Here is a 55429-nt window from a genome sequence, read left to right on the forward strand (position 1 = left end):
GCTCCGACGGCGCGTCAGGACTCAGCTTCGACCAGATCCGGCGCCTGCTGACGCGGCCGTCGTGGCTCATCGGCACGTTGATGCTCGGGCTCGCCGTGGTCTGCCAGCTCGCGGCTCTGGTGAAGGCCCCGCTGATCGTCGTCCAGCCCCTCGGGGCGATCGCTCTCGTGATCACGACCCTCCTGAATGCGCGGGTCTCCGGTCATGCTCCGACGAAACAGTCGCTCACCGCCATCGTGTGCTGCGTCGGCGGCATCTTCCTCTTCGTCTTCTTCGCGGCGATCTATGCGACCGAGCAGGAGGTGACCGATCGTGAGCTCTTCGTGATCCTCGCTCTGCTCCTGGTGGTCATCATCATCCTCGGCGGCGGCTGGCTCATACTCCGGCACCGCATGCGCGCGCTGTTCTACGTGATCGGCGCCGGCGTGCTCTACGGTTTCGTCGCCACGCTCGCGAAGGTCGTCATCAAGCGCATCGAGGCCGGGCAGTTCGAGTGGATCACGGCGATCTGCGTGCTCGCGCTCGTCGCAGCAGCAGCCGTCGGTGGCTACTTCGTGCAGACCGCGTACAGCTCGGGTCCGCCCGACCTCGTCATCGCCGGGCTCACGGTCGTCGATCCGCTCGTCGCCGTCGTCATCGGCATGGTCGTCCTCGGTGAAGCCGCGGCAGCTCCCCCCTGGGTGATGGCGATCTTCGTGATCGCGGGCGCCATCGCGGTGTGGGGAGTCGTCGGGCTCGCCCGTTACCACCCGCAGGTACTCAGCGAGAGCCAGGAACTGGGGATCGCGCGCGGCAGCACCTCGCCGGAAACGTCCCAGACCACACCGGCGGCTGCCGGCACGTCCGTGCCCCCTCCGGCCTCTCCCGGTACCCCCGGGGCCACGGATCGTCCGGACAACCCGGAGGATCCGCGCGAGCAGCCGTGGCGTTCCGGTTCGCCGGAACAGCCCTAGAGCGGCACCCCAGCCGCGATGTCCGTTCAGTAGGCCTGATCGATGAGGTCGGGGGAGACCTCGGCGGCGGCGGCCTCGTCCACGAAGAACACCGTGCGCTTGCGTCCCTTGGCGCCCGCGGCGGGCACGCTCGTGTAGCTGGCGCCTGCGAGGGCCAGACCCAGGGCAGAGGCCTTGTCTGCGCCGGTCAGCACCAGCCAGACGCGCTTCGACGAGTTCAGCACCGGGCGCGTGAGCGTCACACGCTCCGGCGGCGGCTTGGGCGAGTCACGGACGGCGAGCACTGCGGCATCCGTGACCGTGACCTCGTCGCGGTCGGGGAAGAGCGAGGCGACGTGGCCGTCGGGTCCCACTCCGAGGAAGCACACGGCGAAGGACGGCCATGCGTGGTCTTCGGTGCCGAAGCGGGCGAGCTCCGCCGCATAGGCTGCGGCAGACTCGTCCAGAGTGAGCCCGGTGTCGGGGCCGGCCACCTCATGCACGTTGTCGGCGGGTACCGGGATGTGGTCGAGCAGAGCCTGCCGCGACTGCAGGGAATTGCGGTCGGCGTCATCGCGCGGAACGAATCGCTCGTCACCCCACCAGAAGTGCACCAGCGACCAGTCGATCTCGGCCGACCGAGGGTCTTCCAGGGTCGCGCGCAACACCGCTCCACCCATCGATCCGCCGGTCAGGGCGATGTGGGCCAGACGACCGTTCCTCGTGCGCGCGCGGACACGCGTAAGGAATCGATCGGCGACACGGTGGGCGAGGGCGGCAGGTGTGGATTCCACCACGACCCGCTTCTCTGCGGATGATACCGGCATCGACGTCACTCTCCAGTCTCGGGCGGACCCAGCTTCTCCCAGCCCTCGGTGATGACTCGACCGTACAGGACATCGGGGTCCAACCGACGCAGCTCCTCCGCGAGGCACTCACGAAGGGTCCGGCGCGGCAGGTGGAGGTCGTGGTTCGGCTGTCCGGGCTGCGTGAGCACCGCGACGCCCGGCGTCGGGCGCTCCAGCAGGATGTCGCCGGACTCACGGGTCAGGCGCACGGACTTGATGCCCTCTTCCCAATGCTCAGGATCCTCGTACGACCAGCGCACCCGAACCTCGAGCGCCATCTGCAGCCAGGCGGCCAGCAGAGCGGTGGACGGGGAAGCCGCGGCTCCACGGACCTCGACGCCGGTGATCGGCTCGTAGGGCGGCTGATCCAGCACGGCCGCCAGTTGTTCCCGCCAGTGCGTCAGCCGGGTCCAGGCGAGGTCGGTGTCACCGGGGGCATGGGTCTCGCCGAGGAGGGCGAGCCGGTCGCGGACGTCGCTCGCCGTCGCCGCATCCGTGATGCGTCGCTGGGCGATCTTGCCGAGTGGTGACTGCGCCGGGGCGACCGGAGCTGCTTCGGGCCACCACGCGACGACGGGAGCATCCGGCAGGAGGAGGCCGGTGATCAGGCTCTCCTCGTTGCTGGCGGCGTCACCGAAGGCACGGAGGACGACCACCTCGCTGGCGCCGGCGTCTCCGCCGACGCGGATCTGCGCATCGAGGCGGGAATCCCCTTCGCCGGTCGTGAGCACGATGACGCGCATGGGGTGCTCGCGGGACGCATCGTTGGCGGCATCGATGGCGGCCTCGGCCACCCCGTTGCGTGCGGAGATGACCAGGGTGAGGACACGACCGAGAGCGACGGCGCCGCCCTCCTCGCGTACCTTGACCAGCTGCTTCGCGACCTGGCTGACGGTGGTGTCGGGAAGATCGATGATCACGGGCGTCTCCAGACTCGTCCATCGCGGGCCAGCAGGTCGTCGGCTGATGCCGGTCCCCACGAGCCTGGCGCGTACTGCTCGACCGGGCCGCCCTCGGCGGCCCAGTACTTCTCGACGGGATCGAGGATCTTCCAGGAGAGCTCGACCTCCTCGTGCCGCGGGAACAGCGGCGGGTCACCCAGGAGGACGTCGAGGATCAGACGCTCGTACGCCTCGGGGCTCGCCTCGGTGAACGCGTGGCCGTAGCCGAAGTCCATCGTGACGTCGCGGACGTTGGATCCGCTGCCCGGAACCTTCGAGCCGAACCGGATGGTGACGCCCTCGTCGGGCTGCACCCGGATGACGAGCGCATTCTGTCCGAGTTCCGAGGCGTTGCCACGCCCGAACAGGTGCTGGGGTGCGCGCTTGAAGACCACGGCGATCTCGGTCACACGACGTCCGAGGCGTTTGCCGGTGCGCAGGTAGAACGGCACACCGGCCCACCGACGCGTGTCGATCTCGAGCTTGATGGCCGCGTAGGTCTCCGTGGTCGACTCGGGGTTCATCCCCTCCTCCGCCAGGAAGCCGGTCACCTGCTCGCCGCCCTGCCAGCCGCCGTCGTACTGCCCACGCGCGGTGGCGAGGGAGAGGTCCTCCGGGACGTGGACGGCAGCGAGCACCTTCTCCTTCTCGGCACGCAGGTCCGCAGCCGACAGGCTGATCGGCTCTTCCATGGCGGTCAGGGCGAGGAGCTGGAGGAGGTGGTTCTGAATCACGTCGCGCGCAGCGCCGATGCCGTCGTAGTAACCGGCCCGGCCGCCCACGCCGATGTCCTCGGCCATGGTGATCTGCACATGATCGACGTAGTTGCGGTTCCAGATCGGCTCATACAACTCGTTCGCGAAGCGCAGCGCCAGGATGTTCTGGACCGTCTCCTTGCCCAGGTAGTGGTCGATGCGGAAGATCGAGTCGGCCGGGAAGGCCACTTCGAGCGCAGCGTTGAGGGCACGCGCGGACTCGAGGTCGTGTCCGAAGGGCTTCTCGATCACCACCCGCCGCCAGCGCTCGTCATCGTCGCTGTTCTCACCGACGAGCCCGGAATCCTTCAGCTGCTTGGCGACGAGCGGGAAGTCCTTGGGCGGGATCGACAGGTAGAACGCGTGGTTGCCCATGGTGCCGCGTTCGAGGTCGAGCTTCTCGACGGTCTCACGGAGCTTGTGGAACGAGTCCGGGTTGTCGAACTCACCCGAGACGAAGCGGATGCCCTGCAGCAGCTGAGTCCACGTCTCTTCACGGAACGGCGTCCGGGCGTGCTCCTTCACCGCGTCGTAGACGACCTGCGCGAAGTCCTGGTCTTCCCAGTCCCGGCGAGCGAACCCGACCAGGGCGAACCCCGGAGGGAGCAGCCCGCGGTTGGCGAGATCGTAGACCGCGGGCATCAGCTTCTTGCGTGAGAGGTCACCGGTGACTCCGAAGATCACGAGGGCGCTGGGCCCCGCGATCCGATTGAGGCGGCGGTCATCGGGGTCACGCAGCGGGTTGTGCCCGCGCGAGAGGGGAACAGACATCAGTGGGGGATTCTCCTGCTGTTACTTCTGTGCGGCTTCGAAGAGGGCGAGCACGTCGTCCGAGGACTCGGTGATCGTCAGCGTGACGACGGGACGTCCGTGCTCGGCGAGCACGGCGGCGTCACCGGCGGCCTGGGCCTGGATGAGCTGCCCGAAGGTGAAGGGACGATCCGGGATCTCGAGATCGATGTCCGTGCGCTCGAGGATCTGCAGGAACACCCCCTGCGCGGGACCGCCCTTGTGATACTGGCCGGTCGAGTGCAGGAACCGCGGACCCCATCCGAAGGTGGTCGGTCGTCCGGAGTCGGCGGCCACCAGTTCGCGCAGGCCCTGGAGCTGAGGCACCTCGAGCCGGTTGACGTAGGCCTGGATCGACACGTAGCCGTCGGCGGGGAGCTGCGCCCAGAGTGCGTCCAGGACGCCCTCGACGGTGCCGGAGGCCGCGAGTGCCGGGTCGGACACACGCACCTCGACGCCGTTCTCGACGAAGGCCGGGGCGGTCGGCTCGGGGCGTGCGTCGAGAAGGCCACGGGCGGCGACCTTGGCCGATTCGACATCGGGCTGATCGAAGGGGTTGATGTGCAGCAGGTGGCCCGCGATCGCGGTCGCGTACTCCCAGACGATGAGCTGCGCGCCGAGCGTCCCGCTGACGAGGATCTCGCCCTCGTAGCGTTCGTGCAGGTGGAACTCGTTCGCGTCGTCGACGAGCCGCACGATCTGCAGGTCGGCGGGCACCGGGTCGAGCTCCGGGGAGACCGGAAGGAGGACGACCGGGAGGATACCGGTACCGTCCTTGCCGGTGGACTCGGCGATGAGCTGCTCGATCCAGTCCGGCAGACCCTTGATGTGCGTGCCGTCCGTGATCAGGCCGAGCTTGTCGCGACGGGGGTTCGTCGCGGCGATGGCCGCACCGAGGCGGAGCGCCGGGTTCTCGGCGGAGTCGACGGCCACCTCGAGGGACGAGGCCTCGGCTTCGTTCAGCAGCTCGTCGATGTCGACGCCCGCGAGACCTGTCGGCACCAGTCCGAACGCTGTGAGCGCTGAGTAGCGCCCTCCGACGTTCGGGTCGGCGTTGAAGACGCGGTACCCTGCTTCGCGCGCCGACGCATCGAGCGGGGAACCGGGGTCGGTCACGACGACGATGCGTTCCACGGGGTCGATGCCGAGGTCGCGGAAAGCGGCCTCGAAGGTACGACGCTGCGAGTCGGTCTCGACCGTGGACCCGGACTTCGACGACACGACCAGAACGGTGCCCTCGAGCCCTTCATCCAGGGCGGCGAGCACCTGGCCGGGAGCGGTCGAGTCGAGGATGGTCAGCGGCATCCCTGCGGTTTGTGCGATGACCTCGGGAGCGAGCGAGGAGCCTCCCATGCCTGCCAGGACGACCCGCGTGACCCCTTTGGCGTGGAGGTCGTCGCGCAGGGCGACGATTTCGGCGACGAGGGGGCGCGAGACCGAGACGGCCTCGACCCATCCGAGCCGGATCGACGCCTCCGCCTCTGCCGCGGTACCCCAGAGCGTGGGATCTCCGCCGGTGATGCGGGAAGCGACGAGATCGTGGACGAGGCTCGGCACCGTCTCATCGATCGCGGCGCGCGCGGCTCCGGATGCGTGGATGGAGAACGTCATCGCTGGGACTCCAGACCTTCGGCGACCTGCGTCAGCAGATCGTGCCACGAGTCGATGAACTTCGCGACGCCCTCGTCCTCGAGCACCTGGGTGACATCGGTGAAGTCGATGCCGACCTCGGCGAGTCCGGCGAAGACGGCGCGGGCTTCTTCGTAGCCGCCCGTGATCGTGTCGCCGGTGACGACGCCGTGGTCGAACGTCGCCTCGAGGGTCTTCTCCGGCATCGTGTTGACGACGCCCTGAGCGACGAGCTCGGTCACGTAGAGGGTGTCGGGGAGTGCGGGATCCTTGACGCCCGTCGAAGCCCACAGCGGACGCTGCGGGTTGGCTCCGGCATCGAGCAGGTTCTTGGCGCGGTCACCGGCGAAGCTCTGCTCGAAGAGCTCGTAGGCGAGGCGGGCGTTCGCCAGGCCCGCCTTGCTCTTGAGCGCCTCCGCGGCGTCGGTCCCGATGGCGCTGAGACGCTTGTCCGTCTCGGTGTCGACCCGGGAGACGAAGAACGAGGCGACCGAGTGGATGGTCGACAGGTCGATGCCGGCTGCCTTCGCGGTCTCGAGTCCGGTGAGGTAGGCGTCGATGACCTCTGCGTAGCGCTCGAGGCTGAAGATCAGCGTGACGTTGACGCTGATCCCGGCGCCGATCGCCTCGGAGATCGCCGGGAGACCCGCCTTGGTCGCCGGGATCTTGACGAGCAGGTTGGGGCGGTCGATCTTCGCCCACAGCTCCTTGGCCTGTGCCACGGTGCCCGCGGTGTCGTGGGCGAGGTCGGGGGAGACCTCGATCGAGACACGACCGTCGACGTGGTCTGACGCTTCCCAGACCGGGCGGAAGACGTCGAGTGCCGCGGCCACGTCCTGCGTGGTGGCGGCGAAGACCGCCTCCTCGGCGCTCGCCCCGGATGCCGCGAGCTCGGTCACCTGCGCGTCGTACGAGGTGTCGTTCTTGTCCGTGATCGCGTTCGCGAAGATCGTCGGGTTCGTGGTGACTCCGACGATGTTGCGCGACGAGATCAGCTCGGCGAGGTTGCCGGAGGAGATGCGGGTGCGGGAGAGGTCGTCGAGCCAGATGCTGACACCTGCGGCGGCGAGCTGTGCGGTGGGGGTGCTCATGCGTTCTCCTTGGTGCTGTGTGCGGCGATGGTCTCGCGTGCGGCCGCGATGACGGCCTCGGTCGTGATCCCGAATTTCTCGAACAGGGTCTTGTAGTCGGCGGAGGCACCGAAGTGGTCGATGCCGATCGAGCGACCGCGGTCGCCGACGATCTCGCGCCAGCCGAGCACCGATCCCGCCTCCACGGAGACGCGGGCCGTGACGGAAGCCGGAAGCACGCTCTCACGGTACGCCTCGTCCTGCTCGTGGAACCACTCCAGCGAAGGAGCGGAGACGACGCGGACGTTCACACCTTCCGCGGCCAGCGCCTCGCGGGCGCCCACGGCGAGCTGCACCTCCGAGCCGGTCGCGATGATGATGACGTCGGGCGTTCCGCTCGGTGCTTCGGCCAGGACGTAGGCGCCCTTGGACGCGTTGTCGGCGGAGGCGAACACGTCGCCCGAGGCCGCACCGTCGCCGCGCTCGAACACCGGGATGTTCTGCCGCGTCAGGGCGATGCCGGCGGGGCCCCCGTGGCGACGCAGGATCTCCAGCCACGCGGCCGAGGTCTCGTTCGCGTCCGCGGGGCGCACGACCGTGAAGTTCGGGATCGCGCGGAGGGTGGCGAGCTGCTCGATCGGCTGGTGGGTGGGCCCGTCCTCGCCGAGGGCGACCGAGTCGTGCGTCCAGACGAAGACGGACGGGATGTCCATGAGCGCCGCGAGGCGAACCGCGGGCCGCATGTAGTCGCTGAAGATCAGGAACGTGCCGCCGAACGCGCGGGTCGGGCCGTGCAGCACGATGCCGTTCACGATCGCACCCATGGCGTGCTCGCGGATGCCGAAGTGCAGCACGCGTCCGTACGGGTTGCCCGACCACTCGTGGGTCGACCACTCGGTGGGGATGAACGACGGCGCATCCTTGATGGTCGTGAGGTTCGACTCGGCGAGGTCAGCCGATCCGCCCCACAGCTCGGGGAGCTCGGCGGCGAGGGCGTTGATGACCTGGCCGGACGCGGCGCGGGTCGACACCTCCTTGCCGGACTCGAACACGGGCAGCGCGCCGGTGATGTCGGCCGGGAGCTCCTGGGCCTCGAGCCGGTCGAGCAGGGCTTTCTTCTCCGGGTTCGCCGACGCCCAGGCGTCGAACGACTCCTGCCACGCGGCACGTGCCTCGGCAGCGCGAGCGGCGAGACCACGCGTGTGGGCGATGACCTCGTCGGCGACCACGAAGTTCTGGTCGGGGTCGAAGCCGAGGACCTTCTTGGTCGCGGCCAGCTCGTCGGCACCCAGGGCGGAGCCGTGGATCTTGCCGGAGTTCTGCTTGCCGGGCGAGGGCCAGCCGATGATCGTCTTGAGGATGATGAGCGACGGCTTCGAGGTCTCGCCCTGAGCGGCCTCGATGGCCGCGTTGAGCTCGGCGACGTCTTCGACGTACTCGCCGGTCTTCTTCCAGTCGACGACCTGGACCTGCCAGCCGTAGGACTCGTAACGCTTCGCGACGTCCTCGGTGAAGGCGACGTTGGTGTCGTCCTCGATCGAGATCTGGTTGGAGTCGTAGATCGCGATCAGATTGCCGAGCTGCTGGTGGCCGGCCAGAGAGGAGGCTTCGCTCGTGACGCCCTCCTGCAGGTCGCCGTCACCGGCGATCACGTACACGAAGTGGTCGAACGGACTCGTGCCCGCAGCGGCTTCGGGGTCGAACAGGCCGCGTTCGTAGCGGGCGGCGTAGGCGAAGCCCACGGCCGAGGCGAGTCCCTGGCCGAGAGGTCCGGTCGTGATCTCGACGCCCTTGGTGTGCCCGTACTCCGGGTGTCCGGGGGTCAGCGAGCCCCACGTGCGAAGCGCCTTCAGGTCGTCGAGCTCGAGCCCGAAACCACCGAGGTAGAGCTGCACGTACTGGGTGAGGGAGGAGTGCCCCACGGACAGGATGAAGCGGTCGCGGCCCAGCCAGTCGGTGTCGGTCGGATCGTGGCGGAGCACCCGCTGGTAGAGGAGATACGCGGCCGGAGCGAGGCTCATCGCCGTGCCGGGGTGCCCGTTGCCGACCTTCTCGACGGCATCGGCCGCCAGGATCCGGGCGGTGTCCACCGCACGTCGATCGATCTCATCCCACTGCAATTCCGACACGTTCATGCCCTTTCCGACAGTTTCGAGGGCGCCCGTATTCCCTGGCGCATCCGCAACTTCCCTGGCGCATCCTGCACCGTCGCGGGGACGGGTGGAGGGGAGTGCGCAGCGCCGGGCGCGCGAGTGCTTTCAGCATAGCGAAGACGACTGTCGTGCTACGCGGATCGACGGCGCAGAGGACGTCACGCCGTGTCATACACTGGAGAGGTTGTCCGGTTACGTGCGCGGAGGAGGCGATCGAGATCTCGACGATGTCTGATCAGACCGTGAGGAAGTCGTCCATCGGTCGCACGGTGAAGGCGTACGTGACACTCACCAAGCCGCGTGTCCTCGAGCTGCTGCTCGTGTCGACCGTGCCGGTGATGTTCCTCGCGCAGGGCGGGCTGCCGGACCTCTGGCTCGTGCTGGCCACCGTCATCGGCGGATCCCTCAGCGCCGGTTCCGCGGCGGCGTTCAACATGTACCTCGACCGCGACATCGATGCGCACATGCATCGCACCGAGAACCGGCCGCTGGTGACCGGCGAGGTCAGTGCGCGCGGCGCACTCGTCTTCTCGTGGACGCTCGCGATCACCTCGACCGTCTGGCTGCTGGTCACGACCAACTGGCTCACGGCGACGCTCTCCGCCACGGCGATCTTCTTCTACGTCGTGATCTACACGATGATCCTCAAGCGCCGCACCGAGCAGAACATCGTCTGGGGTGGCATCGCCGGGTGCTTCCCGGTGCTCATCGGCTGGTCCGCCGTGACCGGCTCGCTCGACTGGCCGGCGTTCATCCTTTTCCTTCTCGTGTTCCTGTGGACCCCGCCGCACTACTGGCCGCTGTCGATGAAGTACAAGGACGACTACGAGGACGTCGACGTCCCGATGCTCGGGGTCACGCGCAACGCCTCGCAGGTCGGCCTCCAGGTGATCCTGTACGCCTGGGCCACGGTCGCCTGCTCGCTCCTGCTCGTGCCGATCGCGGACATGGGGCTGGTGTACACGGTCTCCGCCGCGGTGTTCGGCGGATGGTTCATCTACGAGTCGCATCGCCTGTACAACCGTGCGGTGCGCGGTACCGAGCCTCGCCCGATGCGCGTGTTCCACGCTTCGATCACCTATCTGACGTTGATCTTCGTCGCGGTCGCGGTCGATCCGCTGCTGCCATTCTGACCACTCCTCGAACACGACGGGGCGGCACCGATTCTCGGTGCCGCCCCGTCGTGTTCCCGCTCGGGTGATCAGCGGGTGACGGAGGGGTCGTCCTCGGTCTTCTCGTCGGCCGCCTGCTCGACGGTGCCGGGGGCACCGTCCGCGGGGACCTCGGTGGTCGGGACCGCGGTGGACTCGGGTGCGACCGGAGTCGACGGCTCCTCCGCCTCCACCGTCCAGTCGATCGTCTCGACGACGGCCGGAGCAGGGGCGGGGACGAGCGAACGCGCGGCGACAAGTCCGAGCGTCAGCAGGATGCCGACGATACCGGCGGCGAGCACGCCGGCGCCCACGACGACGAGCGACTGTCCGACGTACACCTCGATGCCGGTGGCGGTGCCATCGAGCAGCGTGCTGGTCATCGTGGCGATCTGACCGGAGATCAGCCATCCACCCACCGCGGTCGCGGCGAGGGAGACGACGAGCAGGAGCCAGAAGCCGATGCTTCGTGAGAGTGACTTGTTCATGCGGCCATCATCGCCGACCTGCTGATGAGTCGGCGATGCGGCGCCTGTGCATCGCCTGTGCGACGTCAGTCTTCCGCAGGGACCGGACGCCGCAAGCGCAGCACGACCACCGTGTAGGTCGCGGCCGAGAGTGCGGCCAGGACCATGTGGATGCCGACCAGCACCGGGGGGAGTCCTTCGCGGGCCTGCCACACGCCGACACCGACTTGCACGAGGATCGCGAGGACCAGCACGAGCAGCCAGCGCCGGGGTTCCAGACGGAGCACCCAGGCAGCGATCGTCAAGAACAGCACCAGGCCGGCGAGGATGTATCCCGGCCAGGAGTGCACATGCGCGAGCACGGTCGCATCGAAGCCGTGGCGCAGCACGTCGGCGTCACCGGAGTGCGGACCGGAACCGGTCGTCAGGACGCCGAACAGGATCGTCATGGCCAGGACGAGGCCGGTCAGGTGGGTGACGATCGCGAACCAGGTCGGCACCGCGCGCTCGCGCGGCCCAGGCGCGGTCTTCAGACGCACCAGGAAGGCAGCCGTGACGCACACCAGCAGCAGTGATGACGCGTAGTGGAATCCCACGATGAAGGGGTTGAGTCCGGTGAGGACCGTGATGCCGCCGACGAGCGCCTGTGCCACGACGCCCGCCAGGACGATCCAGGCCAGAGTGACGAGATCGCGTCGTGCGGCGGTCGTGCGCACCGAGTGGACCGCGGCCGCGATGATCGCGAGGAGGAGGACACCCGTCGCGAAGGGGAACGCGAGAGGAGCCTCTTCCGCTCCGGACAAGCGGGAGACGAGGGTCACGAGGAAGTAGGTGAGAACGGCTCCCACGATGCCGCCGACGGCGAACCACAACGCCCGGACCAGGCCGCGCTTCCCGCTGTACCGACGCAGGACCAGGAGCACGACCACGAGCGCGATGATCCCGACGACTCCGGTCATCAGGCGGTTGCCGAACTCGATCAGGCCGTGGATGCCCTGCACCTCGAAGACCGGGACGAGGGACTCGGGAGTGCACAGCGGCCAATCCGAGCAGCCGAGTCCCGAACCGGTGAGGCGCACGGCGCCACCGGTGCCGATGATGATGGTCTCGCTGAGGAAGGAGAGCCAGGCGAAGACCGTCAACGCACGGCCCCACAGCGCTGAACGCGGCGGTGCCGTGTCCGTCTTCGGGGAGGCGGGGATCATCGTCTCGGGCATAAGTCCTCCGGACCGCGCGCGACGCGGCGGGCATGGCCCGTCTGTCAGGCGGAACCTGTAGAATCGGATTGTTGCGATGAGCGCTGACCGCGCTGAAGCATCGTCAACAGTTTAGGCGCGATGGAAGCGCCGGTGATGAGGGCCCACCAACGGCACCCGCTCCCGCAGACTCGACGGGGATCAGGTGTGTCGGGGCGGATGACACCGTTTGGGACCTGTGAGGAGAGTGTTGGATGTCGGATGTACTGATCGACCGCCCGGAGCTTGACGGTCTGGGGGTGTACGAGTTCGGCTGGCACGATGAGGACGCTGCGGGTGCCATCGCGAAACGCGGTATCTCGGAAGAGGTCGTCCGCGGCATCTCGGCCCTCAAGAACGAGCCCGAGTGGATGCTGAAGACCCGTCTCAAGGGCTATCAGCTCTTCGGGCGCAAGCCGATGCCGACGTGGGGCGCAGACCTCAGCGAGATCGACTTCGACAACATCAAGTACTTCGTCCGCTCCACGGAGAAGCAGGCGCAGTCCTGGGAAGACCTTCCGGCCGAGATCCGGGACACCTACGAGAAGCTCGGCATCCCCGAGGCCGAGCGTCAGCGCCTGGTCGCCGGTGTCGCCGCTCAGTACGAGTCCGAGGTTGTGTACCACCAGATCCGCGAGGACCTGGAGCAGCAGGGCGTGATCTTCATGGACACCGACACGGCTCTGCGTGAGCACCCGGAGTTCTTCGAGGAGTACTTCGGCACCGTCATCCCCGCGGGTGACAACAAGTTCGCCGCGCTCAACACGGCCGTGTGGTCGGGCGGTTCCTTCGTCTACGTCCCCAAGGGCGTGCACGTCGAGATCCCGCTGCAGGCGTACTTCCGGATCAACACCGAGAACATGGGCCAGTTCGAGCGGACCCTGATCATCGCCGACGAGGGCAGCTACGTCCACTACATCGAGGGCTGCACGGCTCCGATCTACAAGTCGGACTCCCTGCACTCGGCCGTCGTCGAGATCATCGTGAAGAAGAACGCCCGCGTGCGCTACACGACGATCCAGAACTGGTCGAACAACGTCTACAACCTGGTCACCAAGCGCGCCGTGGCGCACGAGGGCGCGACCATGGAGTGGGTCGACGGCAACATCGGCTCCAAGGTGACGATGAAGTACCCGTCGATCTACCTGATGGGCGAGCACGCCAAGGGGGAGACGCTCTCGGTCGCCTTCGCCGGCCCCGGTCAGCACCAGGACGCGGGCGCGAAGATGATCCACATGGCGCCGTACACCCAGTCGTCGATCGTCTCGAAGTCGATCGCGCGTGGTGGCGGGCGTGCCGGCTACCGCGGCGAGGTGCGCGTGGACGCCGCGGCGCACCACTCGGCGAACACCGTGCGGTGCGACGCCCTGCTCGTGGACACCAAGTCGCGCTCCGACACCTACCCGGCGATCGACATCCGTGTCGACGACGTGCAGCTCGGCCACGAGGCCACGGTCTCGAAGGTGAGCGAGGAGCAGCTGTTCTACCTGCAGTCGCGCGGAATGCCCGAGGACGAGGCGATGGCGATGATCGTGCGCGGCTTCATCGAACCGATCGCACGCGAGCTGCCCATGGAATACGCGATGGAACTGAACAAGCTCATCGAGATGGGCATGGAAGGATCGGTCGGCTAGTGACCGCCGCTACGACAGCGCCTGCCGAGGCGCAGCACACGAACGCGCACATCGACCCCGCGGCCCAGGTCGCAGAAGCCGGATTCGTCCCGGTGCAGACCCGCTCGGAGCGGCCGCACTCCTTCGAACCTTCCGACTTCGGTGCCCCCACCGGGCGCGAGGTCAACTGGAAGCACACCCCGATCGCGCAGCTCACCCCGCTGTTCGAGGTCGCGTCACCGAACGACGGCGTCAGCTACGCGCACAGCGCGGGGGAGCAGTACATCGCCGCCCCGCTCGCCGTCGGCGCGGAGCCCCGTGGTCAGGTCTTCCTCGCGGAGGACATCACGGCCGCCGTCGCCTGGCAGGGCAGCTCCGAGGCCCTTCACGTGCGCATCCCGCGTGAAGAGGAGGTCGCAGAGCCGATCTTCATCGCCATCACGGGTCTGGGCGCTGAGCGTCGGGCCGATGCGCACATCGTCATCGAAGCGCTCGAGCACAGCGCGGCGACGGTCGTCCTCCAGCACACCGGCTCCGCGCAGTACGCGCAGAACGTCGAGATCATCGTTCGCGACGGGGCGAAGCTCACCGTCATCAGCCTGCAGCAGTGGGCCGATGACGCCGTGCACGCCGCCGCGCACCAGGCCAGGGTGGGCGCGGATGCGACCCTCAAGCACTTCGTGGTCAGCTTCGGTGGCGGCGTCGTGCGGGTCAACCCGAGTGTCGAGCTCGCCGGTGCCGGCTCCGAGGGGTACCTCTACGGCCTCTCGTACGCGGACGCCGGGCAGCACCTGGAGAGCCAGGTGTATCTGCACCACAAGGGGCCGCACACGAAGGGCGACGTCCTCTACAAGGGGGCACTGCAGGGACAGAGCGCCCACAGCGTCTGGATCGGCGACGTGCTGATCGGTGCGGACGCGACGGGCACCGACTCCTACGAGGCGAACCGCAACCTGGTGCTGACCGAGGGCGCGCGCGCCGACTCGATCCCGAACCTCGAGATCGAGACCGGCGACATCCTCGGTGCGGGCCATGCCAGCGCCACCGGTCGTTTCGACGACGAGCAGCTCTTCTACCTCCAGGCCCGCGGTATCACGGAAGAAGAAGCGCGACGACTCGTCGTGCTCGGCTTCCTCACCGACATCGTGCAGCGTCTCGGCATCCCCGCTCTCGAGACCGAGTTGCTGGCGGCGATCGAGGCGGAGCTCGCCGAGGTGAGTGCATGACCGCCGAACGCGTCTGCGGTGTCGCCGACCTCGAGCAGGACACGCCTCTGCGCGTCGACCCGGGTGGTGTGCCCATCACCGTGATCAAGGACGGTGACGGAGTCATCCACGCCATCGGCGACACCTGCACCCACGGCGACATCTCGCTGTCCGAGGGGTTCGTCGAGGGAGACACCGTGGAGTGCTGGGCGCACGGCTCGGCCTTCTCGCTGCTCACCGGCAAGCCCCAGAATCTCCCCGCATATGAGCCCGTCCCGGTCTACGTCGTCCAGATCGACGGCGACGACGTGCTCATCGATCCGACTGTGATTAAGGAAGTCTGAAGAATGTCTGTTCTCGAGATCCGCGACCTGCACGTGACGGTCGAGACCGAGGCGGGGACCACCCCGATCCTCAACGGAATCAACCTCACCATGAACACCGGTGAGACCCACGCCATCATGGGCCCCAACGGCTCCGGCAAGTCGACCCTGGCCTACACGATCGCAGGTCACCCGAAGTACACGGTGACCTCCGGTTCGATCACCTTCGACGGCCAGGACGTCCTGGAGATGAGCGTCGACGAGCGCGCTCGCGCAGGACTGTTCCTCGCGATGCAGTACCCGGTGGAGATCCCCGGCGTCACGGTGACGAACTTCCTGCGTACTGCGAAGACCGCGCTCGACGGCGAAGCACCGGCGATCCGCGGGTGGACCAAGGACGTCAAGGCCGCCATGTCGAACCTGCGCATGGACCCGAAGTTCGCGCAGCGCAATGTCAACGAGGGCTTCTCCGGCGGTGAGAAGAAGCGTCACGAGATCCTGCAGCTCGAGGTGCTCAAGCCGAAGTTCGCGGTCCTCGACGAGACCGACTCCGGCCTCGACGTCGACGCGCTGAAGATCGTCTCCGAAGGTGTCAACCGTGCGAAGGAGTCCACCGGGCTCGGCGTGCTGCTGATCACCCACTACACCCGCATCCTCCGTTACATCCGTCCCGACTTCGTCCACGTGGTCGTCGCGGGCAAGATCGTGGAAGAGGGCGGCCCGGAGCTCGCCGACCGGCTGGAGAACGAGGGATACGACCGTTTCCTCGACCCTGCAGCCCCTATCGAGGCGTAGGCTGATCGCATGACAGCGACCCTCACGGACGAGAAGTACGACGCGGTCACCGAAGCTCTCAAAGACGTCATGGACCCCGAGCTCGGGATCAACGTCGTCGACCTCGGCCTCATCTACGACCTCGCCTGGGATGACGAGAACGATGCTCTCGTCATCCACATGACGCTGACCAGCGCCGGGTGCCCGCTCACCGATGTCCTCGAGGACCAGACGGCTCAGGCTCTGGACAGCGTCGTCGATCGCTTCCGGATCAACTGGGTCTGGATGCCGCCGTGGGGTCCGGAGCGGATCACGGACGACGGGCGTGACATGATGCGCGCTCTCGGCTTCGCGATCTGACCGTCACGGAGGACCGTCGGTCGGCGTCATCGACGCGCGCCGGTTCGGAGGACACCGCGATGGCGTGTGTCGAATCTCGGGAGAACGAATGCTTCAGGTGAAGGCGCTGCCTCTGGCAGAACTCCGTGAGCGCAGCAGCGAGAAGTGGCGCGAGTACCCGGCCGACGTGCTTCCGCTCTTCGTCGCAGAGACCGATTTCCCGCTCGCACCTGCCGTCTCCGCCGCGCTGCAGCGCGCGGTGGCGGTCGGCGACACCGGTTACGTGGCCTCCCGGACACCCCTCGCCGAGTCGTTCGCGGCGTTCGCGGCGCGCCGGTACGGGTGGTCCCCGGATCCCGCCCGCATGCGCAGCACCGCGGATGTCAGCATGGGCCTCGTCGAGATCCTGCGTCGGGTGACCCAGCCGGGCGAGCGAGTCGTCGTGACCCCGCCGGTGTATCCGCCCTTCTACGACCTGGTCGCCGAGTCCGGTGCCGAGGTCGAGAGGGTGCCGCTGCGCGACACGGGGATCGGGTGGGAGCTCGACCTCGCTGGGATCCGCGGCGCCTTCGAAGACGGCGCGACGGCGATGCTGCTGTGCAATCCGCACAATCCGACCGGAACCGTGCACGCTCGGGAGAGTCTGGCTGCTCTCGCGGACCTGGCCGAGGAGTTCGGCGTCGCGGTCATCTCGGACGAGATCCATGCGCCGCTCGCACAGCCCGGGACGGGTTTCACTCCTTTCCTCGCCGCGAGCGACGCCGCTCGACGGGTCGGATACGCGGTGGTCAGCGCCAGCAAGGCGTTCAACCTCGCCGGGCTCAAGTGCGCGCTGATGGTCACGGCCGATGAGGAGACGACCGCGGTCGTGCGGGGTCTTCCGGTGGAAGTCGAGTGGCGCACGGGGCAGTTCGGGCTCCTGGCTGCCGTCGCCGCGTTCTCGGAAGAGAGCGATGAGTGGCTCGACGGTCTGCTGCGCACCCTGGACGAGAATCGCGTCCTCCTCGAAGACCTGCTCGCCTCGCATCTGCCCGGCGCGCGCTATCGCATACCCGAGGCGGGATACCTTGCCTGGATCGACCTCTCCGCCCTGGGATGGGGGGAGAACCCCGCACGACGTATCCTGAGGGACGCCAAAGTCGCTCTGCACTTCGGCCCCGCGTTCGGGATCGAAGGCGCCGGGCACGTTCGGTTGAACTTCGGCACGAGTCCGGAGATTCTCACCGAAGCAGTCGAGCGCATCGCCGCGCTCGTCGATCGCTGACCCCTGGACCGACGCTGAGACGTACGTGGTCGTCGCTCCACGGGGCGGCACCGCTCACTGTGGTAGCCGAGGATCCCGGACTCAGCCTCGGGGAGGCGTCGGAGTCGCCCGCGCGCTGAGTTCGCCGGCGAGGGCGCGGACACCGAGGTCGAAGACCCGGTCGAGCCCGGCCGTGACATCGGGCTCCGGGGTGGGGAGCAGTGCTCCGTGACTGTCGGCGTGCATTCTCTGCTGGACGAGGGTGGCGTGCCCGAGGACGAAGTGCAGGAGGGCGGCACCACGCTCGTCGGCATCGATCGCTCCCTGGGCCCGCAGCGCCTGTGTCAGCGCAGACTGGGCGTGCGATGAGCCGAGCTGCAGGGCATAGGTGCTGAGCACCAGTTCCGCGCCGTCGCGATAGGCGAACAGGGCGTCGCGGATCCCGCGTGCGGTCTCCAAGACGTCGGTGCCGTGGAGGGGGATCGACGCCGTGATGCGATCGGCGAGTTCGGCGAGCAGCTCCTGTTTGCTCGCGAAGTGCCAGTACAGGGCACTCGGCTGGACGTCGAGCCGACCGGCGATGCGCCGCATCGAGAGGTCCGCGAGCCCGACCTCATCCAGGAGTTCGAGCGCGTTGCGGGCGACGCTGTCTCGATCGTGTCGGGCCGGATTGGGGTCGGGGGTCATGCGCCCATTATAGTGAACGGCGTTCAGGTGAACACTGTTCAGGTTTACTGGCGCGGCAGCGGAGGAAGCGATGACGATGGCAGGACGAACCCAGGTCGCACACGGTGTGATCGCGGTCGACGGGGTGTCGGTGGAGTTCGATGGTCGCTCCGTGCTCGAGGACGTCACGCTGGAGCTGAGCGCCCCCACGATCGCCGTGATCGGAGCGAACGGGTCGGGGAAGTCGACGTTCGTGCGGCTTCTGAACGGGCTGGTGGCACCGAGCCGCGGTCACGTGTCGGTACACGGGATCGATCCGCAGCGGGATCGGGCGGACCTCCGCAGGCGTGTGGGGTTCGTGTTCACCAATCCCGACGCGCAGATCCTCATGCCGACACCGGCTGAAGATCTCGCGCTCTCGGTGCGCGGGCGTCCGAAAGCAGAGGCGGACGCGCTGGTGCGCGAGGCGCTCGACGCGCATGGTCTGGCGGGCCACGCCGATGTCCCGGCGTCGAGTCTGTCCGGCGGACAGAAGCAGATGCTCGCGCTCGCTTCCGTGCTCATCACCGAGCCTGAGTTGATCGTGGCCGATGAGCCGACGACTCTCCTCGATCTCCGCAACGCGCGCCGCATCGGCGATCTCCTGCTCGCGCAGCCATCCCAGGTGGTGGTCGTGACGCACGATCTCGAACTGGCCGCGCGCTGCGAGGCGGTCGTGCTGTTCGAGGAGGGGCGGGTCAGTACCGTGGGTGAGCCGGCGACGGTGATCGAGGCCTACCGTCGGGCGTGCGCATGATCGCACTGTACATTCCCGCGCACGGCATCCTCCATCGGGCTCGTGTCACGTTCAAGCTGGCGGCCCTGGCGCTCGGATCCCTCGTCCTGTCGCTGTACCCGCATGACCCGCTCAGCATCGCCGTCTCTCTGACCCTCGTGCTGGCGCTGTACGCCATCGGCGGTCTCCCGCTCCGGGTGCCGTTCGTCGAGATCTGGCGTCTGCGCTGGCTCGTCGTCGTGCTCGGCGTCGCTCTGGCGGTCTTCGTCTCGCCTTCTGCCGCCTGGGTCAACACGGGGCGAGTCGTCGCCGTGCTCCTCCTTGCGAGTCTCTTGACGCTCACGACGCGAGTGTCCGACCTCCTCGCTGTGCTCCGTCGCTTCCTGCGGCCGCTCCACCGTTTCGGGGTGGATCCCGATGCCGCGGCCCTCACCGTCTCACTCACCCTCACGACGATCCCGGTGATGGCCGGGTTCCTCGAGCGCCTCCGGGAGGCGGAGCGCGCCCGTGGCGTGCGGTTGGGGGTGCGCACGGTCGTCCCGCTGCTCGTGCTGGCCCTGCGTCATGCGGACGAGGTCGGTGACGCGCTGGCGGCCCGGGGTATCGGTTGACCTCTAGGCCGGGACGAGGACACCCGTTACCGGTGACGGCGAGGTCTTCTCCTGCGAGCAGAGGCGGAGAGCGCTGAGGAGCAGTGCGACGGCGATCAGCGCGGTGGCCACCGAGGTGCCGAGCACCAGGAGCAGCACGATGCCGATCAGACCGCTCAGGACACCGACCACCAGCCGCGGTCGCGAAGCCGTCGCCTGCGGCGCGGGCTGTGCCTCGAATCGAGTGAACGCGACGGCGGCGAGTGCGGTGAGTGCCAGGGCGGTGACGAGCCAGAGCGGACGGCCGGCCCACCAGCCCGCGCTGTCGAGTGCGGGAAGGGTGTCCCCGACGGCCATCGCAGAGACCGCGGTGACGCCCGCCATCACGAGCAGCACGGGCATGTGCCAGAGGTAGATCGTCATGGTGCGGACGGTCACGAATCCGGTGAAGGCTGCGACGCGGGGTCGCCGGCTGAAACGTTCGAGCCGCTCGCGGTGCAAGGACAGCAGGCTCGTGTGCGCGACACCCACGAGGAGGAGCGCTCCGGTCGGCGGATTGATGTTCGCGATCAGGTTGGAGGAGTAGAGGCCGGACGCGAACGTGGCGACGAGCACCAGCAACGCACCGAATCCGGCTGCCGCCCGTGTGCGCCTGCGGAGCGCGTCGATGCGTCCGTCGGCGAGGAAGAAGCCGAGTTGCTGCAGGGCCATCCAGACGAAGGCGAGGTTCAGGAAGCCGAGCCCTTCCAGTCCGGTCACGGCGCGCAGCACATCGACGGCGATCGCCGCCGCGGCCAGCACGGTGATCGTACGATGCGGAGCCCCCTCGTGCGCCGAGGCGAGCAGCGGGAGCAGGGTCTGGCAGAGCAGGAACACGCCGAGGAACCACAGGGGTTGGCCGTAGCGGAATCCCGCGGTCGCGATGAGGTCGGCAGGGACCCCGGCGACCGTGAGCAGTGCCAGACCCACCCCGACGGCCGCGATCGTGAAGACGGCGGGCCGCAGCAGGCGGTGCAGTCGACCCGCGATGAATCCGATCGCCGTGCCTCCGCGCTCCCGAGTCCGCCGGTAGGCGAGGAGTCCGGAGAAGCCGCCGATCACGAAGAAGAGAGGCATCACCTGGAGCAACCAGCTGAGCGGCGCGATCCACGCGGTGCCGTCGCTGGCATTGGTGAAGACAGGGCCCTGGTCGGCGACCGTGACCCCCACCATGATCGAATGCAGGAGCACCACGCCCAGCACGCAGAGCGCCCGGACGAAGTCGATCCCGGTGTCGCGGGCTGGGCGCCGGGGACGCGCGGAAACGGCGGCGTGCGGCGTCTGGACGATGGCCATGAGTCCTCCTCGGGAGCGGTGTCCCAGGAGACTATGGATGCGGTGACCGCAGCGGCATCACCCCCGGGTGCCGTTGCGACCCCCTACGAGGGGGTGAGTCAGGACGACGGCTCGACCAGACCGGTGTCGTACGCCAGGATCACGGCGTGCACGCGATCGCGCAGGTTCAGCTTCGCGAGCACCTTGCCGACGTGTGTCTTCACCGTCTGCTCGGCGATGAAGAGGTCGGCGGCGATCTCGGTGTTCGAGCGGCCCCTGCCGATCAGGACGAGCACCTCGCGTTCACGATCGGTGAGTTCTGCGAGCGCGGTCGCGGAGCGTGGCGCGCGGGGGCGGCGGCCGGCGAACTGCTCGATCATCCGCCGCGTCACGCTCGGTGCGAGGAGGGCGTCTCCGCCGGCGACGACCCGCACGGCGTGGACGAGCTCTTCGGGCAACGCGTCCTTGAGCAGGAATCCGCTCGCCCCGGCCTCGAGCGCGTCGTATACGTAGTCGTCGATGTCGAAGGTGGTGAGCATGAGGATCCGGGGGACATGCGCGGCCGGGTACGACGGGCCGAGGATGCGTCGGGTCGCCTCGATCCCGTCGAGCTCGGGCATGCGCACGTCCATCAGGATCACGTCGGGATCGAGACGTGCTGCGAGGGTGACGGCCTCGTCCCCGGTCGATGCCTGTCCGGCCACCCGGATCCCCTCGTGGGCATCGAGGAGCGCGGCGAATCCGGCGCGGACCATGGCCTGGTCGTCGGCGATGAGCACGCTGATCGTCACGGATTCTCCTTGTCGAGGGAAGAGGCGGTGCTACCGGGGGCGACGGGAAGGACGGCGTCGACATCCCACCCGCCGTCCTCCGCGGGGCCGGCGGAGAGGCTCCCGCCGAGGATCTCGGCGCGTTCCCGCATGCCACGCAGGCCGTAGCCGCCTCCGTGACCATCAGGACGGTGCGGCGGCGCGGCGTTGTGCACACGGATGTGGACGGCGCGAGCGTCCGCGTGCAACCGCACCGCGATCCTTGCGCCGGGCGCGTGGCGGACCGCATTGCTCAGTGCTTCCTGGACGATACGGAACGCGGCGATCTGCACGGCGGGTTCGGCGTTCGTCGTGTCTCCGCCTTCGAGCACGAGGCCGACCTCGACACCGGCGCGCCGGATGCTGTCGACCAGGGCAGGGATGTCGTCGATGCCCTGCTGGGGGGCCAGCTCGGCACCCTGATCCTCGGTTCGGAGGACACCGAGCATCCGTCGCATCTCGGTGAGCGAGCTGCGCGCGGTCGCGGCGATGTCGTCGAACTCGGCCGTCGCCACGTCGCCCAACTCGGGGATGCGGTACCGCGCGGTCGACGCCTGGACCTGGATCACCGACATGCTGTGCGCGACGACGTCATGCAGCTCGCGGGCGATCCGGGTGCGCTCCTCGACGAGGGCGCGCCTGGCTTCCTCGAGCGCGCTGTGCTCCTTCTCGCGCGTCAGCTCGGCGGCGACCCGGACGCGACCGGCGACCAGAGCCGCGATGAGGAACATCGCGGCGGCGACCGCCGTCGTGACGATGAGGTCGGCTGTGGCACTCGCCGAGGACTCCGGCCGCGCCACCAGGTCGGGGCGGATGACCGGCGCGAGAAGCGACGCGATCGCACCGAGGAGCAGGGCGAACGCGCCGAGTCGTCCGCCGTGGACGAAGGTGACGACGCCCACGAAGAGCACGAACGTCAGGAGTGCGGGGACGGACCACGGCCACGGGGACTCGACTGCGATCTCGGTGACGACCGTGAGGGGCAGGGTGAGGGCGGCCGCCGTGAAGAGGCCGATGGCCAATGCCGGGCGGGAGAGTGCGAGCAGCGGCGAAGCGCACAGAGCGGCACCGAGGATGAACGACAGGGGCAGCGGTGTTCCGTACAACACGGTCTGCAGCGACACCAGGACGGCGTACAGCGCCGCGGCCGCCGCACCCAAGGCCACGAGGGCGGCGGTGCGGCGGCTGATGCGTTGGCGCAAAGGTGTGCGCTCGCGTCGGCGTGCCATGACTGTCATCCTGCCAGTTGCGCGGCCGGGGCGCGGCGGCGACGGGCTGCGGCGATCCGGTCGATCACGAGCCCGACGACGAGGGCGATGACGATCCCGAGGCCGCCGCTGAGCAGCGGCTGATCCTTGATCCAGGCACCGGCGAGCAGGCCGATCGCGAGGCTGAACACACTCCAGCTGGTGCCGGCGATCAGGCTCAACGGGAGGAACCGCCGCCAGGGGAAGCCGAGAGCGCCGGCGGACATGTTGACGGCGACGCGCCCCACCGGGATGTAGCGGGCGCCGAGGATCAGAGTGGCGCTGCGTCGGTCGAGTGCATGCTGGGCGTAGGCGAAGGTGGCGGCGACCCGGGGGCGCCGCATCCAGGCGAAGCGTGTGGTGCCGATCGCCCGCCCGATCAGGAAAGCGAGGTTGTCGCCGATCGCGGCACCGACCGCCGCGACCACACCGAGGAGCAGGAGATTCCCCTCGCCCGTCGACGCGGTGACGGCCGCCGCGGCGACGAGCACGGTCTCACTGGGCACGGGCGGGAAGAAGCCATCGATGACCGTGACCGCGAAGAGGACCACGTACAGCCAGGGGGAGGCGATGGCCTGCATGATGAGCTCGTTGAGGATGTCCACTCGAGCACGTTATGCGGCGGGTGCGGCGGTGGGCATCCCTCCGCGGTATCGCCTGCGTCACTCTCCGGATTGATCTTGCTGAGCGAGGCCCCCGGCTACGACGCATATACTGGGAGGCTGGCCGATCGGCCGACCACCCTCCCCGAAAGAACGGACGTCTGCTGTGCTTGCCGTGCACGACCTCGAGATCCGCGTTGGCGCGCGCCTGCTGATGGAGAACGTCTCGTTCCGTGTCGCCGACGGAGACAAGATCGGACTCGTCGGCCGCAACGGGGCCGGGAAGACGACGCTCACCAAAGTGCTCGCCGGTGACGTCCTGCCGTCCGGCGGCAGTGTGACCCGCTCGGGCGAGCTCGGCTACCTGCCGCAGGACCCCCGTTCGGGCAACCCTGAAGACCTCGCGCGCACCCGCATCCTCGACGCTCGTGGTCTCGGCCAGCTGAACCTCGGGATGACCGAGGCGGCACTCGCGATGGGATCGGATGATCCGGCCGTGGCCGACAAGGCGATGAAGCGCTACGCGCGTCTGACCGAGCAGTTCGAGGGTCAGGGTGGCTATGCGGCGGAGGCGGAGGCGGCTTCGATCGCCAACAACCTCTCCCTTCCCGACCGCATCCTCGACCAGCCGCTGTCGACGCTTTCCGGTGGGCAGCGTCGTCGCATCGAGCTCGCGCGCATTCTCTTCTCGGACGCGCAGACGATGATCCTCGACGAACCGACCAACCACCTCGACGCGGACAGCGTCGTGTGGCTGCGAGAGTTCCTCAAGGGCTACAAGGGTGGTCTGATCGTGATCAGCCACGATGTCGAACTGGTCGGCGAGACCGTGAACCGGGTGTTCTACCTCGACGCGAACCGCCAGATCATCGACACCTACAACATGAACTGGAAGAACTACCTGCGTCAGCGGGTGGCGGATGAGGAGCGTCGCAAGAAGGAGCGCGCGAACGCCGAGAAGAAGGCGACGACGCTGCAGCTGCAGGCCGCCCGTTTCGGCGCGAAGGCCTCGAAGGCCGCGGCCGCCCACCAGATGATCGCCCGCGCCGAGAAGCTGCTCGCCGGTCTCGACGAGGTCCGTCAGGAGGACCGGGTCGCCAAGCTGCGCTTCCCGAAGCCGGCACCGTGCGGCAAGACCCCGATGATGGCGAGCGGCCTCTCGAAGTCCTACGGTTCGCTCGAGATCTTCACCGATGTCGACCTCGCGATCGACCGCGGGTCCAAGGTCGTCGTGCTCGGCCTCAACGGTGCTGGAAAGACCACGCTGCTGCGGATGCTCGCAGGCGTCGATCAGCCCGACACCGGCCAGCTCGAGCCCGGTCACGGACTGAAGGTCGGGTACTACGCGCAGGAGCACGAGAATCTCGACGTCAGCCGCTCGGTGCTCGAGAACATGGTGTCTGCTGCGCCCCACATCACCGAGACCGAAGCGCGCAAGGTGCTCGGCTCCTTCCTGTTCACCGGGGACGATGTGCTCAAGCCGGCGGGGGTGCTCTCCGGTGGGGAGAAGACCCGCCTGTCCCTCGCGACGCTCGTCGTGTCGTCCGCCAACCTGCTGCTGCTCGATGAGCCGACCAACAACCTCGACCCCGCCTCACGTGAGGAGATCCTCGGAGCGCTCGCGCACTACGAGGGCGCGGTGGTCCTCGTCTCGCACGACCCCGGCGCCGTGCAGTCGCTCAACCCCGAGCGCGTGCTCATCCTGCCCGATGGTGTCGAGGACATCTGGAGCCAGGAGTACCAGGACCTCATCGAGCTCGCCTGACCGCCCTCACCCTGCTGTGCAGGTCGATGACGGATCCACTCGGCGACTCATGGCATAGTCGGGAGCATGCCGACTGAGCAGCGATCCCGTCCTTCCGAGATGAGTGCGTGGTTGCGCGTGCAGCCCTCGCTCACGGGAGCAGTACCTCCGGGTGAAGCCGTCGAACGTCCCGATGACCCGGTACCGCTCTTCCGGAAGTGGATCACGACGGCGGCCGCGACGGGAGTGCCGGAGCCGCACGCGATGACCCTGGCGACGCTCGACCTCGACGGCATACCCGACGCTCGGACGCTGATCCTTAAAGACGTGGATGAGCGCGGATGGGCCTTCGCGAGTTCCCGCTCCTCGCGCAAGGCCGCCCAGCTCGACGCGCACCCGGTGGCCGCGCTGAACTTCTGGTGGCAGCCCGTCCTGCGTGCCGTGCGTGTCCGCGGACGGATTCAAGAGGCATCCGTCGAGGAGAGCGCAGCCGACCTCGCGGCGCGTTCGGCCGAGGCCCGTGCCGGTGTGGCGCCCGGGGAGTGGGTCCTCTGGAGGCTCCTCGCGACCCGTGTCGAGTTCTGGCAGGGTGCGCCCGACCGGCACCACACACGAATCGTCTATGACCGTACCGACGCCGGTTGGAGCATCGAGGAGCAGGCATGAGCGACTATCAGGTGGTCGAGATCGGGGCGCTCGACGAGTGGCGTGCCCACCACGGAGGTTTTGACGCCGCCCGGGCGCGCGACGGCCGAAGGGTCGTGGATCACGAGCTGACCATGCAGTACATCGGGATGACGGCGAACGCGCTCGAACCGGGTGAGGAGGCCGGGTACTGGCACGTGCACAGGAAGATCGAAGAGGTGTACGTGTTCCTCGGTGGGCGCGGTCAGATGGGTCTCGACGACGACGTCGTCGAGGTCGGACCCGGAACCGTGATCCGCGTCGGTCAGGGCGTCGCCCGCACCTGGCGAGCGCGACCGGACAGCCCGGGGGAGCTGCGCTGGCTCTGTCTCCGCGCCGGCGGCGAGGAGTTGCCGCACTTTCCGGATGACAGCGCGCGTCTGCCGGAGCGGCCGATGCCCTGGGTGGACTGAGCACCCGCCCCGGGGTCACCGCACGTCGAGCAGCTCATCCTCGACATCGGCGTCGTGATCACGGCGACGCGGACTCTTCACGGGCGCAGAAACACCTTCGACCTCTTCCCGGTGTTTCACGATCTCCGTGCGGATGATGTACCCGATGAAGATGAATCCCATGAGGGCGAACAGGATCCACTGGATCGCGTACGACAGGTGCGGGCCAGGGTCATCGGTGGGGGAGTCGAAGCCTCCCAGAGACCCGGATCCTGCGGGATCTTCGCTGATCACCCGACCATAGGCCCCCGTGATCACTTCGCCGTCGACCTGCTCGGCGATCGAGGGCAGGTTGATCGTGGGCACCTGCCCCTCGGGCGCGCCACGTCCCGAGGCGGGAAGCTGCTCGCCCGGGCGCAGACGCACGGTCACCTCGACCTCTCCGTCCGGTGGTGACGGCACCGAGTCCGGCTCAGCGCCCTCGCCCGGAGGCACCCAGCCGCGGTCCACGATGAAGATGCGCCCATCGGCGTCACGGAACGGGACCAAGACCTCGAAGGCGCTCGTCCCGCCGTGCGGACGGTTGCGCACCAGCAGCTCCTGATCGGCCAGATACTCACCCTGCAGCGTGACGGGCCGCCACTCGTCGTCGGGATCGAGCGCACCGTCCTCGCCGATCACCGCGGACAGCGGGACGGGAGCCGCGTCGTAGTTCTGCTCGACGAGCTCGATCTGCGCGGCGCGCGTCTCGTTCCTCTCGAACTGCCAGTTCGAGAGGAAGACGCAAGCGATCGCGAAGCCGATCGCGATGAGCACGTACACGGTCCAGCGGGTCAGGCGCCGGCTCATGCGGGAACCCCATCACGAACGGTCACCGGGAAGTCGCGCGCCGCCAGGTAGTCGCGGAGGAAATCGACATGTGCATCGCACGCCAACCAGATCTTCTCGCGATCAGCGGCATGGATACGGGGATTGCGCCACACCACCTGACGGGTCGCCGCGCTCCGGCAACCGGCACGCGAGCACTCGAAGTCGTTCATGGTTCTTTGGGGCCTTCGTGGATCGTGAAGATCTGCGGAGCCGACGGTTCGGAGTCGAGCGGCGTGGGCCGCGGGGCATCGATCTCCCGCAGGGGGGATTCCGCGGTGGTCTCGGTGCTGTCGCTCCCGGCGTTCGCGAACACCACGGCGATGTAGGGCAGGACAGCGGCGGAGATACCGAAGACCCAGGTGTACCACCCGTACGGCTGGACCAGCACCATGAGCCCGAAGCACACGATGCGGATCGTCATCGTCAAGGCATAGCGGCGCACACGATGGTCTGCCTCATCCCGCGGAGACTGCGGCAGTGAGGTGACGGCCGGGACTTGACGCGCGTTCTTCACGATGCATCCAGCCTACGCCGATGCAGACCCCTCGGATGCCCTTCGGGGACTCAGCCGGCGAAGATGAACGGCAGGCTGAAAGCCCCGAGGAACAGGAAGCTGATGATCGTGCTGACCAGGATGAACACGCCCACGCCCACCACCGCATAGCCGAGGATCAGTCCGGCGATCGCCATTCCCCGGCCACCGATTCCCGGATTGCGCTTGGTCTGTCCGAGAGCCATGTGACCGGTGATGACCGCCGCGACGGATGCCAGGAGCGGGATGACCGCCCAGAAGAGCACGATGCCGGCGAGGCCGCAGACCAACGAGGTGACCGCCAGCGGGCTGGTGGGGCGCGACACGACGACGGGGTACACGGGCGCCGAAGGAGGGCTGTAACCGGGCTGGACGGGTGCCGCTCCCCATCCGGGTTGCGACGGAGCGACGCCGTATCCCGGCTGCGCGGGCGGGGCGTACCCCAGCTGCGGCGGCGGCGCGGACGGTGCGGGCGGAGCGGGCGGTGGCGGCGGGCTGACCGGCGTCTCGTCTCCGGGAGAGGGGGTGCGGTTGTCGCTCACGAGGAAGCCTTTCGTCGATTTCAGATTCCCAGCATGCAGAGTGTCTGTCAACGCGGTGCCGCGGCCGGCGTCGGCAACATCGGTAGGATCGATGACGGCCCGGAACCCCGCGCCACCGGCCCAGATCAGGAGTGTCCCCATGAGCGCTGAGCGCGTCGTCCTCGTCACCGGCGGCAATCGCGGCATCGGCCGCGCGATCGCGGAGCGCTTCGTGCGCGAGGGATACCGCGTCGCCGTCACCGCGCGCAGCGGCGAGGGCCCTGAAGGCACCCTCACGGTCCGTGCGGACGTGACCGACGCCGCAGCGATCGACGCCGCGTTCACCGAGGTGGAGCAGCAGCTCGGTCCGATCGAGATCGTCGTCGCGAACGCGGGGATCACGAAGGACACGTTGTTGCTGCGCATGAGCGAGGACGACTTCGACAGCGTCGTGGCCACCAACCTGGGCGGGACGTTCCGCGTGGTCAAGCGCGCCTCGAAGGGGATGCTTCGGGCTCGCTTCGGCCGGATCATCCTGATCTCCAGCGTCGTGGGTCTGTACGGCTCCGCGGGGCAGGTCAACTACTCCGCCTCCAAGAGCGCACTGGTCGGCTTCGCCCGCTCGATCACGCGCGAGCTCGGTGCTCGCGGCATCACGGCGAACGTCGTCGCTCCCGGGTTCATCGAGACCGACATGACCGCGGAGCTCACGGAGGAGACGCAGAAGCAGTACAAGGCGAACATCCCGGCTGCCCGTTTCGCCACGCCGGACGAGGTCGCCGGTGTGGTGACCTGGCTCGCCGGCGACGATGCCGGTTACATCTCCGGTGCGGTCATCCCCGTCGACGGCGGTCTCGGGATGGGGCACTGACGGATTCCGCGAGCATCACCGCGCGATCGCGGCGTTGAGGAGCGCGCTCAGCCGCTCCGGCACGGAGAACTGCGGCCAGTGGCCGGATCCGATGCGGACGACTTCGGCTGACTCGATCGCGTGGAACTCGTCGGCGAACGGGCCCCACTGCTCGATCACCTTCTCGAACGCGGACTGATCGAGGTCGCCCATCAGCAGGGTCACCGGCACACGGTAGCGCGCCGGATCGCGGAGCGCGATGCCGTCCGTCGGCACCCGTGCAGGGACGCTGTGCGTGAGCGGTGCGGTCCGTGCGCGCGTGGCCTCATCGAGGTCGTTGACGTCTTCGTCGGGGAAGTGATCCCATCCCGGGAACGGCACGACCCCGTCGACGACGTCGAACTCGCTGATCCCGTGTCCGTCCGCGGGCGGCGCCGTGTCGACGAAGATCACGCGGCGCACCCGGTCGGGGCGAGCATCTGCGACACCCCAGGCGACATTGCCGCCGCCGCTGTGCCCGACGACCACGACGTCGCCGTCGACGGCATCGACGGCGGAGGCGGCGGCAGCGATCCACTCGGCGATGCCGATCTCGGAGGAGACGGATGCGTCTTCGCCGAGTCCGGGCATGCTGAGCGGGTGCACCCGATGACCTGCCTCCTCCAGCGCCGGGATCACGTCGTCCCAGCTGGATGCGTCGAGCCAGAGTCCGGGAATGAGGATGATGTCCATGAGCCGACGCTAGTGGCGGGTTCGGACAATCGCCAGGAGTTCTCCTACGGAAGCAGCGCGATGACCTCGGAAAGGTCCTGCGGGCCGATCACGAGGCTCGCCGCCTCACGGACCGCGGGCTTCGCGTTGAAGGCCAGACCGAGCCCGGCGACGGCCATCATCGCCAGGTCGTTGGCACCGTCACCGATCGCGATCGTGGCGTGTGGCGCGACCCCGAGATCGGCCGCCCACTCCTGGAGGGAGCGCGCCTTCGCCGCCCCGTCGACGATGTCTCCGTCGACGTGACCGGACAGCGAGCCGTCGACCACCTCGAGCCGGTTCGCCCGCCAGCGGTCCACGCCCAGGTCAGGCGCCACCACGTCGAGGATCTCGTGGAAGCCTCCGGAGACGACGCCGACGACACCGCCGCGGGCGCGGACGGCGGCGGTGAGTTCGCGCACGCCCGGGGTGGGTTCGATCCGCGCGCGCACACGATCGAATGCCGACACCGGAACGCCCTTCAGCGCGGCGACCCGGGAACGCAGGCTCGTCGCGAAGTCGACCTCGCCGCGCATCGCCGCCTCCGTAGCAGCCTGCACCTCGTCGCGCCGTCCGGCCTCGTCGGCGAGCAGTTCGATCACCTCGTTGCGGATGAGGGTGGAATCGGCATCGAGGACGACGAGGAAGCGTGCAGCAGTCACTCGTCGAGCCTATCCATCACCCGGTGGGTCGACGCGCCGCGTGACGTCTTCAGCGTTCGATGAAGACGCCCTTGCCGACCACCGTGATGCCTGATTCCGTCACCGTGAAGCCACGAGCGAGGTCGCGCTCCCGATCCACGCCCACCGTCGCCCCGTCGGCCAGCACCACGTTCTTGTCGAGGATCGCACGATGCACGCGGGCTCCTTGACCCACCTGGACGTGATCGAACACGACCGAGTCGGTGATGGTCGACCCGCCACCGGCGAGCGTCCACGGTCCGACGACGCTGCGTTCGAGATGGGTCCCCGAGAGCACGGAGCCGAGCGACACGATCGAGTCGATCGCGTTGCCGATCCGCCCGACGGAGTCGCGCACGAACTTCGCCGGAGGCGAGTTGACCGCCTGCGAGTGGATGGGCCACTCCATGTTGTAGAGGTTGAACACGGGCAGCGTCGAGATCAGGTCACGGTGCGCGTCGAAGAAGGAGTCGATGGTTCCGACATCGCGCCAGTACGAGCGGTCACGCGGGGAGGAACCGGGAACCTCGTTCTGCTTCATGTCGTAGTACCCGGCCTCGCCCCGGTCGACGAAGTAGGGGACGATGTCGCCGCCCATGTCGTGGCCCGAGGTGGGTGATTCACCGTCGGCCTCGACGGCCGCGATGAGGGCATCGGCATCGAAGATGTAGTTGCCCATCGAGGCGAGCACCTCGTGCGGCGAGTCCTCGAGACCGGCGATGTCGGTCGGCTTCTCGAGGAACTGCTTGATCCTTCCCGACTCCGCGTCCGCATCGATCACGCCGAACTGCGAGGCGAGGGCGAGCGGCTGGCGGATACCCGCGACAGTCGCCTTCGCCCCGGACGCGACATGGGCCTCGAGCATCTGCCGGAAGTCCATCCTGTACACGTGGTCGGCGCCGATGACCACGACGATGTCGGGCTTCTCGTCGTTGATCAGGTTCATGCTCTGCAGGATCGCGTCGGCGGAGCCGGAGAACCAGCGCTTGCCGAGGCGCTGCTGCGCGGGGACCGAGGTGACGTAGGAGTCGAGGAGGGCCGACATGCGCCAGGTCTGAGAGATGTGGCGATCGAGGCTGTGGGACTTGTACTGCGTCAGCACGACGATCTGTCGCAGACCGGAATTGATGAGGTTCGAGATCGCGAAATCGATGAGTCTGTACTGTCCGCCGAACGGCACCGCCGGTTTCGCGCGATCCGCGGTGAGAGGCATGAGTCGCTTGCCCTCGCCGCCGGCGAGGATGATCCCGAAAACCTTCTTTGGAGCGGACATGGCTCCACCATAGATGCGTTCACGGCTGCTGTACTAGCGTTCAGACATGCGAGTCGAAATGATCACGAAGGAGTACCCGCCCGCGGTCTACGGCGGTGCCGGCGTGCACGTCGCGGAACTGGTCGCTGCGCTCCGCGAGCACGTCGATGTGCGGGTGCGTGCGTTCGGCGAGCCGCGCGAAGAAGCGGGTACGTTCGCCTATCGCACGCCTGTCGAGCTCGCTGATGCCAACGCTGCGCTGCAGACGCTGGGGACGGACCTCGAGATCGTGTCAGCGATCACCGACGCCGACCTGGTGCACAGCCATACCTGGTACGCGAACTTCGCCGGTCATCTCGCCTCTCAGCTGCACGGCATCCCGCACGTGCTCACCGCCCACAGCCTCGAGCCCCTGCGCCCGTGGAAGGCCGAACAGCTCGGAGGGGGCTACGCCATCTCCAGCGGCGTCGAACGCCTCGCCTACGAGAACGCCGCCGCCGTGATCGCCGTGAGCGCCGGCATGCGGGAGGACATCCTGCGCAGCTACCCCCAGGTGGATCCCGCGAAAGTGCGCGTGATCCACAACGGCATCGATGTCGAACGCTGGCGGCCGGTGCAGGACGAGGCGTTCCTGCGATCGATCGGGATGGATCCCTCGCGACCGTCCGTCGTCTTCGTCGGGCGCATCACTCGGCAGAAGGGGTTGCCGTATCTGCTCCGGGCCGCGCAGCTGCTCCCGCCTGAGGTCCAGCTCGTGCTGTGCGCCGGGGCCCCGGACACCCCGGAGATCATGGCGGAGGTGCAGGAGGGGGTGCGGATGCTCCAACAGAGTCGCGACGGAGTGATCTGGATCGAGCGGATGCTGCCGCGTGATGAACTCTCCGCGATTCTCACCGCCGCCACGACGTTCGTGTGCCCCTCGGTGTACGAGCCTCTGGGCATCGTGAATCTCGAAGCGATGGCCTGTGGAGCTGCCGTCGTCGGCACCGCGACCGGGGGTATCCCCGAGGTGGTCGCGGATGGGCGCACGGGACGGCTCGTGCCGATCGATCAGGTGCAGGACGGTACCGGCACGCCGGTCGACCCGGACCGCTTCGTCGCCGATCTCGCCGCCGTGCTCACCGAAGTGGCCATGGATCCGGAGCGGGCGCGGGCCTACGGCGAGGCCGGGAGGGAGCGTGCACGCAGCGACTTCAGCTGGGCATCGATCGCGGAGACGACGCGCGCGCTCTACGCGGAGCTGACGCCCTGAGCCGATAGGCTGGGACCATGCCGAGTGCTCTGGAATTCACCGACGTCGTCGTGCGCCGTGAGGGGCGCAACATCATCGATCACGTGACCTGGGAGGTCGACGACGATCAGCGATGGGTGATCCTCGGCCCGAACGGCGCGGGCAAGACGACGCTGCTGCAGCTCGCCGACACGCTTATGCACCCGACGTCGGGAACCGTGACCGTGCTCGGGGAGACCCTGGGACGCACCGACGTGTTCGAGGTGCGTCCGCGCATCGGATTCGCGTCGTCGGCGATGGCCAAGCGTGTCCCTCGTGACGAGACGGTCCTCAACACCGTGCTCACCGCTGCGTACTCGGTGCTCGGCCGCTGGAACGAGAACTACGAGGACATCGACGAGCGTCGTGCCCTCCGCGTTCTCGGCGACTGGCGTCTCGACCACCTGGCCGACCGCACCTTCGGCACTCTCAGCGACGGAGAACAGAAGCGTGTGCAGATCGCGCGTGCGGTGATGACCGACCCGGAGCTGCTGCTGCTCGACGAGCCGACGGCATCCCTCGACCTCGGTTCGCGGGAGGAGCTTCTGGCGCTGCTCAGCGGATACGCGTCGTCCCCGACCACCCCGGCGATGCTCATGGTCACGCACCATGTGGAGGAGATCCCCGTGGGCTTCACGCACGTGATGCTGATCAGTGAGGGTTCCGTCGTCGCGGCGGGCCCCATCGGCGAGACGCTCACGGCCGAGACCCTGACCGAGGCGTTCGGCATGCCCATCGTGCTCAGCAGCGAAGACGGCCGCTACGCCGCCCGCGCAGCTGCGTGACCAGCTTCTGATAGAATCGACCCTTGGTGCTCTCTGCACCGCAGACTTCCCTCGTCCCTGGCACAATCCAGGGCAGCAACTAAGGAATCCCATGAAGACTGACATTCACCCCGACTACCAGGCAGTCGTGTTCCGCGACCTCGGCTCGGGCGAGACGTTCCTCACCCGTTCGACCGTCACCAGCGACAAGACCATCGAGCTGGACGGCGTGGAGTACCCGGTGATCGACGTCGAGATCTCCTCGGCATCGCACCCGTTCTACACGGGCAAGCAGCGCATCATGGACTCGGCCGGTCGCGTCGAGAAGTTCAACCAGCGCTTCAAGGGCTTCGGCGGCTCGTCCAAGTAACGACTGCCACGACGAAGGCCCCATGCTCCTCGGAGCGTGGGGCCTTCGTCGTGCCCGGCCGTGTGCGTCGGATCCGGTCGTCAGATGTCGAGCCGGATCCGGCCGTCGTCGATCGTGTCCGGAGGATCGCCCGGGGCTGGGGCCGGGGCCGTCCGCTGCGTCTGACGGTCGCGCTCGATACCCGCCTCATGCGCAGACGGCGACCAGACGGCATCGAACGCGCCGCCGAGGCCCCCTCCGCCGGATTCGTACTTCTTCTCGATCGGTATCCGCGAGAAGCCGAACGCGATGGCGACGATCACGGCGGAAAGCAGGAGCAGCAGCACGCCGACCGTGACGAGTACGCCCACACCCTCTTCCATGCCCTCCAGGGTAGACGGCAGCGGGAACGAGGGCATCCGCCCCGAGGGGGAGGAGTCGCTCAGCGCAGACGGCGCCCGTGGGCCAGGTCGATCAGGCGCGACAGTACCGGCCCGGAGCGGAGTCCGTTGTGCTCGTGTTCGCTCGTCACCCACAGCGTGACGTCGGGAAGCAGGCGTGCCGTCTCGAGGGAGAACTCCATCGGGACGTAGACGTCGTTGACGTAGACCGCGGCGGCGCCCGTCGCTCCCGATGAGGCGATCGCGTCTGCATCGTAGATGCTCGGCCACTCGTGCTCCGCGAGCGCGAGAGTGACATCGCGCCACGGCTGGAAAGCGGGCACCGTCTCGGTCCACTCGCGACGGATGTGCTCGCCCGTGAACAGCGTCGGGTCGTCGCGGAAGTCGGAGGGCTCGGTGCGTTCAGCCGACCACCGCGTGGCGTGTCCGTCGGCGTAGCTCGACTCGTGGAAGGCGAAGTAGAGCGGGTTGCGGCCGTCGAAGGGCATCGCGTGCATCAGGTCGTACCGGAAGGCGTTGGAGGACGGGTCGCGTTCCAGAATCGACCACACCGTCTGCCAGCCGTCGTCGGTGCCGAGAGCGGATCCCAGCGACCGCAGCCGCGAGCGTGAGACGACTTCTCCGTCGGGCAGGACGATGTCTCCGGCATCCGCACGTTCGACGAGGCGCCGCATCACGTCGCGATGCTCGGGGAAGCGGCGGTAGTAGCGCTCCGAGGCGTCGCGCATCTTGTCGTAGCAGAGCGCATACACGTCGTCCGGGTGGCGCCCGACGGCGCTGAGGCCGCCGGTGATGAACACGTCGTCGAGCGAAGAGGCGTCGGTGGAGAGATACGCGAGGGTGGTGAAGCCGCCGAACGACTGTCCGAGCACGCTCCAGGTGGTGGCACCCAGGTGCTCGCGCACGGCCTCGCAGTCGCGCACGATCGCATCCGCGCGCAGGTGGGTGAGGTGCTCGGCCACGGCGTCCGTACCGCGCTCCAGGTCGTGATCTCCGACCGGGGTCGAGCGCCCGGTACCCCGCTGGTCGAGGAGCACCACCCGATAGTGCGCGAGTGCGCCGTCGAGCCACGCGGGCGCGGTCGAGGAATGGAACGGACGCGGCGCCTCATGGCCCGGACCGCCCTGGAGGAAGACCAGATACGGGAGAGATTCCCCGCCGGCGCGGGAGACCACGCGGGCGAACACCTCGATCGTGCGGGGGTCGGAGGCGTCGTCCCAGACCAGGGGGACTGTGAGGGTGTGGTCCTCGATGGTGAGGTCGAGCAGCTGGCGGACGGTGGTGCTCATGGTCACATCACGTTCCCGATGTAGGAGTACTTGACGAAGACCTCTGAGGCGATGCCCGACTCCTCGAGCACGCCCTGCACAGCGGTCATCATGTAATTGGAATCCCAGCCCATGTAGAGGAAGTGGCCCTCGTCGAGCTGGTCCCACTGGCCCTTCCACGCCATGTCCCGGTAGATCGGTCCGCCGTGTGCCGCGCAATAAGCCAGGGCTGCCTCCCTCGTGTCGGTCCAGGCGCGACGGAAGACCCGGTTGAACAGGTACTTGACGTCGGGGACCTCCCAGCGCTCACCGCGGTACTCGACATAGTCGAACTCGCGCTCCCATCCGGTGGGCCATCCGCGACGCCGCACGGCGTCCAGGATCGGTGTGAGTCCGTCGTCGTCGATCTCCGGGAGGGCGGGGCGCGCCCAGATGCGGATCAGCTCGGAGGTGAGGGCGACGGTGCGCTGGGTGATGGCCGCCGTGCCCCAGGAGGGGATCTCAGCGAGGTCACGCGTCGCAGGCACGGAGCTTCGGGCGTAGGCCTCGACACGCTTGATCGGGAAGGAAGCACCGAACACCCGTTCCGCCAACGGCTGCTCGAGAAGAGTCAGATTGCCGAGGGTCGGCGCGAGCGCCCGGTGGCTGTTCTGCTCATCCTCGGTGTATTCGCTCCACGGGCGCTCACCGTCGCCGGACCAGGCGTCTCCCGGAACGGTCGGCACGATGTGCTCGATGTCGTACGCGTCGAGGTCGTCGACGCCTTCCACACGCCCCAGGACGTAGGCGGGGTGGGGGAGTTCGCTGTACTTCAGAACTGCGCTCACTCGCTCGTCCGACGGAGTGATGCGGGCGAACGCGCGTGCGAGCGCGTCACGGCCGTCGCGGCGCGCGCGGCAGAGGCGCGCGATGAGACGCTCGGACGGCAGGTTGACCAGTGCCCGACGGAGATACAGCGCCTGAAGCCACTCCAGGGTCTCGATGAGTTCGGCGCGGTCGATGAGACCGCGGAGGTGGTCGCTGTAGGCGCTCATCACCAACGGGGCGGAGGCGCGGCCGAAGGTCGTGACCTGGCGCAGCTGCCGCGCGATCTCCGGATCCGGCTCGCGCGTCGGGTCGAGCAGGACGCCGTAGATCTCTGCATGGTGTCGCCACTCCTCGGCGTCGGCCTGGAGATGCGCGACGTCGACGCGGGGGAAGGACTGCCGGAAGGCGCTGTACACGCCGTGCTCGCCGTTCGCTGCGACCTCACGCCCCGTCACGAGGACGAGGTAGTGCCGCCAGAACGCTCCGATCGCCTCTCCCGTGTGGTGCTCGATCGGCACCCAGAAGCGGGCTTCGACGTCGACCTGCTCCGCGTGGCTGAGGCCCATCAGGATGTAGTTGTGGATGAGCTCGTGATCGCGCAGAGGCTCGCCGGTCGAGTTCAGGCTCTCGAAGATCTGCTGCGCGTTCGCTCGGGCGCCGAGAGTGATCGACACGTGCTCGAGCCGCTGCAGCCCGCGCCAGATCAGGGGGACCTCATCCACGTGGATCTGGCTGCGGAAGAACGCGTAGTTGTCGTCGAAGCGCGACTCGCGATCCGCGTCGTCGCGACGGTCGAGCACGACGGATTCGTAGAGCTCGGCCCAGGCGTCGTGGGGGCGCAGCTTCGTGCGTCCTGGTTCATCGGAGCGGACCAGGACGCGTTCGAGCGACGACGCCAGCACGGGGTCGGAGTCGCGGATGGCATGGTGCAGGGCCGCCACGAGAAGCATGAGCGTCGTGATGCGCTGCTGTCCGTCGATGAGGATGAGGTCGGACTCCCTCGAAGCACCGTCCTGCGCGGAGAGGATCGACCCCAGGAAGTGGCGGTGTGCGTCGTCTTCGCGCGCGACGGCACGGATGTCGGAGAGGAGCCGTTCGCAGCCGCCGATGTCCCACCGGTACTGGCGCTGGTACACCGGCACCACGATCGTGGACGTGTCCGCCGCGAGCCATTCGATCGTGTTGACTGCTGTCGCCTCGACGTTGGTCGCGGTGCTCATGCTGGTGTCTCGTCCTCCCGTAGCGACGGGTGCCGAGACTTCGCCGGGCACCCCGATCAGTCTATTCGGTTATGCACGGCCGACCTCCGAAGGGGGCGCAGGCCTCGCTGTTAGGCTTGCCTTATCAGGGCCTGTTAAAACGTGCTGGCCCCCGATGAAAGGAACATGACTCGATCATGGGTTACATCAAGTCCGCTGCCCTCGAGGACAAGGGATTCGTCGTCCTCGACAGCTACAACCAGGAGCTCGACCCCAAGGAGTGGCTCGACATCGAGTACAACGACTGGAAGTCGTCGGGTGACACCCGCTTCGCTCCGCTCGCGAGCGCTTTCGGTGACATCGAGTGCAACGGTTTCTGGAACCACAAGCCGCCGCGCACCGACAAGGACGGCGTCTGGATCGACTCGCAGACCGAGAAGGCCCCGAACCTGACGCGTCGTGCGCAGGAGCCGGGCGCCAACGTCGGACGCTGCCGCGTCATCGAGCTGCAGCCGACCCCGTACGGCGACTGCCTCTACAACCTCCACCAGGACGACAACAACCGTCTGAACCCCGACGGCACCGGCTGGGTCGTGCGCGGGTTCTTCAACCTGACCGATGACAAGGACAGCTACTTCGTCCTGCGCGAGAACCGCACGGACCCGAGCATCGAGTACCGCATCGCGCTTCCGGCCGGCGCGCAGCTCATCGTCGACACGCAGCGCCTGTGGCACGCGGCGACGCACAACGGCACCGAGCCGCGCTACTGCCTCATCACGTCGTGGACCTCGGGCCCCGAGCTGGACGCCTACATCGAGAAGTACCACGGCACCGACGACGTGCCCAACTACGAGGTCGACCAGGAGACGCTCGAGTTCGGGTACGCCGAGCAGGCTCGCAAGGACGCCGCTCGCGCGGCCTACTATGCCGCGAAGGGCCAGCAGGTGAAGCAGGCCATGAGCGAGGCCTGATCTCGTCAGACTCCGGACCGACTGCGGTCCGAAGGCCCCGGTCCTGGTGACCGGGGCCTTCGTCATGAATGACATGCTTGTGATTTCGGGCGAACTCGGCGAGAATGGGCGCACAACCGCATATTCTCGCCACTTCGTGGTTCAGGTCGTTGGGGAAGACGCACCTGATGAAACGGAGAGATCATGGCGACGGCTTACGCACGCGGAGTGGTGTTCATCCACTCTGCGCCTCGCGCGCTCTGCCCGCACCTCGAATGGGCGGTGGGTCGCGCTATCGGGCGTGCAGTGAACTTCGATTGGACCGAGCAGCCCGTGCTGAACGGCGCGCGACGAGCCGAGTTCTACTGGGACGGTCCGGTCGGCACCGGAGCTGCCCTCGCCACCTCGATCCGCGGCTGGGAGCACCTCCGCTTCGAGGTCACCGAGGACCCGACACCGCGCAGCGACGGCGGACGCTGGTTGCACACGCCCGACCTCGGCATCCACTACGCACAGACCGATGCGGCCGGGAACATCGTCATCGGTGAAGACCGGATCCGCTACGCGATGGAGATCGCCGCGGGCAGCGCGGTGGAACTGCAGCGCGAACTCGACATCGCCCTCGGGTCCGCGTGGGACGAGGAGCTCGAGCCCTTCAGACACGCCAGCGACGACGCCAGGGTCGTCTGGCTTCACAAGGTCGGGTAATCCCGACTCCAGAGACCGGGAGCGGGGAGGCGTGAGTATCGGATGCCGGTGAATCATCCCGGACGCTGAGAAGACGTATCCCCACCCCGCACGATGAGGACCCCGCCCCGGAGACGAGGCGGGGTCCTCATCGTCCGGATCAGATCACGGCGGCGTGCTCGAGTTCGTCGGCACGGGCTGCGGTGCCCTTGCGCACGTCTTCCCAGGCCAGGGCCAACCGCGTCATCGCCTCCGCGGTGCGGTCGGGCGGCAGGGTGATGGGCAGACGCAACCGTCGTTCCAGGACGCCACCGGTGGTGAAACGTGGGCCCGGCGGCAGGATGAGCTGCCGTTCACGCGCGGCCAGTGACAGCGCAGTGGAGAGCGGGCCGCCGATGTCGACCCAGGCCGAGAGCCCACCCGGTGTGCGAGGCATGTGCCAGCCGGCGATCCCGGCGACGCCGGCTTCGACGGCAGCGCGTCCTGCGCGCAGACGTCGGCCCACGTGCGAGGTGAGGGCGGGCATCTCCGTGAGCAGCTCGATCGCGATGCACTGCTCCAGCAGTGCGGTACCGAGCTCGAAGGAAGGCCGTACCGCGAGCAGCCGCGCGACGACGGAGCGTTCGGCACGGATCCACCCGATCCGCATTCCTCCCCAGGCGATCTTGGACATCGATCCGACGGTGATGACGTTGGGTCCGCTGGCGGACATCGGCGTGGGCGACCACCCTCGGTCGATGTCCAACTCCGTGGTCGTCTCGTCGACGATCAGATGCGTGCCCACGTTGCGCGAGGTCGTCACGATCCGCTGGCGGTCCTCGTCCGGCAGGGTGGCCCCGGTCGGGTTGTGGAAGTCGGGGATCAGATAGGCGACGTGAGGACGCGCGTTGAGCAGCGTCTCGTTGAGGTGCCGTGTATCCCACCCCTCCACGTCGACCGGGGTGGGGACCAGTCGGTACCCGTGGCGGTGCAGAGCCTCGAGCGCGTGGGGGAAGGTCGGTTGCTCGACGAGCGCTCTCTCGCCCCGTCGGCCGATCGCCGTGAGGATCAGGTTGACCGCGTTGAGCGCCCCGGAGGTGATGATGATCTCCTCCGCCGATGTCGGGGCTCCGCGCTCACGGAACCGCTGCGCGACCGCGTCTCGGAGTTCCGGCAGTCCTTGCAGCGAGTACCCGCTCGTGCCGCGCAGTGCGGCCAGCCGCGGGAGCGACCGCACGGTGGCGTCGTACAGCCCGGGGGTGGAGTCCATGGAGGCGATGGAGAGGTCGATGGCCGTGTCGTCAGCGTCGAGGCCGGGGGCTGCGTGATCGTGGGGGAGGGCGACGCGCGTGCTGCCCCCGTGCAGCCGGATGACGTAGCCGTCATCCTCCAGCAGGCCGTAGGCGCGGGTGATGGTCGAGCGAGACCGACGCAGCTCCCGCGCGAGGGCGCGTTCGCTGGGCAGGCGTTCGCCGACGGTCAACCGGCCGTCGAGGACCAAGGCGCGGATGCGATCGGCCAGCACGCTCGCGGCGGCACCGGCCACGTTGTGCGCCCCGAGCTGTTCGACGAGTCGTGATCCCATGAGTCCAGCATGGCGCAAACTGGACTCGTATCGGCAGGCCACTTGTCGCCAGTGGCCTCGGCATCGCGCTGTATGCGGGAGCCAGAGTGGAATCATGCTCCTCCGTGCCGTGCTGCTCCCCATCCAGGCGTCCTCCCGCAGGGACCTCGTCGAGCGTCTCGTACAGCTCGTGTTCGGCCTGTTCCTCTACGGCGTCGCGCTCGGGTTCATGGTGCGCGGCGGCATCGGGGTGGCGCCGTGGGACGTCCTAGCGCTCGGACTGGCCGGCCAGACGGGTGTCGGCTACGGCGCCATGACCGTGATCGTCTCGGTCGTCGTCCTGTTGCTGTGGATCCCGCTGCGTCAGCGTGTGGGCCTCGGAACCGTGTTGAACGCGCTTCTGGTCGGGCCCAGCGCTGATCTCGCGCTGCTCCTGATCCCGCAGCCTCCCTCCGTCTGGATCGGGGCTCCGATGTTCGTCTTCGGGCTGGTGCTGTTGGCCTTCGCGACCGGCCTCTACATCGCCGCGGACTTCGGTCCCGGTCCGCGGGATGGGCTGATGACCGGTCTGGTTCGGCGCACCGGATGGGCCGTCTGGGTGGTGCGCACCCTGATCGAGGGCAGCGTCCTGGTGATCGGCTTCATCCTCGGAGGCCCTGTGGGCGTCGGTACGGTGCTTTTCGCGTTCGGGGTCGGCCCGCTGATCGGGGTGTTCCTCCCGTATCTCACCCGATGGCGTGAGGCTCGTTCGCGGCGACTCGGAACACTGCGCGCAGCCTGAGCGGCATCCACATCCGTCCGGGCTCTTCCCGGATCCGTCCCGAGTCTTCCGGGCCGAAGTGCGCTCGACACGTGCATGATCCGCGCACGCCTGCATGACCGAGCGCCAGGAGGAGGCCAGACATCCGTCGGATTCTCATGCATATGCGAAGAGAGGCCCTCCGGAATCCCGGAGGGCCTCTCGCTGCACGGTGGCGTCAGTCGGCGCTGGCGACCACGAGGACCGCGTTGTGTCCGCCGAAGCCGAACGAGTTGCTGATGGCGATCTGCGGACCGTCGCCGAGCGCCGTGGGTGCGCCCGAGAGGCGGAACGGCACGGCGGGGTCCGGCTCGGTCATGTTGATCGTCGGGGGTGCGACACGGTCACGGAGCGCGAGGATCGAGAAGATGGCCTCCAGTGCGCCGGTGCCGCCGAGCAGGTGTCCCGTGGAGGCCTTCGTGGCGGAGACGGGGATCTCATCGATCCGGTCTCCGAAGACCTTCTTGAGCGCGACGTACTCGTTGGGGTCGCCGACCGGAGTGGACGTCGCGTGCGCGTTGATGTGCGTGACCTGATCAGCGGTGATGCCGGCCTCTTCGAGCGCCTGCGTGACGGCACGGGCCGCGCCGTTGCCCTCGGGATCGTTGCCGGTGATGTGGTACGCGTCGGCGGTGACTCCGCCGCCCAGAACGTAGCCGTAGATCTTGGCGCCGCGAGCCTTGGCGTGCTCTTCGGTCTCGAGGATCAGCGCGGCGGCGCCCTCGCCCATGACGAAGCCGTCACGGTCGATCGCGCCGGGGCGGGAAGCGTGGGCCGGGTCGTCGTTCCGACGCGACAGCGCCTGCGCCGAAGCGAAGGAAGCCATCGTGATCGGGTGGATCGCGGATTCGGTACCGCCGGCGATCACGACGTCGGCGAGGCCGTCCTGCAGATGGTGGTATGCGTGGATGATCGATTCGGTGCTCGAGGCGCACGCGCTGACGACGGTCTGCGCGTAGGCGCGGGCCTCGAACTGCAGGGAGAGGTTGCCGGCGGCCGCATTGGGCATGAGCATCGGGACCGTGAGCGGCATGACCCGACGGGGGCCCTTCTCGCGCAGCGTGTCCCAGGCGTCGAGGAGAGTCCAGAGTCCGCCGATGCCGGTGGCGAAGTCGATACCGAGGCGCTCGGGGGCGACCTCGGGGGTGCCCGCATCCGCCCACGCCTCGCGTGCTGCGATCAGGGCGAACTGCGAGGACGGGTCGAGGCGCTTCGCCTCATGGCGGGGGAGAACCTCTTCCGGGCGGACGATCGCCTCGGCGGCGAAGGTGACGGGCAGCTCGTACTGCTGGACCCAGTCGTGTTCGAGCGTGCGGGTGCCGGACATGCCGGCCAGCAGGTTCGTCCAGTTCTCCGGGGCCGTTCCGCCGATGGCGGAGGTGGCGCCGATGCCGGTGACGACGATGCGCTTGGTCATGGGGTGTGGTTCCTTGTCGAAACGAAGTCGAACGGGTGAGAGGGCAAGGCGGAGGATGCCACTCCCCGCGAGGTGCGGGGGTGGCATCCTGCCGGGATTACTCCTGGCCCGCGACGATGAAGTTGACGGCGTCGCCGACGGTCTTGAGGTTCTTGACCTCGTCGTCGGGGATCGTGACACCGAACTTCTCTTCGGCGTTGACGACGATCGTCATCATCGAGATGGAGTCGATGTCGAGGTCGTCGGTGAACGACTTTTCCAGGGCGACCTCGGAGGCGTTGATGCCGGTCTCGTCGGTGATGAGCTCTGCGAGGCCCGCGAGGACCTCATCGTTGGTGAAAGCCATGTGGTCTTCCTCTTTCTTACGGGTTGTATTCGGAACCGTGGAACAGTCTAGAGAAGGTCAGCGCATTCTCAGGGAAGGACGACGACCTGCGCGGCGAACACCAGTCCTGCTCCGAACCCGATCTGCAGGGCGAGCCCGCCCGAGAGCTCGGGGTGCTCGGCCATCAGCCGGTGGCTCGCGAGCGGGATCGACGCGGCCGAGGTGTTGCCCGTGGTCTCGATGTCGCGGGCGATCACCGTCGACTCGGGGAGCTTCAGCTGCTTGGCGAACTCGTCGATGATGCGCATGTTGGCCTGGTGCGGGATGAACGCGGCGATGTCGGTGGGCTCCACACCCGCCTTGTCGAGTGCCTCTCGGGCGACCTTGGCCATCTCCCACACCGCCCAGCGGAAGACGGTCTGCCCCTCCTGACGGAGTGTCGGCCAGGGCGCGACACCGTCGCGGAAGTCCGTGAGCGTGGCGTTCATGCCCACGGCATCGGCCTTCGAGCCGTCGGAGCCCCAGACGGCGGGTGCGATCCCCGGCGTGTCGCTCGGGCCGAGGAGCGCTGCGCCCGCACCATCGCCGAGGAGGAAGGAGATGCTGCGATCGGTCGGGTCGACGACGTCGGAGAGCTTCTCGGTGCCGATCACCAGGGCGTAGCGCGCGGCGCCGGCCTTGATCAGTGCATCGGCCTGGGCGATCGCGTAGGCGTAGCCGGCGCAGGCGGCATTGATGTCGTACGCCGCGGCGGGGTTCGCGCCCACGCGGTCGGCGACGATGGCCGAGACGGAAGGGGTCTGCTTCGGGTTGCTGATGGTCGCGACGATGACCAGGTCGACCTGATCGGCCGGCACGCCCGACTTCTCGATGGCTTCGGACGCCGCCTCCGCAGCGAGGTCGATCGCATCCGTGTTCTTGTCGGCGCGGACGCGGGTGATGATGCCGGTGCGCTGGCGGATCCACTCGTCGCTGGAGTCGATCGGGCCGATCAGATCTTCGTTCGGCACGGCGTTCTCGCCGCGCGCGGCGCCGTAGGAGTAGATACGCGTGTATGCCGGTCCGGTCACCTGGGCGAGGGTGGGGCTCATGCGGCTTCTCCGTTCAGCAGCGCGACGGCTGCATCGAGGTCTTCGGGGGTCTTCACGGCGACCGTCGGCACGCCTCGGAGGCCGCGCTTGGCGAGGCCGACCAGCGCACCGGCGGGCGCGAGCTCGATGACACCGGTGACGCCGGCGTCTGCGAAGGATGTCATGCAGAGGTCCCAGCGCACCGGCGACGAGACCTGGTCGACCAGGAAGCTCAGCGCCTGGGTGCCATCCGTGACGGCAGAACCGTCACGGTTGGTCCAGAGCGTGATGTCGGGGTTCGCGGGGGTGACGTCGGCGACCGCGTCGCGGAGGACGGAGACCGCGGAGGCCATGTACCGGGTATGGAACGCGCCGGCGACCTGCAGCGGAACCACGCGGGTTCCCTTGAGTGGTTCCTCGGCGAGAGCGGCGAGAGCCGGAAGCGCGCCGGCGACCACGATCTGGCCGCCGCCGTTGTAGTTCGCGGGGGAGAGGTGGAGTTCGGCGAGTCGCGCCAGGAGGGCTTCTTCATCGCCGCCGAGCACAGCGCTCATGCCGGTCTGCTCCTGCGCTGCGGCGTCGGCCATCGCGCGGCCCCGGATGCCGACGAGGCGCATCCCGGTGTCGGCGTCGATGACGTTGCTGCCGACGAGAGCGGCGATCTCACCGACGGAGTGTCCGGCGATGCCGTCGGCGCGTCGGCCCGCTCGCTGGACCAGTGCGTCACCGGCGATCAGCGAAGCCGCGACGATCAGCGGCTGCGCGATACGCGTGTCGCGGATCGTGTCGGCGTCGGACACCGTGCCGTGTTCGCGAAGATCGACCTCCGCGGCGTCCGAGTACGCGGCGAGGCGTTCGGCCACTCCGTCGAGCTCGAGCCAAGGAGCGAGGAAACCGGGGGTCTGCGAGCCCTGACCAGGGCATACGACGACAATCACCCACCCAGTCTGCCAACGATTGCGGCAGAGCGGTGGATGATCCATCACAAGATTCCGAAAAACCCTTGTGTGTGGCGTACAGAACGGCGGCGGACGGGCTCAGCGCTGCGGGCGTCGCAGCGGCGCCCGCTTGCGCACCTGCTCGGCGGCGCCGATGGATCCGAGGATGAGGGCGGTCTGCAGGATGAGCGCCTCGCGGGGCCCCGTGGCGTCCCAACCGATGACTTCGCTCACGCGCTTGAGGCGATAGCGCACCGTGTTGGGGTGCACGAAGAGCTCGCGCGCGGTCGCCTCGAGGGAGCGTCCGTTGTCGAGGTAGCTCCAGAGCGTGGTGACCAGATCGGTCGAATGCGCCTGCAAGGGACGGAAGATCCGCTCGATCAGGGTCTGCTTCGCGAGCGGATCTCCGGCGAGCGCCCGCTCAGGCAGCAGATCATCGGCTTCGACGGGGCGTGGAGCACCGCGCCAGGCACGCGCGACCGCGAACCCGGCGAGGGCGGCCCGAGCGCTCTGGCTCGCATCGACGAGCGCGGCCACGGGGGGTCCGAGGACGACGTAGCCCGGCCCGAAGGACGGCTCGAGGCGGGAGGCGATCTCCTGGAACCCGAGTTCCTCCTCCTCGTTCTCCTGGCCGTCCACGCGCGCGCGTCCGAGGACGAGCACGAGACGGGATCCCTGCACGCCGATGAGGACATCGACGGCGAGCTTCCTGGCAGTTCGGCGGACCAGGTCCACGTCGAACTGCGGCGGTGTCGTACCGACGAGGACAGCGACCTCGCCGTGACCGTGCCACCCGAGCGCCGCGATGCGGCTCGGAAGCTCTTCGTCGGCCTCTCCGGTGAGGATCGAGTCGACGACGAGGGCCTCGAGACGTGCGTCCCAGAGCCCTCGGGCCTCCGCGGCCCTGGCGTAGACGTCGGCCGCAGCGAACGCGACATCGCGGGAGTAGAGCAGGATCGCCTCGCGCAGGTCGTTCCCGCGCCCGGCGACGCGCTCCTCGGTGACTTCCACCGTCACGCGGATGAGTTGCAGCGTCTGCTGGAGGCTGACGCTGCGCAACAGCTCCCGGGGAGCGGCGGCGAAGATGTCGGCCGCGATCCACGGGGTGGAGGTCGGATCCTCGTACCACTGGATGAACGACGTGATGCCCGCCTGGGCCACCAGCCCGACCGCGGAGCGGCGGGCTGGTGGCATGTCGGCGTACCACGGAAGGGTGTCCTCCAGGCGCTTGATCGTCACCGAGGCGATGTCACCGGAGATCCGGCGCAGCCAGGTGAGCGTCGCGGCCTTGTCCATGCCGGAAGGAGAGGATCCTGTCACCGAGGGCTCAGCTTTCGCCGCCCGCGTTGCCGCTGGTTCCCGCGTTCACGTCGTGCAGGCTGTACTTCTGGATCGCCTGTGCCGCGAGCGAACGGTCGACCGTACCCTCTTCGGCGAGCGACTGCAGCGTCCGGACCACGATCGACGGTCCGTCGATCTTGAAGAACCGTCGTGCCGCGGCACGGGTGTCGGAGAAACCGAAGCCGTCGGCGCCGAGCGTGGCGAAGCGGTTCGGAACCCACGGGCGGATCTGATCCTGCACGGCGTGCATGAAGTCGCTCACGGCGACGACCGGACCCTCGGCACCCTGCAGCTTCTCGGTGAGGTACGCGGTGCGCGGCTCGGCCTCGGGGTGCAGGAAGTTGTGCTCGTCGGCGGCGAGGCCGTCACGACGCAGCTCGGTCCAGGAGGTGACCGACCAGACATCGGCGATCACACCCCAGTCGTTCTTCAGGAGTTCCTGCGCCTCGAGCGCCCACGGCAGGCCGACGCCCGACGCGAAGAGCTGGGCGCGGGGGCCGTCGCCCTCGCCGACCGACACGCGGTGGATGCCTCGCACGATGCCGTCCACGTCCACGTTCTCCGGCTCAGCCGGCTGCACGAGGGGCTCGTTGTAGAGCGTGATGTAGTACATCACGTTCGGGTCCTCGTGCTCGCCGCCGTACATGCGGTCGATGCCGGATCGCACGATGTGCGCGATCTCGTAGCCGTAGGCCGGGTCGTACGAGAGCGTCGCCGGGTTGGTGGCCGCCAGCAGGTGCGAGTGACCATCGGCGTGCTGCAGGCCTTCACCCGTGAGGGTGGTGCGACCCGCCGTCGCGCCCATGATGAACCCGCGGGCCATCTGGTCGCCCGCCGCCCACTGGGCGTCGCCCGTGCGCTGGAAGCCGAACATCGAGTAGAAGATGTAGATCGGGATGAGCGGCTCGCCATGGGTGGCGTACGAGGTTCCCGCAGCCGTGAATGCCGCGACCGCGCCCGCCTCGTTGATGCCGACGTGCACGATCTGCCCCTGCGGGCTCTCCTTGTAGGCGAGGAGCAGCTCGCGGTCGACCGAGGTGTAGTGCTGGCCGTTCGGGTTGTAGATCTTCGCGGTCGGGAAGTACGCGTCCATACCGAACGTGCGTGCCTCGTCGGGGATGATCGGCACGATGCGGTGGCCGAAGTCCTTCGTGCGGAGGAGATCCTTCAGCAGACGGACGAAAGCCATGGTCGTGGCGATCTCCTGCGTGCCGGAGCCCTTCTTGGGAAGCGCGTACGCGGCGTCGTCCGGCAACGAGAGACCCACATGGGTCGACCGGCGCTCGGGGAGGAATCCGCCGAGAGCCTGACGGCGCTCGAGCATGTACTGGATCGTCTCGTCCTGGGGCCCCGGGTTGTAGTAGGGCGGCAGGTAGGGGTTCTCCTCGAGCTGCGCGTCCGTGATCGGGATGTGCATCGCGTCGCGGAACGTCTTGAGGTTGTCCAGCGTCATCTTCTTCATCTGGTGGGTCGCGTTGCGGCCCTCGAAGTGCGGACCGAGGCCGTAGCCCTTGACGGTCTTCGCGAGGATGACGGTGGGCTTGCCCTTGTGCTCGGTCGCGGCCTTGAACGCGGCGTAGACCTTGCGGTAGTCGTGGCCTCCGCGCTTCAGGTTCCAGATGTCGTCGTCGGAGTAATCCTTGACGAGGGCGGCGGCACGCTCGTCGCGTCCGAAGAAGTGCTCGCGGATGTACGCGCCGGACTCGGCCTTGTAGGTCTGGTAGTCGCCGTCGGGGGTGACGTTCATCAGGTTGAGCAGCGCACCCTCGGTGTCGCGGGCGAGCAGATCGTCCCACTCGCGGCCCCAGACGACCTTGATGACGTTCCAGCCCGCGCCGCGGAAGAACGACTCGAGTTCCTGGACGATCTTGCCGTTGCCGCGCACCGGACCGTCGAGACGCTGCAGGTTGCAGTTCACGACGAAGGTCAGGTTGTCGAGTCCCTCGTTCGCTGCCACCTGGAGCTGACCGCGGCTCTCGACCTCGTCCATCTCACCGTCGCCGAGGAACGCCCAGACGTGCGACTGGGAGGTGTCCTTGATGCCGCGATTCTCGAGGTACTTGTTCGACATCGCCTGGTAGATCGCGTTGATGGGGCCGAGGCCCATCGACACGGTCGGGAACTGCCAGTACTCCGGCATCAGACGCGGATGCGGGTAGGAGGGGATGCCGTACGGCGCGTGCGACTTCTCCTGACGGAAACCGTCGAGCTGGTCCTCACTCAGGCGTCCCTCGAGGAACGACCGTGCGTAGGTGCCGGGGGAGGCGTGACCCTGGATGAAGATCTGGTCGGCCCCGCCGGGGTTGTCGGCGCCCTTGAAGAAGTGGTTGAAGCCGACCTCGTAGAGAGCGGCCGACGAGGCATACGTCGAGATGTGACCGCCGACGCCGATGCCGGGGCGCTGTGCGCGGTGCACCGTGATCGCAGCGTTCCAGCGGATCCAGGCCCGATAGCGGCGCTCGACCTCTTCGTCACCCGGGAACTCGGGCTCGTTCTCCGGGGCGATCGTGTTGATGTAGTCCGTCGTCGGGACCATCGGCACGCCCAGGTGCAGTTCCTTGGAACGCTTGAGCAGGCTGAGCATGATCTCGCGGCCGCGGCCGTGGCCCTTGGCATCCACCAGCTCATCGAGGGACTGCTGCCACTCGCCGGTCTCCTCCGGATCGCTGTCGAGGGGGCCCTGGGAGTACGGATCCTGGTCGTGCACGGTCACGGGGGAACCTTTCGTCAAGCTGGCAGGTCATGCCAAGGAAACGGGAAGCGACACGGGCAGCCTTGTCAGCTGTGCACAACGCGCGCCGGATTCAGCCTATCCCTCTTCCACGACACGGGTGCGCATCGGCCTCCCGATAGACTGACGGCACCAGGGCCTTTAGCTCAGCTGGTAGAGCGCCACGTTTACACCGTGGATGTCGTCGGTTCGATCCCGGCAGGGCCCACCTCGCGCGCGACGCTCGTGTTAGATGGGCGCATGGATTCGTCACGTTCGTCTTTCGATCGCTGGGATCGCTTCGCGCGTGTGCCGCTCGTGTTCGCCGGGGTCATCTTCATCATCGGCTTCTCCGTCTTCGTCATCGCTCCCGATCTGCCGCCGCTCGTGCGGACGGTCACCGGCAACACGACGATCCTGACGTGGTTCATCTTCGCCGTGGACTACATCGTCCGTGTCTGCCTCACTCGGAAGGGCACGAGATGGCGTTACGTGGTGCGTCACCCCGTGGAGCTTCTCGCGGTCCTTCTTCCGGTGTTCCGTGCCGTGCGCGTGGTCGACCTCGCTCGTCAACTGCCGTTCTTCCATGCCCGCACCGGCAGCGTGGTGAGGACCGAGCTGATCATCTACTCCGCCGCGTACTCGGTGACCTTCGTCTATTTCCTCGCTCTCTCGACGCTGAGCGTGGAGCGGTCCGCGCCGGATGCGACCATCGACAGCTTCGGCGATGCCGTGTGGTGGGCGTTCGTGACCCTGACGACGGTCGGCTACGGCGACATGTACCCCGTGACCGTCGCGGGGCGGTTCTTCGCCGTGCTCCTGATGCTGGGCGGCATCGTCATCATCGGCATCACATCGGGAACCGTGGTCTCCTACATCACCGACCGCGTGCGCGAGTACGCCTTGAGCTCGTCGTCGAGCGACAAGGCGGACCCCGACCGGAGCGAGTGAGTCGTCTCCCGGCGATGCCCACCGCACGCCTGCGGACTCTGGCGGTCACGCGGCCACGGACCTAGGCTCCCGGCATGGGACTCCTGACCTTCAGCATCAACGTCACCCTCGACGGCTGCATCGATCACGAAGTGGGCATCGCCGACGACGAGACACACGCGTATTACACCCGTCTCCTCGAAGAATCCGGCGCGATGCTCTGGGGGCGCACCACCTACGAGATGATGGAGGATGCCTGGCCCGCCGTCGCGCGAGGAGAGACGGACGCCCCGCCGGCGCTGCGCGACTGGGCTGTCGCCCTGGAAGCCACACCCAAGTACGTGGTCTCCGCCACACGCCAGGATTTCCCGTGGACGAACAGCCACCGGATCCACGGCGATCTGCGCGCCGGAGTGCAGAGACTCAAGGATGAGACGCGCGACGGGGTCCTCGTGGGAAGCGGCATGCTCGCGACCGAACTCGACCGGTTGGACCTGATCGACGAGTACCGGTTCCTGGTGCATCCGCGGATCGCGGGCCACGGTCCCACGCTGTACGAGCGGGGGCTCCCCGCCACTCGACGCCTGGCGCTGGTCTCGTCGACACCGTTCCGTAGCGGTGCGGTAGCCCTGCACTACCGTCGCGCCGACTGACCTCGGCTAGGGGCATCGCCGGGACGGCGCGTACGCTGGTGAACCATACGATTCGACGACCGACGGACAGGAAGCTGCAGCACATGGCGCGACGCATCGTCGTGAGCGGGGCCTCGGGCCTGATCGGTTCAGCCCTCGTCTCCTCCCTGCGCGCCGACGGGATCGACGTCACCGTTCTGGTCCGTCGTGCGCCGCACGGAGCGGGTGAGGCGCAATGGGCACCGGGGGAGCGTCCGCTCGATCCGGACGTGCTCGCCGGTGCGGAAGCCGTCGTCGCGCTCGGCGGCGCCAGCGTCGGCCGTCTGCCCTGGACACGCCGCTACCGCGCGGAACTCGTCGATTCGCGCTTGCAGACGACCCGCACCATGACGACGGCCCTGCGTGCCCTGCGCTCGGATGCGCCGGCACTGGTCTCGGCGTCCGCTGTCGGGTACTACGGGTCCGCTCCCGGCGAAGTCCTCACGGAGGAGTCCGCAGCCGGTGAGACCTTTCTCGCCGATCTGACCGTGCGCTGGGAGGCCGAGGCTCGACGCGCCGAGGACCACACCAGGGTCGCGCTGCTCCGCACCGCCCCCGTGATCCATCGTCGCGGAGTGCTCAAGCCGCTCATCCAGCTGACCCGCTTCGGCGTCTCCGGTCCTCTCGGACGCGGAACACAGGTCTGGCCCTGGATCTCGCTCGACGATGAGGTCCGGGGGATCCGGCACGTCCTGGACACGAAGCTCGCCGGACCGGTCAACCTCACGGGGCCGACCCCCGCGTCTGCGAACGACATCGGCCGGGAGCTCGCTGCGCGCATGCACAGACCGTTCTGGCTCCCCGCGCCGGCCTGGGCTCTGCGCCTCGCCCTCGGCGACGCAGCGGACTCGCTGCTCCTTCCGGACGCCGATGTGCGGCCGCGGGTTCTGGAGCGCGGGGGCTTCGAGTTCGCTCATCCGACGGTCGCTCAGGCGGTCGCCGCCGCGCTGTGAGCATTTCCGACGGCGTTCCCCCTGCCGGAGAGGCGCACTGCACTGCGAGACTGAGCGCATGGAGATCATCGAGAACTCGAAGCTCACGGTCGTCGGCGCGGGAAGCGTGGGATCCAGCGTCGCCTACGCCGCACTGATCCGCGGATCTGCGCGTCATGTCGCGCTCTACGACATCGCCACCGAGAAGGTCGAGGCGGAGGTCCTCGACCTCGCGCACGGAACGCAGTTCACGGGTTCGAGCGACATCGTCGGTGGCAGCGACATCTCGGTGGCCGCGGGTTCGCACGTCGTCGTGATCACGGCGGGAGCCAAGCAGAAGCCGGGACAGACCCGGATCGAGCTCGCTGAGGTCAATGCGGGGATCATCCGCCGCATGATGCCCGAACTGCTCGAGGTCGCACCGAACGCGGTGTACGTGATCGTCACCAACCCGTGCGACGTGCTCACCGTGATCGCTCAGGAGGAGACCGGACTCCCGCCGGAGCGGATCTTCGCGTCCGGTACGGTGCTCGACACCTCGCGGCTGCGCTGGAAGCTTGCCGAGAGGGCGGGCGTGTCGACGGCCAGTGTCCACGCCCATATCGTCGGCGAGCACGGTGACACGGAGTTCCCGTTGTGGTCTCGGGCGACCATCGGCACCGTGCCGATCCTCGAGTGGGAGACGCCGGGACACCCCCGGTTCACCCTCGAGGAGTTGCAGGAGATCGCCGTCGACGTGCGCGATGCCGCCTACAAGGTCATCCTCGGCAAGGGGGCGACGAACTACGCCATCGGGCTGTCGAGTGCGCGAATCGTCGAGGCCATCCTTCACGACGAGCACGCCGTCATGCCCGTGAGCACGGTGTTGCGCGACTTCCACGGTGTCGACGGAGTCGCGCTGTCGGTGCCTTCGATCGTCAGTGCGACGGGCGCTGTCCCGATCCGCAACACGTCGTTCTCCGACCACGAGCTCGCGCTGCTGCGGCAGTCCGCCGACGCGTTGACGGCGGCTGCGGCGTCTCTGCACCCGTGAGCGGGGCGCCGGTGCGCGACCGGCACCCCGCGTCGGCTCAGCGCCCGTGCGGGTCGGTGGCGTTCAGCGTGGCGACGACCCGGTCGTAGTCACCGCGGGCCTCTCCGTAGCGGAGGAATTTCACGCGTTCCACCTGGATCTCGGTGGCGTTCGGCCGCGACTCGATCAGCTCCATCACTTCGTCGATGAACTCGTTGAGCGGCATAGCGGACTCGTTCTCCTCATGTCCGGGCATGAGAGGCGTGCGCACCGCCGGCGGTTCCAGCTCGAGCACCGACACACTGCTCCCTTCGAGCTGCAGGCGCAGGGATTCGCTGAGCATGTGGATCGCGGCCTTGCTGGCGTTGTAGCTCGGCGTCGCGCGGAGCGGGGCGAAGGCGAGGCCGGACGAGACCGTCATGATCGTCGCTTCCGGCTGCGCGCGCAGATGCTCGACGAAAGCGGCGCTCAGCCGGATCGGCCCGAGGATGTTCGTCTCGACGGTCTCCTCGGCGGTGGAGAGGAATCCGGTGGGCGTGGTCCAGTCCTCGGCTCGCATGACACCGGCCATCGTGATCAGCACGTTCAGGGCGGGGTGCTCTGCGAGGACAGCTCGGGAGGCCGCATGGATGCTGTCGGCGTCGGTCGTGTCGATCCGCACCGTGTGGATACCGGGGTGCTCGCCGGCGATGGCCGTGAGCCGGTCTTCGCGGCGTCCTCCCACGATCACGGTGTTGCCGCGTGCATGCAGACGCACGGCGAGGGCGAGGCCGATGCCGCTCGTCGCGCCCGGGATGAAGATGGTGTTTCCGCTGATGTTCATACGATCAGCCTCGGCGTCTCGGAACCGCCCCTCCAGAGAGCGGTCATCCAGGGATCACCGGTCCCTGGAACCTGCGCGGACGTCGGGGGATACTTCAGAGGTGGATCGTGATGCACTGGCCGAGTTCCTGCTCCGGCGACGTGAGGCACTGCGGCCTGCCGACGTGGGACTTCCGTCCGGACCTCGACGCCGGACCTCCGGGTTGCGCAGAGAAGAGGTGGCACAGCTGGCGACCATGTCGACGGACTACTACACGCGCCTGGAGCAGCGGCGGGGACCCCAGCCCAGCGTGCAGATCCTCTCCTCCCTGGCACGTGCTCTGCGCCTGACCGAAGACGAGCGCGACTACCTCTTCCGGCTCTGCGGACACAGCGCCCCGGACCGCGCCCCCCTCACCGAGTACGTGCGTCCCGGCATCCTCCGCGTGCTCGACCGGCTGCACGACACCCCGGCATTCGTCGTCTCGCTGCTCGATGAAGTTCTCGTGCAGAACGATGCCTCCCGCGCTCTCGTGGGCGATTCGACCGCACTCACCGGGCTCGACCGGAGCGGCATCTACCGCTGGTTCGCCCATCCCGACGTCGAGCGGCGGCGATATCGCGAGGTCGATCACCCGCGACAGGCTCGTGCCCTCGTCGGCGCTCTGCGCGCCGCACACGGGGTGATGGGTCCCCGGTCGCGGGCGGGGGAGATCGTCGAGGCGCTGTCAGCCCGGAGCCCGGAGTTCGTGGAGCTGTGGGAGGCGCACGTGGTGAGCCGACGGTTCGAGCAGCACAAAGTGATGGTGCACCCGGAGCTGGGGGAGATCGAGGTCGACTGCCAGGCGCTGTTCAGTGAGGACGAATCGCAGGCGCTGATCGTCCTCACCGCCGCACCCGGGAGCGAATCGGCGGGCAAGCTCGAGTTCCTTCGCGTGCTCGGCACGCAGCGCGTCTGACGCGATACCGGGTCAGGACTCCTCGTGCGTCCGGGGATCCGCGTCGAACAGTCGTCCGTCCGGACGTCCGAGCGCGGTGATGGCCGTGACCTCGCCTTCGTCGAGCACGACTTCTGCGGCGGCGAGGTTCGCGACCTGGTGCTCCAGCGTCGAGGCCTTCGGAATCGACACCGTCCCTCGTGCCACGTGCCAGGCGAGCACGACCTGGGCAGGAGAGATCGCGTGCGCCGCGGCGACTTCGCGGATCACCGCCTCGTCGAGCAGCGCCTTCGCGCGACCGAGGGGGCTCCAGGCTTCCGTGAGGATGCCCTTCTCCCGGTGGTATGCGAGTTGCTCCTCCTGGGGGAAGTAGGGGTGCACCTCGATCTGGTTGACGACCGGACGGACACCGGTCTCGGCTTCGATGCGCTCCACATGCTCCGGGAGGAAGTTCGAGACGCCGATCTGCCGCACGACGCCACGGGACTGTGCATCGACCAGAGCGGCCCACGCCTGGACGTACTCGTCCTGGCTGGGGTTCGGCCAGTGGATGAGGTGCAGA

At 68.1% G+C, this 55429-nt stretch carries 57 protein-coding genes and 1 tRNA gene (2 of these 58 only partly in view); 26 read left to right on the forward strand and 32 right to left on the reverse strand.

The window, feature by feature from the left end; all coding sequences use genetic code 11:
- Nucleotides 1-953 carry the 3' portion of a DMT family transporter gene (locus KV397_RS07150; RefSeq protein WP_261812663.1) on the forward strand. 157 nt of this gene lie to the left of the window's left edge, so 953 of the gene's 1110 nt are visible here — the last part of the coding sequence; its start codon lies off the left edge, out of view; it ends in the stop codon at nt 951-953.
- 26 nt (nt 954-979) lie between these two features.
- Here KV397_RS07150 and pgl read toward each other — a convergent pair whose 3' ends face one another.
- From pgl to tkt, 6 genes are read right to left on the reverse strand one after another with little or no spacing between them, the layout of a single operon-like run.
- Entirely contained in the window at nt 980-1759 is a 780-nt protein-coding gene (gene pgl / locus KV397_RS07155; RefSeq protein WP_261812527.1) for a 6-phosphogluconolactonase, read from the reverse strand.
- 5 nt (nt 1760-1764) lie between these two features.
- Nucleotides 1765-2700 (reverse strand): glucose-6-phosphate dehydrogenase assembly protein OpcA, encoded by a 936-nt coding sequence (locus KV397_RS07160; RefSeq protein ID WP_047519988.1) that lies wholly within the window; start codon nt 2698-2700, stop codon nt 1765-1767.
- Nucleotides 2697-4247, reverse strand: a complete 1551-nt coding sequence (gene zwf / locus KV397_RS07165; RefSeq protein ID WP_047519990.1) for a glucose-6-phosphate dehydrogenase — start codon at nt 4245-4247, stop codon at nt 2697-2699. The genes KV397_RS07160 and zwf overlap by 4 nt, the downstream gene beginning before the upstream one ends.
- Nucleotides 4248-4268: 21 nt before the next feature.
- The gene (locus KV397_RS07170) at nt 4269-5876 is read right to left on the reverse strand and encodes a glucose-6-phosphate isomerase (RefSeq protein WP_261812528.1); all 1608 of its coding nucleotides are present in this window, start codon (nt 5874-5876) and stop codon (nt 4269-4271) included.
- Entirely contained in the window at nt 5873-6985 is a 1113-nt protein-coding gene (gene tal, locus KV397_RS07175; protein WP_261812529.1) for a transaldolase, read from the reverse strand. Before tal ends, KV397_RS07170 begins: the two co-directional genes overlap by 4 nt.
- Entirely contained in the window at nt 6982-9093 is a 2112-nt protein-coding gene (gene tkt, locus KV397_RS07180; protein ID WP_134354025.1) for a transketolase, read from the reverse strand. Before tkt ends, tal begins: the two co-directional genes overlap by 4 nt.
- 251 nt (nt 9094-9344) lie before the next feature.
- On the opposite strand from tkt, the gene KV397_RS07185 reads away from it, so the two are divergent.
- Nucleotides 9345-10250: a heme o synthase gene (locus KV397_RS07185; RefSeq protein ID WP_047519996.1), complete on the forward strand. Its 906-nt coding sequence runs from the start codon at nt 9345-9347 to the stop codon at nt 10248-10250.
- A 68-nt stretch (nt 10251-10318) separates the two neighbouring features.
- On the opposite strand, the gene KV397_RS07190 is transcribed toward KV397_RS07185, so the two are convergent.
- A complete protein-coding gene (locus KV397_RS07190; RefSeq protein ID WP_248540533.1) occupies nt 10319-10756 on the reverse strand; it encodes a tetraspanin family protein in 438 nt (145 codons plus the stop codon).
- Between the two features lie 65 nt (nt 10757-10821).
- Nucleotides 10822-11952 (reverse strand): COX15/CtaA family protein, encoded by a 1131-nt coding sequence (locus tag KV397_RS07195; protein WP_261812530.1) that lies wholly within the window; start codon nt 11950-11952, stop codon nt 10822-10824.
- Nucleotides 11953-12185: 233 nt separating this feature from the next.
- On the opposite strand from KV397_RS07195, the gene sufB reads away from it, so the two are divergent.
- From sufB to KV397_RS07225, 6 genes are all read left to right on the forward strand, one after another.
- Nucleotides 12186-13604, forward strand: a complete 1419-nt coding sequence (gene sufB, locus KV397_RS07200; protein WP_131491175.1) for a Fe-S cluster assembly protein SufB — start codon at nt 12186-12188, stop codon at nt 13602-13604.
- On the forward strand, nt 13604-14809 hold the full coding sequence (sufD, locus tag KV397_RS07205; RefSeq protein ID WP_261812531.1) for a Fe-S cluster assembly protein SufD: 1206 nt from the start codon (nt 13604-13606) through the stop codon (nt 14807-14809). Before sufB ends, sufD begins: the two co-directional genes overlap by 1 nt.
- Nucleotides 14806-15132, forward strand: a complete 327-nt coding sequence (locus tag KV397_RS07210; RefSeq protein ID WP_131491174.1) for a non-heme iron oxygenase ferredoxin subunit — start codon at nt 14806-14808, stop codon at nt 15130-15132. The genes sufD and KV397_RS07210 overlap by 4 nt, the downstream gene beginning before the upstream one ends.
- A gap of 3 nt (nt 15133-15135) precedes the next feature.
- On the forward strand, nt 15136-15906 hold the full coding sequence (gene sufC / locus KV397_RS07215) for a Fe-S cluster assembly ATPase SufC (protein WP_047520007.1): 771 nt from the start codon (nt 15136-15138) through the stop codon (nt 15904-15906).
- 9 nt (nt 15907-15915) lie between these two features.
- Complete coding sequence (locus KV397_RS07220) at nt 15916-16245, forward strand: metal-sulfur cluster assembly factor (protein ID WP_021200756.1); 330 nt, start codon at nt 15916-15918, stop codon at nt 16243-16245.
- An 88-nt stretch (nt 16246-16333) separates the two neighbouring features.
- Nucleotides 16334-17488 (forward strand): MalY/PatB family protein, encoded by a 1155-nt coding sequence (locus KV397_RS07225; RefSeq protein ID WP_131491173.1) that lies wholly within the window; start codon nt 16334-16336, stop codon nt 17486-17488.
- Nucleotides 17489-17569: 81 nt separating this feature from the next.
- Here KV397_RS07225 and KV397_RS07230 read toward each other — a convergent pair whose 3' ends face one another.
- Nucleotides 17570-18154 (reverse strand): TetR family transcriptional regulator, encoded by a 585-nt coding sequence (locus tag KV397_RS07230; RefSeq protein WP_052193278.1) that lies wholly within the window; start codon nt 18152-18154, stop codon nt 17570-17572.
- Between the two features lie 76 nt (nt 18155-18230).
- Here KV397_RS07230 and KV397_RS07235 point away from each other — a divergent pair, with 76 nt between their 5' ends.
- Together KV397_RS07235 and KV397_RS07240 are read left to right on the forward strand one after the other, a co-directional pair.
- The gene (locus KV397_RS07235; RefSeq protein ID WP_131491172.1) at nt 18231-18929 is read left to right on the forward strand and encodes an energy-coupling factor ABC transporter ATP-binding protein; all 699 of its coding nucleotides are present in this window, start codon (nt 18231-18233) and stop codon (nt 18927-18929) included.
- Nucleotides 18926-19519 (forward strand): CbiQ family ECF transporter T component, encoded by a 594-nt coding sequence (locus tag KV397_RS07240; RefSeq protein WP_131491171.1) that lies wholly within the window; start codon nt 18926-18928, stop codon nt 19517-19519. The genes KV397_RS07235 and KV397_RS07240 overlap by 4 nt, the downstream gene beginning before the upstream one ends.
- Nucleotides 19520-19522: 3 nt before the next feature.
- Here the strand turns inward: KV397_RS07240 and KV397_RS07245 are convergent, their stop codons facing one another.
- The 4 genes from KV397_RS07245 to KV397_RS07260 all read right to left on the reverse strand — a co-directional run bounded on the left by KV397_RS07245 (nt 19523) and on the right by KV397_RS07260 (nt 23473).
- Nucleotides 19523-20833, reverse strand: coding sequence for an acyltransferase family protein (locus KV397_RS07245; protein WP_261812532.1), 1311 nt, complete (start codon nt 20831-20833; stop codon nt 19523-19525).
- Between the two features lie 98 nt (nt 20834-20931).
- On the reverse strand, nt 20932-21603 hold the full coding sequence (locus KV397_RS07250; RefSeq protein ID WP_131491169.1) for a response regulator: 672 nt from the start codon (nt 21601-21603) through the stop codon (nt 20932-20934).
- Complete coding sequence (locus tag KV397_RS07255; RefSeq protein ID WP_261812533.1) at nt 21600-22850, reverse strand: sensor histidine kinase; 1251 nt, start codon at nt 22848-22850, stop codon at nt 21600-21602. The genes KV397_RS07250 and KV397_RS07255 overlap by 4 nt, the downstream gene beginning before the upstream one ends.
- Nucleotides 22851-22855: 5 nt before the next feature.
- Nucleotides 22856-23473, reverse strand: a complete 618-nt coding sequence (locus KV397_RS07260; protein WP_153244211.1) for a DedA family protein — start codon at nt 23471-23473, stop codon at nt 22856-22858.
- A 163-nt stretch (nt 23474-23636) separates the two neighbouring features.
- Between KV397_RS07260 and KV397_RS07265 the strand changes: the two genes are divergently transcribed.
- The 3 genes from KV397_RS07265 to KV397_RS07275 all read left to right on the forward strand — a co-directional run bounded on the left by KV397_RS07265 (nt 23637) and on the right by KV397_RS07275 (nt 26311).
- Nucleotides 23637-25235: an ABC-F family ATP-binding cassette domain-containing protein gene (locus KV397_RS07265; RefSeq protein ID WP_047520019.1), complete on the forward strand. Its 1599-nt coding sequence runs from the start codon at nt 23637-23639 to the stop codon at nt 25233-25235.
- Between the two features lie 66 nt (nt 25236-25301).
- Nucleotides 25302-25880 (forward strand): pyridoxine/pyridoxamine 5'-phosphate oxidase, encoded by a 579-nt coding sequence (locus KV397_RS07270; protein WP_261812534.1) that lies wholly within the window; start codon nt 25302-25304, stop codon nt 25878-25880.
- Nucleotides 25877-26311, forward strand: coding sequence for a cupin domain-containing protein (locus tag KV397_RS07275; RefSeq protein WP_261812535.1), 435 nt, complete (start codon nt 25877-25879; stop codon nt 26309-26311). The genes KV397_RS07270 and KV397_RS07275 overlap by 4 nt, the downstream gene beginning before the upstream one ends.
- A gap of 15 nt (nt 26312-26326) precedes the next feature.
- Here KV397_RS07275 and KV397_RS07280 read toward each other — a convergent pair whose 3' ends face one another.
- Genes KV397_RS07280 through KV397_RS07295 form a run of 4 tightly spaced genes read right to left on the reverse strand, consistent with a single transcriptional unit; the run spans nt 26327 to nt 28234 of the window.
- On the reverse strand, nt 26327-27139 hold the full coding sequence (locus KV397_RS07280) for an SURF1 family cytochrome oxidase biogenesis protein (RefSeq protein WP_261812536.1): 813 nt from the start codon (nt 27137-27139) through the stop codon (nt 26327-26329).
- The gene (locus KV397_RS07285) at nt 27136-27330 is read right to left on the reverse strand and encodes a hypothetical protein (RefSeq protein ID WP_047520029.1); all 195 of its coding nucleotides are present in this window, start codon (nt 27328-27330) and stop codon (nt 27136-27138) included. Before KV397_RS07285 ends, KV397_RS07280 begins: the two co-directional genes overlap by 4 nt.
- Nucleotides 27327-27674, reverse strand: coding sequence for a DUF3099 domain-containing protein (locus KV397_RS07290; protein WP_047520031.1), 348 nt, complete (start codon nt 27672-27674; stop codon nt 27327-27329). The genes KV397_RS07285 and KV397_RS07290 overlap by 4 nt, the downstream gene beginning before the upstream one ends.
- 50 nt (nt 27675-27724) lie before the next feature.
- Entirely contained in the window at nt 27725-28234 is a 510-nt protein-coding gene (locus KV397_RS07295) for a DUF4190 domain-containing protein (RefSeq protein ID WP_261812537.1), read from the reverse strand.
- Between the two features lie 139 nt (nt 28235-28373).
- Between KV397_RS07295 and KV397_RS07300 the strand changes: the two genes are divergently transcribed.
- A complete protein-coding gene (locus KV397_RS07300) occupies nt 28374-29084 on the forward strand; it encodes a beta-ketoacyl-ACP reductase (RefSeq protein ID WP_261812538.1) in 711 nt (236 codons plus the stop codon).
- Nucleotides 29085-29099: 15 nt separating this feature from the next.
- On the opposite strand, the gene KV397_RS07305 is transcribed toward KV397_RS07300, so the two are convergent.
- From KV397_RS07305 to KV397_RS07315, 3 genes are read right to left on the reverse strand one after another with little or no spacing between them, the layout of a single operon-like run.
- Nucleotides 29100-29795 (reverse strand): alpha/beta fold hydrolase, encoded by a 696-nt coding sequence (locus tag KV397_RS07305; RefSeq protein ID WP_261812539.1) that lies wholly within the window; start codon nt 29793-29795, stop codon nt 29100-29102.
- Nucleotides 29796-29839: 44 nt separating this feature from the next.
- Nucleotides 29840-30475, reverse strand: coding sequence for a phosphoserine phosphatase SerB (gene serB / locus KV397_RS07310; protein WP_261812540.1), 636 nt, complete (start codon nt 30473-30475; stop codon nt 29840-29842).
- A gap of 49 nt (nt 30476-30524) precedes the next feature.
- Complete coding sequence (locus KV397_RS07315; protein WP_131491161.1) at nt 30525-31766, reverse strand: glucose-1-phosphate adenylyltransferase; 1242 nt, start codon at nt 31764-31766, stop codon at nt 30525-30527.
- A gap of 46 nt (nt 31767-31812) precedes the next feature.
- Between KV397_RS07315 and glgA the strand changes: the two genes are divergently transcribed.
- The 3 genes from glgA (at nt 31813) to KV397_RS07330 (ending at nt 34149) form a co-directional block, all read left to right on the forward strand.
- A complete protein-coding gene (glgA, locus tag KV397_RS07320; protein ID WP_131491160.1) occupies nt 31813-32997 on the forward strand; it encodes a glycogen synthase in 1185 nt (394 codons plus the stop codon).
- Nucleotides 32998-33014: 17 nt separating this feature from the next.
- A complete protein-coding gene (locus KV397_RS07325) occupies nt 33015-33800 on the forward strand; it encodes an ABC transporter ATP-binding protein (RefSeq protein WP_261812541.1) in 786 nt (261 codons plus the stop codon).
- A gap of 91 nt (nt 33801-33891) precedes the next feature.
- Nucleotides 33892-34149 carry a type B 50S ribosomal protein L31 gene (locus tag KV397_RS07330; protein WP_047520045.1) on the forward strand — a complete coding sequence of 86 codons (258 nt, stop codon included), beginning with the start codon at nt 33892-33894 and terminating at the stop codon, nt 34147-34149.
- Between the two features lie 80 nt (nt 34150-34229).
- Here KV397_RS07330 and KV397_RS07335 read toward each other — a convergent pair whose 3' ends face one another.
- From KV397_RS07335 to KV397_RS07345, 3 genes are read right to left on the reverse strand one after another with little or no spacing between them, the layout of a single operon-like run.
- Entirely contained in the window at nt 34230-34511 is a 282-nt protein-coding gene (locus KV397_RS07335; RefSeq protein ID WP_248540516.1) for a hypothetical protein, read from the reverse strand.
- 59 nt (nt 34512-34570) lie between these two features.
- Nucleotides 34571-35824 (reverse strand): alpha/beta fold hydrolase, encoded by a 1254-nt coding sequence (locus KV397_RS07340; RefSeq protein WP_232761756.1) that lies wholly within the window; start codon nt 35822-35824, stop codon nt 34571-34573.
- Nucleotides 35821-37824 (reverse strand): DUF262 domain-containing protein, encoded by a 2004-nt coding sequence (locus KV397_RS07345; protein ID WP_261812542.1) that lies wholly within the window; start codon nt 37822-37824, stop codon nt 35821-35823. The genes KV397_RS07340 and KV397_RS07345 overlap by 4 nt, the downstream gene beginning before the upstream one ends.
- 176 nt (nt 37825-38000) lie before the next feature.
- On the opposite strand from KV397_RS07345, the gene KV397_RS07350 reads away from it, so the two are divergent.
- Nucleotides 38001-38774, forward strand: coding sequence for a hypothetical protein (locus KV397_RS07350; RefSeq protein WP_047520053.1), 774 nt, complete (start codon nt 38001-38003; stop codon nt 38772-38774).
- A 183-nt stretch (nt 38775-38957) separates the two neighbouring features.
- Nucleotides 38958-39461, forward strand: coding sequence for a DUF3145 domain-containing protein (locus tag KV397_RS07355; RefSeq protein WP_028501717.1), 504 nt, complete (start codon nt 38958-38960; stop codon nt 39459-39461).
- Between the two features lie 139 nt (nt 39462-39600).
- On the opposite strand, the gene yczR is transcribed toward KV397_RS07355, so the two are convergent.
- Nucleotides 39601-41004, reverse strand: coding sequence for a MocR-like transcription factor YczR (gene yczR / locus KV397_RS07360; protein WP_261812543.1), 1404 nt, complete (start codon nt 41002-41004; stop codon nt 39601-39603).
- Nucleotides 41005-41098: 94 nt separating this feature from the next.
- Between yczR and yczE the strand changes: the two genes are divergently transcribed.
- Nucleotides 41099-41764, forward strand: a complete 666-nt coding sequence (gene yczE / locus KV397_RS07365; protein WP_261812544.1) for a membrane protein YczE — start codon at nt 41099-41101, stop codon at nt 41762-41764.
- A gap of 196 nt (nt 41765-41960) precedes the next feature.
- Here the strand turns inward: yczE and KV397_RS07370 are convergent, their stop codons facing one another.
- From KV397_RS07370 to aceE, 6 genes are all read right to left on the reverse strand, one after another.
- Nucleotides 41961-43199 (reverse strand): beta-ketoacyl-[acyl-carrier-protein] synthase family protein, encoded by a 1239-nt coding sequence (locus KV397_RS07370; RefSeq protein WP_131491155.1) that lies wholly within the window; start codon nt 43197-43199, stop codon nt 41961-41963.
- Between the two features lie 97 nt (nt 43200-43296).
- Nucleotides 43297-43545 (reverse strand): acyl carrier protein, encoded by a 249-nt coding sequence (locus tag KV397_RS07375; RefSeq protein WP_017202249.1) that lies wholly within the window; start codon nt 43543-43545, stop codon nt 43297-43299.
- Nucleotides 43546-43613: 68 nt separating this feature from the next.
- Complete coding sequence (locus KV397_RS07380; protein WP_131491154.1) at nt 43614-44615, reverse strand: beta-ketoacyl-ACP synthase III; 1002 nt, start codon at nt 44613-44615, stop codon at nt 43614-43616.
- Nucleotides 44612-45532 carry an ACP S-malonyltransferase gene (locus tag KV397_RS07385; RefSeq protein ID WP_131491153.1) on the reverse strand — a complete coding sequence of 307 codons (921 nt, stop codon included), beginning with the start codon at nt 45530-45532 and terminating at the stop codon, nt 44612-44614. The genes KV397_RS07380 and KV397_RS07385 overlap by 4 nt, the downstream gene beginning before the upstream one ends.
- Before the next feature lie 99 nt (nt 45533-45631).
- Nucleotides 45632-46828: a PucR family transcriptional regulator gene (locus tag KV397_RS07390; RefSeq protein WP_047520064.1), complete on the reverse strand. Its 1197-nt coding sequence runs from the start codon at nt 46826-46828 to the stop codon at nt 45632-45634.
- A gap of 31 nt (nt 46829-46859) precedes the next feature.
- Entirely contained in the window at nt 46860-49586 is a 2727-nt protein-coding gene (gene aceE, locus KV397_RS07395; RefSeq protein WP_047520066.1) for a pyruvate dehydrogenase (acetyl-transferring), homodimeric type, read from the reverse strand.
- A gap of 153 nt (nt 49587-49739) precedes the next feature.
- Here aceE and KV397_RS07400 point away from each other — a divergent pair.
- From KV397_RS07400 to KV397_RS07420, 5 genes are all read left to right on the forward strand, one after another.
- Nucleotides 49740-49812, forward strand: a tRNA-Val gene (locus KV397_RS07400).
- A 32-nt stretch (nt 49813-49844) separates the two neighbouring features.
- Entirely contained in the window at nt 49845-50534 is a 690-nt protein-coding gene (locus KV397_RS07405) for a potassium channel family protein (protein ID WP_134353805.1), read from the forward strand.
- Between the two features lie 74 nt (nt 50535-50608).
- Nucleotides 50609-51166 carry a dihydrofolate reductase family protein gene (locus KV397_RS07410; protein WP_131491150.1) on the forward strand — a complete coding sequence of 186 codons (558 nt, stop codon included), beginning with the start codon at nt 50609-50611 and terminating at the stop codon, nt 51164-51166.
- A gap of 83 nt (nt 51167-51249) precedes the next feature.
- The gene (locus KV397_RS07415) at nt 51250-52137 is read left to right on the forward strand and encodes a TIGR01777 family oxidoreductase (RefSeq protein WP_131491149.1); all 888 of its coding nucleotides are present in this window, start codon (nt 51250-51252) and stop codon (nt 52135-52137) included.
- Nucleotides 52138-52195: 58 nt separating this feature from the next.
- A complete protein-coding gene (locus KV397_RS07420) occupies nt 52196-53149 on the forward strand; it encodes an L-lactate dehydrogenase (RefSeq protein ID WP_131491148.1) in 954 nt (317 codons plus the stop codon).
- A 37-nt stretch (nt 53150-53186) separates the two neighbouring features.
- On the opposite strand, the gene KV397_RS07425 is transcribed toward KV397_RS07420, so the two are convergent.
- Entirely contained in the window at nt 53187-53951 is a 765-nt protein-coding gene (locus tag KV397_RS07425) for an SDR family oxidoreductase (protein WP_261812545.1), read from the reverse strand.
- Between the two features lie 100 nt (nt 53952-54051).
- Here KV397_RS07425 and KV397_RS07430 point away from each other — a divergent pair, with 100 nt between their 5' ends.
- Complete coding sequence (locus tag KV397_RS07430) at nt 54052-54888, forward strand: helix-turn-helix transcriptional regulator (RefSeq protein WP_256534437.1); 837 nt, start codon at nt 54052-54054, stop codon at nt 54886-54888.
- A gap of 12 nt (nt 54889-54900) precedes the next feature.
- Here the strand turns inward: KV397_RS07430 and KV397_RS07435 are convergent, their stop codons facing one another.
- On the reverse strand, nt 54901-55429 hold the 3' portion of the coding sequence (locus KV397_RS07435) for an aldo/keto reductase (protein ID WP_261812546.1). The gene runs 320 nt beyond the window's last position; the window shows 529 of its 849 coding nt (coding positions 321-849); its start codon lies beyond the right edge, outside the window; the stop codon is at nt 54901-54903.

It is taken from the genome of Microbacterium aurugineum (genome assembly GCF_023101205.1).
Lineage (GTDB): Bacteria > Actinomycetota > Actinomycetes > Actinomycetales > Microbacteriaceae > Microbacterium > Microbacterium aurugineum.

Excerpts from the sequence above, each read along its gene's own strand:
- pgl (WP_261812527.1), bottom strand. The coding sequence starts at position 1,759 with ATGCCGGTATCATCCGCAGAGAAGCGGGTCGTGGTGGAATCCACACCT.
- zwf (WP_047519990.1), bottom strand. The coding sequence starts at position 4,247 with ATGTCTGTTCCCCTCTCGCGCGGGCACAACCCGCTGCGTGACCCCGAT.
- KV397_RS07170 (WP_261812528.1), bottom strand. The coding sequence starts at position 5,876 with ATGACGTTCTCCATCCACGCATCCGGAGCCGCGCGCGCCGCGATCGAT.
- tal (WP_261812529.1), bottom strand. The coding sequence starts at position 6,985 with ATGAGCACCCCCACCGCACAGCTCGCCGCCGCAGGTGTCAGCATCTGG.
- KV397_RS07185 (WP_047519996.1), top strand. The coding sequence starts at position 9,345 with ATGTCTGATCAGACCGTGAGGAAGTCGTCCATCGGTCGCACGGTGAAG.
- KV397_RS07190 (WP_248540533.1), bottom strand. The coding sequence starts at position 10,756 with ATGAACAAGTCACTCTCACGAAGCATCGGCTTCTGGCTCCTGCTCGTC.
- KV397_RS07195 (WP_261812530.1), bottom strand. The coding sequence starts at position 11,952 with ATGCCCGAGACGATGATCCCCGCCTCCCCGAAGACGGACACGGCACCG.
- sufB (WP_131491175.1), top strand. The coding sequence starts at position 12,186 with ATGTCGGATGTACTGATCGACCGCCCGGAGCTTGACGGTCTGGGGGTG.
- KV397_RS07210 (WP_131491174.1), top strand. The coding sequence starts at position 14,806 with ATGACCGCCGAACGCGTCTGCGGTGTCGCCGACCTCGAGCAGGACACG.
- sufC (WP_047520007.1), top strand. The coding sequence starts at position 15,136 with ATGTCTGTTCTCGAGATCCGCGACCTGCACGTGACGGTCGAGACCGAG.
- KV397_RS07220 (WP_021200756.1), top strand. The coding sequence starts at position 15,916 with ATGACAGCGACCCTCACGGACGAGAAGTACGACGCGGTCACCGAAGCT.
- KV397_RS07225 (WP_131491173.1), top strand. The coding sequence starts at position 16,334 with ATGCTTCAGGTGAAGGCGCTGCCTCTGGCAGAACTCCGTGAGCGCAGC.
- KV397_RS07230 (WP_052193278.1), bottom strand. The coding sequence starts at position 18,154 with ATGACCCCCGACCCCAATCCGGCCCGACACGATCGAGACAGCGTCGCC.
- KV397_RS07235 (WP_131491172.1), top strand. The coding sequence starts at position 18,231 with ATGGCAGGACGAACCCAGGTCGCACACGGTGTGATCGCGGTCGACGGG.
- KV397_RS07240 (WP_131491171.1), top strand. The coding sequence starts at position 18,926 with ATGATCGCACTGTACATTCCCGCGCACGGCATCCTCCATCGGGCTCGT.
- KV397_RS07245 (WP_261812532.1), bottom strand. The coding sequence starts at position 20,833 with ATGGCCATCGTCCAGACGCCGCACGCCGCCGTTTCCGCGCGTCCCCGG.
- KV397_RS07255 (WP_261812533.1), bottom strand. The coding sequence starts at position 22,850 with ATGGCACGCCGACGCGAGCGCACACCTTTGCGCCAACGCATCAGCCGC.
- KV397_RS07270 (WP_261812534.1), top strand. The coding sequence starts at position 25,302 with ATGCCGACTGAGCAGCGATCCCGTCCTTCCGAGATGAGTGCGTGGTTG.
- KV397_RS07275 (WP_261812535.1), top strand. The coding sequence starts at position 25,877 with ATGAGCGACTATCAGGTGGTCGAGATCGGGGCGCTCGACGAGTGGCGT.
- KV397_RS07280 (WP_261812536.1), bottom strand. The coding sequence starts at position 27,139 with ATGAGCCGGCGCCTGACCCGCTGGACCGTGTACGTGCTCATCGCGATC.
- KV397_RS07285 (WP_047520029.1), bottom strand. The coding sequence starts at position 27,330 with ATGAACGACTTCGAGTGCTCGCGTGCCGGTTGCCGGAGCGCGGCGACC.
- KV397_RS07300 (WP_261812538.1), top strand. The coding sequence starts at position 28,374 with ATGAGCGCTGAGCGCGTCGTCCTCGTCACCGGCGGCAATCGCGGCATC.
- KV397_RS07305 (WP_261812539.1), bottom strand. The coding sequence starts at position 29,795 with ATGGACATCATCCTCATTCCCGGACTCTGGCTCGACGCATCCAGCTGG.
- KV397_RS07315 (WP_131491161.1), bottom strand. The coding sequence starts at position 31,766 with ATGTCCGCTCCAAAGAAGGTTTTCGGGATCATCCTCGCCGGCGGCGAG.
- glgA (WP_131491160.1), top strand. The coding sequence starts at position 31,813 with ATGCGAGTCGAAATGATCACGAAGGAGTACCCGCCCGCGGTCTACGGC.
- KV397_RS07325 (WP_261812541.1), top strand. The coding sequence starts at position 33,015 with ATGCCGAGTGCTCTGGAATTCACCGACGTCGTCGTGCGCCGTGAGGGG.
- KV397_RS07330 (WP_047520045.1), top strand. The coding sequence starts at position 33,892 with ATGAAGACTGACATTCACCCCGACTACCAGGCAGTCGTGTTCCGCGAC.
- KV397_RS07335 (WP_248540516.1), bottom strand. The coding sequence starts at position 34,511 with ATGGAAGAGGGTGTGGGCGTACTCGTCACGGTCGGCGTGCTGCTGCTC.
- KV397_RS07345 (WP_261812542.1), bottom strand. The coding sequence starts at position 37,824 with ATGAGCACCGCGACCAACGTCGAGGCGACAGCAGTCAACACGATCGAA.
- KV397_RS07350 (WP_047520053.1), top strand. The coding sequence starts at position 38,001 with ATGGGTTACATCAAGTCCGCTGCCCTCGAGGACAAGGGATTCGTCGTC.
- KV397_RS07355 (WP_028501717.1), top strand. The coding sequence starts at position 38,958 with ATGGCGACGGCTTACGCACGCGGAGTGGTGTTCATCCACTCTGCGCCT.
- yczR (WP_261812543.1), bottom strand. The coding sequence starts at position 41,004 with ATGGGATCACGACTCGTCGAACAGCTCGGGGCGCACAACGTGGCCGGT.
- yczE (WP_261812544.1), top strand. The coding sequence starts at position 41,099 with ATGCTCCTCCGTGCCGTGCTGCTCCCCATCCAGGCGTCCTCCCGCAGG.
- KV397_RS07370 (WP_131491155.1), bottom strand. The coding sequence starts at position 43,199 with ATGACCAAGCGCATCGTCGTCACCGGCATCGGCGCCACCTCCGCCATC.
- KV397_RS07375 (WP_017202249.1), bottom strand. The coding sequence starts at position 43,545 with ATGGCTTTCACCAACGATGAGGTCCTCGCGGGCCTCGCAGAGCTCATC.
- KV397_RS07380 (WP_131491154.1), bottom strand. The coding sequence starts at position 44,615 with ATGAGCCCCACCCTCGCCCAGGTGACCGGACCGGCATACACGCGTATC.
- KV397_RS07390 (WP_047520064.1), bottom strand. The coding sequence starts at position 46,828 with ATGGACAAGGCCGCGACGCTCACCTGGCTGCGCCGGATCTCCGGTGAC.
- KV397_RS07405 (WP_134353805.1), top strand. The coding sequence starts at position 49,845 with ATGGATTCGTCACGTTCGTCTTTCGATCGCTGGGATCGCTTCGCGCGT.
- KV397_RS07410 (WP_131491150.1), top strand. The coding sequence starts at position 50,609 with ATGGGACTCCTGACCTTCAGCATCAACGTCACCCTCGACGGCTGCATC.
- KV397_RS07415 (WP_131491149.1), top strand. The coding sequence starts at position 51,250 with ATGGCGCGACGCATCGTCGTGAGCGGGGCCTCGGGCCTGATCGGTTCA.
- KV397_RS07420 (WP_131491148.1), top strand. The coding sequence starts at position 52,196 with ATGGAGATCATCGAGAACTCGAAGCTCACGGTCGTCGGCGCGGGAAGC.
- KV397_RS07425 (WP_261812545.1), bottom strand. The coding sequence starts at position 53,951 with ATGAACATCAGCGGAAACACCATCTTCATCCCGGGCGCGACGAGCGGC.